The 56,449-nt window shown below is 63.4% G+C and carries 54 protein-coding genes and 1 tRNA gene (1 of these 55 only partly in view); 22 read left to right on the top strand and 33 right to left on the bottom strand.

What is annotated here, in order from left to right; all coding sequences use genetic code 11:
• On the bottom strand, positions 1-269 hold the beginning of the coding sequence (locus C8348_RS05550; RefSeq protein WP_106752277.1) for an LL-diaminopimelate aminotransferase. It extends 949 nt beyond the left edge of the window; 269 of the gene's 1,218 nt are visible here — the first part of the coding sequence; its start codon is at positions 267-269; its stop codon lies off the left edge, out of view.
• Positions 270-423: 154 nt separating this feature from the next.
• Complete coding sequence (locus C8348_RS05545; RefSeq protein WP_157950386.1) at positions 424-837, bottom strand: hypothetical protein; 414 nt, start codon at positions 835-837, stop codon at positions 424-426.
• A gap of 241 nt (positions 838-1,078) precedes the next feature.
• Here C8348_RS05545 and C8348_RS05540 point away from each other — a divergent pair, with 241 nt between their 5' ends.
• On the top strand, positions 1,079-2,884 hold the full coding sequence (locus tag C8348_RS05540) for a PHA/PHB synthase family protein (RefSeq protein ID WP_106752275.1): 1,806 nt from the start codon (positions 1,079-1,081) through the stop codon (positions 2,882-2,884).
• Between the two features lie 211 nt (positions 2,885-3,095).
• Complete coding sequence (locus C8348_RS05535) at positions 3,096-3,749, top strand: DUF6653 family protein (RefSeq protein WP_157950385.1); 654 nt, start codon at positions 3,096-3,098, stop codon at positions 3,747-3,749.
• Positions 3,750-3,865: 116 nt separating this feature from the next.
• Here C8348_RS05535 and speB read toward each other — a convergent pair whose 3' ends face one another.
• Positions 3,866-4,825, bottom strand: coding sequence for an agmatinase (speB, locus tag C8348_RS05530; RefSeq protein ID WP_106752273.1), 960 nt, complete (start codon positions 4,823-4,825; stop codon positions 3,866-3,868).
• A gap of 263 nt (positions 4,826-5,088) precedes the next feature.
• On the opposite strand from speB, the gene guaD reads away from it, so the two are divergent.
• Positions 5,089-6,396 (top strand): guanine deaminase, encoded by a 1,308-nt coding sequence (gene guaD / locus C8348_RS05525; RefSeq protein WP_244293940.1) that lies wholly within the window; start codon positions 5,089-5,091, stop codon positions 6,394-6,396.
• A gap of 64 nt (positions 6,397-6,460) precedes the next feature.
• Here the strand turns inward: guaD and C8348_RS21895 are convergent, their stop codons facing one another.
• On the bottom strand, positions 6,461-7,468 hold the full coding sequence (locus C8348_RS21895) for a hypothetical protein (RefSeq protein WP_157950384.1): 1,008 nt from the start codon (positions 7,466-7,468) through the stop codon (positions 6,461-6,463).
• A 1,197-nt stretch (positions 7,469-8,665) separates the two neighbouring features.
• On the opposite strand from C8348_RS21895, the gene C8348_RS05520 reads away from it, so the two are divergent.
• Positions 8,666-9,319, top strand: coding sequence for a hypothetical protein (locus C8348_RS05520; protein ID WP_106752271.1), 654 nt, complete (start codon positions 8,666-8,668; stop codon positions 9,317-9,319).
• Positions 9,320-9,414: 95 nt separating this feature from the next.
• On the opposite strand, the gene rpsI is transcribed toward C8348_RS05520, so the two are convergent.
• From rpsI to C8348_RS05505, 3 genes are all read right to left on the bottom strand, one after another.
• The gene (gene rpsI, locus C8348_RS05515) at positions 9,415-9,891 is read right to left on the bottom strand and encodes a 30S ribosomal protein S9 (RefSeq protein ID WP_106752270.1); all 477 of its coding nucleotides are present in this window, start codon (positions 9,889-9,891) and stop codon (positions 9,415-9,417) included.
• Positions 9,892-9,893: 2 nt separating this feature from the next.
• Complete coding sequence (gene rplM, locus C8348_RS05510) at positions 9,894-10,358, bottom strand: 50S ribosomal protein L13 (RefSeq protein ID WP_106752269.1); 465 nt, start codon at positions 10,356-10,358, stop codon at positions 9,894-9,896.
• A 198-nt stretch (positions 10,359-10,556) separates the two neighbouring features.
• The gene (locus tag C8348_RS05505) at positions 10,557-10,988 is read right to left on the bottom strand and encodes a PaaI family thioesterase (RefSeq protein WP_106752268.1); all 432 of its coding nucleotides are present in this window, start codon (positions 10,986-10,988) and stop codon (positions 10,557-10,559) included.
• A 254-nt stretch (positions 10,989-11,242) separates the two neighbouring features.
• Between C8348_RS05505 and C8348_RS05500 the strand changes: the two genes are divergently transcribed.
• From C8348_RS05500 to C8348_RS05485, 4 genes are all read left to right on the top strand, one after another.
• A complete protein-coding gene (locus C8348_RS05500; RefSeq protein WP_106752267.1) occupies positions 11,243-12,217 on the top strand; it encodes a hypothetical protein in 975 nt (324 codons plus the stop codon).
• A gap of 81 nt (positions 12,218-12,298) precedes the next feature.
• Positions 12,299-13,123 carry an enoyl-CoA hydratase gene (locus tag C8348_RS05495; RefSeq protein ID WP_106752266.1) on the top strand — a complete coding sequence of 275 codons (825 nt, stop codon included), beginning with the start codon at positions 12,299-12,301 and terminating at the stop codon, positions 13,121-13,123.
• 531 nt (positions 13,124-13,654) lie between these two features.
• Complete coding sequence (locus tag C8348_RS05490) at positions 13,655-14,527, top strand: ankyrin repeat domain-containing protein (RefSeq protein ID WP_157950383.1); 873 nt, start codon at positions 13,655-13,657, stop codon at positions 14,525-14,527.
• A 13-nt stretch (positions 14,528-14,540) separates the two neighbouring features.
• A complete protein-coding gene (locus C8348_RS05485) occupies positions 14,541-15,074 on the top strand; it encodes a CoA-binding protein (protein ID WP_106752264.1) in 534 nt (177 codons plus the stop codon).
• Between the two features lie 19 nt (positions 15,075-15,093).
• Here C8348_RS05485 and C8348_RS05480 read toward each other — a convergent pair whose 3' ends face one another.
• A complete protein-coding gene (locus tag C8348_RS05480) occupies positions 15,094-15,714 on the bottom strand; it encodes a DUF998 domain-containing protein (RefSeq protein WP_106752263.1) in 621 nt (206 codons plus the stop codon).
• Between the two features lie 195 nt (positions 15,715-15,909).
• On the opposite strand from C8348_RS05480, the gene C8348_RS05475 reads away from it, so the two are divergent.
• Positions 15,910-17,199: an O-acetylhomoserine aminocarboxypropyltransferase gene (locus C8348_RS05475; protein WP_106752262.1), complete on the top strand. Its 1,290-nt coding sequence runs from the start codon at positions 15,910-15,912 to the stop codon at positions 17,197-17,199.
• Between the two features lie 371 nt (positions 17,200-17,570).
• Here C8348_RS05475 and C8348_RS05470 read toward each other — a convergent pair whose 3' ends face one another.
• Complete coding sequence (locus tag C8348_RS05470; RefSeq protein ID WP_106752261.1) at positions 17,571-18,653, bottom strand: COX15/CtaA family protein; 1,083 nt, start codon at positions 18,651-18,653, stop codon at positions 17,571-17,573.
• A gap of 224 nt (positions 18,654-18,877) precedes the next feature.
• Between C8348_RS05470 and C8348_RS05465 the strand changes: the two genes are divergently transcribed.
• Positions 18,878-19,063 carry a DUF2842 domain-containing protein gene (locus tag C8348_RS05465; protein WP_106752440.1) on the top strand — a complete coding sequence of 62 codons (186 nt, stop codon included), beginning with the start codon at positions 18,878-18,880 and terminating at the stop codon, positions 19,061-19,063.
• On the opposite strand, the gene C8348_RS05460 is transcribed toward C8348_RS05465, so the two are convergent.
• Positions 19,023-20,111: a polysaccharide deacetylase family protein gene (locus C8348_RS05460; RefSeq protein ID WP_208983569.1), complete on the bottom strand. Its 1,089-nt coding sequence runs from the start codon at positions 20,109-20,111 to the stop codon at positions 19,023-19,025. The genes C8348_RS05465 and C8348_RS05460 overlap by 41 nt on opposite strands.
• Positions 20,112-20,224: 113 nt before the next feature.
• On the opposite strand from C8348_RS05460, the gene C8348_RS05455 reads away from it, so the two are divergent.
• Positions 20,225-21,409 (top strand): GNAT family N-acetyltransferase, encoded by a 1,185-nt coding sequence (locus C8348_RS05455; protein WP_157950382.1) that lies wholly within the window; start codon positions 20,225-20,227, stop codon positions 21,407-21,409.
• Positions 21,410-21,477: 68 nt separating this feature from the next.
• Here the strand turns inward: C8348_RS05455 and C8348_RS05450 are convergent, their stop codons facing one another.
• Entirely contained in the window at positions 21,478-23,898 is a 2,421-nt protein-coding gene (locus C8348_RS05450) for a GumC family protein (protein ID WP_106752259.1), read from the bottom strand.
• A 196-nt stretch (positions 23,899-24,094) separates the two neighbouring features.
• Here C8348_RS05450 and C8348_RS05445 point away from each other — a divergent pair, with 196 nt between their 5' ends.
• The 6 genes from C8348_RS05445 to C8348_RS22235 all read left to right on the top strand — a co-directional run bounded on the left by C8348_RS05445 (position 24,095) and on the right by C8348_RS22235 (position 29,560).
• The gene (locus tag C8348_RS05445) at positions 24,095-24,652 is read left to right on the top strand and encodes a polysaccharide biosynthesis/export family protein (protein ID WP_106752258.1); all 558 of its coding nucleotides are present in this window, start codon (positions 24,095-24,097) and stop codon (positions 24,650-24,652) included.
• Between the two features lie 105 nt (positions 24,653-24,757).
• On the top strand, positions 24,758-25,987 hold the full coding sequence (locus tag C8348_RS05440; protein ID WP_106752257.1) for a glycosyltransferase family 4 protein: 1,230 nt from the start codon (positions 24,758-24,760) through the stop codon (positions 25,985-25,987).
• Positions 25,984-27,594, top strand: a complete 1,611-nt coding sequence (locus C8348_RS05435; protein ID WP_425270808.1) for an undecaprenyl-phosphate glucose phosphotransferase — start codon at positions 25,984-25,986, stop codon at positions 27,592-27,594. Before C8348_RS05440 ends, C8348_RS05435 begins: the two co-directional genes overlap by 4 nt.
• Entirely contained in the window at positions 27,591-28,919 is a 1,329-nt protein-coding gene (locus tag C8348_RS05430) for an O-antigen ligase family protein (protein ID WP_198646937.1), read from the top strand. The genes C8348_RS05435 and C8348_RS05430 overlap by 4 nt, the downstream gene beginning before the upstream one ends.
• Positions 28,910-28,986: transfer RNA gene (locus tag C8348_RS05425), tRNA-Pro, on the top strand. The genes C8348_RS05430 and C8348_RS05425 overlap by 10 nt, the downstream gene beginning before the upstream one ends.
• A gap of 253 nt (positions 28,987-29,239) precedes the next feature.
• Complete coding sequence (locus C8348_RS22235) at positions 29,240-29,560, top strand: hypothetical protein (RefSeq protein ID WP_208983565.1); 321 nt, start codon at positions 29,240-29,242, stop codon at positions 29,558-29,560.
• Between the two features lie 187 nt (positions 29,561-29,747).
• Here C8348_RS22235 and C8348_RS05420 read toward each other — a convergent pair whose 3' ends face one another.
• The 6 genes from C8348_RS05420 to C8348_RS05395 all read right to left on the bottom strand — a co-directional run bounded on the left by C8348_RS05420 (position 29,748) and on the right by C8348_RS05395 (position 34,612).
• Positions 29,748-30,392: a MerR family transcriptional regulator gene (locus C8348_RS05420; RefSeq protein WP_106752256.1), complete on the bottom strand. Its 645-nt coding sequence runs from the start codon at positions 30,390-30,392 to the stop codon at positions 29,748-29,750.
• Positions 30,393-30,761: 369 nt separating this feature from the next.
• The gene (locus C8348_RS05415; protein ID WP_106752255.1) at positions 30,762-31,079 is read right to left on the bottom strand and encodes an integration host factor subunit alpha; all 318 of its coding nucleotides are present in this window, start codon (positions 31,077-31,079) and stop codon (positions 30,762-30,764) included.
• A gap of 132 nt (positions 31,080-31,211) precedes the next feature.
• On the bottom strand, positions 31,212-32,189 hold the full coding sequence (locus tag C8348_RS05410; RefSeq protein ID WP_106752254.1) for a beta-ketoacyl-ACP synthase III: 978 nt from the start codon (positions 32,187-32,189) through the stop codon (positions 31,212-31,214).
• Complete coding sequence (gene plsX, locus C8348_RS05405) at positions 32,186-33,250, bottom strand: phosphate acyltransferase PlsX (RefSeq protein ID WP_106752253.1); 1,065 nt, start codon at positions 33,248-33,250, stop codon at positions 32,186-32,188. The genes C8348_RS05410 and plsX overlap by 4 nt, the downstream gene beginning before the upstream one ends.
• 248 nt (positions 33,251-33,498) lie before the next feature.
• Positions 33,499-34,065, bottom strand: a complete 567-nt coding sequence (locus tag C8348_RS05400; RefSeq protein WP_106752252.1) for a YceD family protein — start codon at positions 34,063-34,065, stop codon at positions 33,499-33,501.
• The gene (locus C8348_RS05395; RefSeq protein WP_106752251.1) at positions 34,058-34,612 is read right to left on the bottom strand and encodes a ubiquinol-cytochrome C chaperone family protein; all 555 of its coding nucleotides are present in this window, start codon (positions 34,610-34,612) and stop codon (positions 34,058-34,060) included. Before C8348_RS05395 ends, C8348_RS05400 begins: the two co-directional genes overlap by 8 nt.
• Before the next feature lie 132 nt (positions 34,613-34,744).
• On the opposite strand from C8348_RS05395, the gene C8348_RS05390 reads away from it, so the two are divergent.
• Positions 34,745-35,182 (top strand): outer membrane protein assembly factor BamE, encoded by a 438-nt coding sequence (locus C8348_RS05390; RefSeq protein ID WP_106752250.1) that lies wholly within the window; start codon positions 34,745-34,747, stop codon positions 35,180-35,182.
• Between the two features lie 372 nt (positions 35,183-35,554).
• On the opposite strand, the gene C8348_RS05385 is transcribed toward C8348_RS05390, so the two are convergent.
• From C8348_RS05385 to C8348_RS05310, 16 genes are all read right to left on the bottom strand, one after another.
• Positions 35,555-37,684 carry a sodium-translocating pyrophosphatase gene (locus C8348_RS05385; protein ID WP_106752249.1) on the bottom strand — a complete coding sequence of 710 codons (2,130 nt, stop codon included), beginning with the start codon at positions 37,682-37,684 and terminating at the stop codon, positions 35,555-35,557.
• 289 nt (positions 37,685-37,973) lie between these two features.
• Positions 37,974-39,203, bottom strand: coding sequence for an MFS transporter (locus C8348_RS05380; protein ID WP_106752248.1), 1,230 nt, complete (start codon positions 39,201-39,203; stop codon positions 37,974-37,976).
• A gap of 92 nt (positions 39,204-39,295) precedes the next feature.
• Entirely contained in the window at positions 39,296-40,303 is a 1,008-nt protein-coding gene (gene thiL / locus C8348_RS05375; RefSeq protein WP_106752247.1) for a thiamine-phosphate kinase, read from the bottom strand.
• A gap of 11 nt (positions 40,304-40,314) precedes the next feature.
• Positions 40,315-40,863, bottom strand: a complete 549-nt coding sequence (gene nusB / locus C8348_RS05370; protein ID WP_106752246.1) for a transcription antitermination factor NusB — start codon at positions 40,861-40,863, stop codon at positions 40,315-40,317.
• Positions 40,864-40,869: 6 nt separating this feature from the next.
• Entirely contained in the window at positions 40,870-41,319 is a 450-nt protein-coding gene (ribH, locus tag C8348_RS05365; RefSeq protein ID WP_106752245.1) for a 6,7-dimethyl-8-ribityllumazine synthase, read from the bottom strand.
• A gap of 84 nt (positions 41,320-41,403) precedes the next feature.
• Positions 41,404-42,009, bottom strand: coding sequence for a riboflavin synthase (locus C8348_RS05360; protein WP_106752244.1), 606 nt, complete (start codon positions 42,007-42,009; stop codon positions 41,404-41,406).
• 1 nt (position 42,010) lies between these two features.
• Entirely contained in the window at positions 42,011-43,102 is a 1,092-nt protein-coding gene (gene ribD, locus C8348_RS05355; protein ID WP_106752243.1) for a bifunctional diaminohydroxyphosphoribosylaminopyrimidine deaminase/5-amino-6-(5-phosphoribosylamino)uracil reductase RibD, read from the bottom strand.
• 53 nt (positions 43,103-43,155) lie between these two features.
• A complete protein-coding gene (gene nrdR, locus C8348_RS05350; RefSeq protein ID WP_106752242.1) occupies positions 43,156-43,632 on the bottom strand; it encodes a transcriptional regulator NrdR in 477 nt (158 codons plus the stop codon).
• 186 nt (positions 43,633-43,818) lie between these two features.
• Complete coding sequence (gene glyA, locus C8348_RS05345) at positions 43,819-45,132, bottom strand: serine hydroxymethyltransferase (RefSeq protein WP_198646936.1); 1,314 nt, start codon at positions 45,130-45,132, stop codon at positions 43,819-43,821.
• A gap of 228 nt (positions 45,133-45,360) precedes the next feature.
• Positions 45,361-45,555: a DUF6898 family protein gene (locus C8348_RS05340; protein WP_106752436.1), complete on the bottom strand. Its 195-nt coding sequence runs from the start codon at positions 45,553-45,555 to the stop codon at positions 45,361-45,363.
• A 410-nt stretch (positions 45,556-45,965) separates the two neighbouring features.
• A complete protein-coding gene (locus tag C8348_RS05335) occupies positions 45,966-47,249 on the bottom strand; it encodes a L,D-transpeptidase family protein (protein WP_106752435.1) in 1,284 nt (427 codons plus the stop codon).
• 390 nt (positions 47,250-47,639) lie between these two features.
• Positions 47,640-48,152, bottom strand: a complete 513-nt coding sequence (gene ldtR, locus C8348_RS05330) for a transcriptional regulator LdtR (protein ID WP_106752241.1) — start codon at positions 48,150-48,152, stop codon at positions 47,640-47,642.
• Between the two features lie 551 nt (positions 48,153-48,703).
• Positions 48,704-49,594: a 3-hydroxyisobutyrate dehydrogenase gene (gene mmsB, locus C8348_RS05325; protein WP_106752240.1), complete on the bottom strand. Its 891-nt coding sequence runs from the start codon at positions 49,592-49,594 to the stop codon at positions 48,704-48,706.
• 36 nt (positions 49,595-49,630) lie between these two features.
• Positions 49,631-50,044: a DUF6163 family protein gene (locus C8348_RS05320; protein WP_106752239.1), complete on the bottom strand. Its 414-nt coding sequence runs from the start codon at positions 50,042-50,044 to the stop codon at positions 49,631-49,633.
• A 56-nt stretch (positions 50,045-50,100) separates the two neighbouring features.
• Positions 50,101-51,147, bottom strand: coding sequence for an enoyl-CoA hydratase/isomerase family protein (locus tag C8348_RS05315; RefSeq protein ID WP_106752238.1), 1,047 nt, complete (start codon positions 51,145-51,147; stop codon positions 50,101-50,103).
• A gap of 13 nt (positions 51,148-51,160) precedes the next feature.
• Positions 51,161-52,300 carry an isobutyryl-CoA dehydrogenase gene (locus C8348_RS05310; RefSeq protein WP_106752237.1) on the bottom strand — a complete coding sequence of 380 codons (1,140 nt, stop codon included), beginning with the start codon at positions 52,298-52,300 and terminating at the stop codon, positions 51,161-51,163.
• Between the two features lie 259 nt (positions 52,301-52,559).
• Here C8348_RS05310 and hemB point away from each other — a divergent pair, with 259 nt between their 5' ends.
• The 4 genes from hemB (at position 52,560) to C8348_RS05290 (ending at position 56,397) form a co-directional block, all read left to right on the top strand.
• Positions 52,560-53,591, top strand: a complete 1,032-nt coding sequence (gene hemB / locus C8348_RS05305) for a porphobilinogen synthase (protein WP_106752236.1) — start codon at positions 52,560-52,562, stop codon at positions 53,589-53,591.
• 56 nt (positions 53,592-53,647) lie between these two features.
• Positions 53,648-54,877 (top strand): threonine ammonia-lyase, encoded by a 1,230-nt coding sequence (locus tag C8348_RS05300; protein WP_106752235.1) that lies wholly within the window; start codon positions 53,648-53,650, stop codon positions 54,875-54,877.
• A 59-nt stretch (positions 54,878-54,936) separates the two neighbouring features.
• The gene (locus C8348_RS05295) at positions 54,937-55,428 is read left to right on the top strand and encodes an RDD family protein (protein WP_106752234.1); all 492 of its coding nucleotides are present in this window, start codon (positions 54,937-54,939) and stop codon (positions 55,426-55,428) included.
• A 207-nt stretch (positions 55,429-55,635) separates the two neighbouring features.
• Positions 55,636-56,397: an arginyltransferase gene (locus C8348_RS05290; RefSeq protein ID WP_106752233.1), complete on the top strand. Its 762-nt coding sequence runs from the start codon at positions 55,636-55,638 to the stop codon at positions 56,395-56,397.
• The last annotated feature ends 52 nt before the right edge of the window (positions 56,398-56,449 follow it).

The raw sequence follows: 56,449 nt of genomic DNA, 5'->3' as shown, positions 1-56,449 counted from the left end.
TTCAGCTTCACGCCGAACCGGCGCTCATAATAGGCAGCCTGGGCCTTGCGCAGGCCGGTGATGCCCTTGGAGGCCGAATAGCGGTGGGTGCGCGGGTCGGTGACGACTTCCGTCAGCTTCTCCACGATGTGTGGCGGTGTCGGCAGATCCGGGTTGCCCATGCCGAGATCGATGATATCCGCGCCCTGCGCCCGCGCCGCTGCCTTCAGCTTGTTCACCTGTTCGAACACGTAAGGGGGCAGTCTGCGGGTCTTGTGAAACTCTTCCATGGCGCGGGCCTCGTGATCCTCTGCGGCGTTGTGCGGCTTTGCTGACGTCTTACAGCCCCGGTCAGCGCACAGGGCCGGGACTGGCGCCCTTGTAGCAGCAAGCCCTTCTTTCCGCACGCGCCTTTGCAAGGGCCGCGCCGGTATTTTTAACCGACTAACGGCCCTCGATATCGGCCAGCGCAGCGGCGCCGTGCCCATTCTGAATGCGGCGTAGATCGGCGGGTGTACTGACTGGCTTGCGCACCTGGCCCCGACCAGCCATGGCGCTCATTTCCGCAATCGTGCGCTCGCGTTCGGCATCATCGAGAACGGCGGATACTGTCGGCTGGACCGGGTCGCCGGGCGCAACAACGGCCGCCCCCACCGATACAGGGGCAGGCTCGACGGTGGCATAGGCCGGCAAGCTCGGCGTGACAGCCATTCGCCTCGGGTTCGAAACGGCCTCGAACAGTGATGTATCGGGTTCCATGGCACAGCCGGCCGCCAGCATGGCGAGGCTCAGGGCAAGGACTGCCGGAGACAATCGTCTCGCGACCGCAGTGCGGACCGGTGCAGAATTGCGTCTCACCACCATTTCTCCCAAAGCCAGCCGCCCCGCCCTTTTGCCTATCTTAGCTGCATGACAGCCCGAACTCAAAGCTGGCAGGCTGGGTGACACGGACGGGACAGATTCGCAAGCTCGACCCTATGCAGGGCTGGTACTCGAGAAATGGGCATTCGACGCGGCGGAAACCTGTGTCATAAATTTGATGAGCAGCCGGGTCACAACGGTGCCAGAAGCAAGAAACGTGCGGGAGGGAACACCGAAGATGGCCGATGATCGCCAGAGTCCTTTGGTCCAGTACATCGTCAACAATCCGGAAGCCTTTGCGCAGAACCTTGCCAAGGTGCTCGAACAAGGCGGCAAGGCACTGGCCGCCTATCTCGAACCGCGCGAAAAGGGCGAGGTGAAGGCCGACGGCGCCGAGGAACTGACCTCGATCATCAAGACGCTGGCGCAGGTTGGCGAGTACTGGACATCGGATCCGACCCGTGCGGTCGAGGCGCAGGGCCGCCTGTGGTCCGGCTATATCAATCTGTGGAATTCGTCCCTCAAGCGGATGATGGGTGAACCGTCCGAACCAGCTGTGGCCGCCCCGCCGCGTGACAAGCGCTTCGAGGATCCGGACTGGCAGGAGAACCAGTTTTTCGATTTCCTGAAGCAGTTCTACCTCATCACCTCGAACTGGGCCAATGACATGGTCGCCGAGGCCAACGGGCTGGACGAGCACACGAGGCACAAGGCCGATTTTTACGTCAAGCAGATCGCCAATGCCCTGTCGCCCTCGAACTTCGTGCTGACCAACCCTGCCCTCTTGCGCGAGACGCTGGAGAATAACGGCGAGAACCTCGTTCGCGGCATGCAGTTCCTGGTCGAGGACATCAAGGCCGGGCACGGCGAGATCAAGATCCGCCAGACAGACGCCAGCAAGTTCGAGGTTGGCAGGAACCTGGCCCTGACGCCGGGCAAGGTGATCGCCGAGAACGATGTCTGCCAGTTGATCCAGTATACACCGACCACCGAAAAGGTGTTGAAGCGGCCACTGCTGATCGTCCCGCCCTGGATCAACAAGTTCTACATTCTCGACCTGACGCCGGAGAAGTCCTACATCAAATGGGCTGTCGACCAGGGCCACACCGTCTTCGTGATTTCCTGGGTCAACCCGGATGAACGCCAGGCGCAGAAGAACTTCGAGCACTACATGCGCGAGGGCATTCTCCACTCGCTCGATGTGATCAAGCGCGCCACCAAGGAAGACAAGGTCAATGCCATCGGCTATTGCGTCGGCGGCACGCTTCTGGCCGTGACCCTCGCCTATATGGCGGCGACCGGCGATGAGCGCATTGGCTCGGCGACCTTCTTCACCACCCAGGTGGATTTCACCCATGCCGGCGACCTCAAGGTGTTCGTCGACGAGGAGCAGATTTCGCTGATCGAGCGCAAGATGGCCGAGCGCGGCTATCTTGATGGCTCGAAAATGGCGTCCGCCTTCAACATGCTGCGATCGAACGACCTGATCTGGCCCTATGTCGTCAACAACTACATTCGCGGCAAGGAACCGTTCCCGTTCGATCTCCTCTACTGGAACTCCGATTCCACCCGCATGCCGGCGGCCAATCATTCCTTCTACTTGCGCAACTGCTACCTGGAAAACCGGCTCGCCAAGGGCGAGATGGTCATTGCCGGCGAAAGGCTGGACCTGAAGAAGGTCACCATCCCGATCTACAACCTGTCGGCCCGCGAGGACCACATCGCGCCACCCCGGTCGGTGTTCCTGGGGTCCTCTGCTTTTGGCGGACCGGTCGACTTCATCCTCTCCGGCTCAGGACATATCGCCGGCGTGGTCAACCCACCGTCACGCGGCAAGTACCAGTACTGGACCGGGGCCAAGCCGGAGGGCAATCTGGAAGACTGGATTTCCGGAGCAACCGAGCATCCCGGCTCCTGGTGGCCGCACTGGGACGCCTGGATCCGCGACAAGGACGGGGCTGAGGTGAAGGCGCGAAAGCCCGGGGCAAACAGGGTAAAGATTCTTGGAGACGCGCCGGGTTCTTACGTTAAGATGCGGGTGTAGCAAGATCCCTGCATCGGCTTGTCTCCCGTCCGCCCGGCCGCATTGGCCAGGTCCCGGGCGAAGGCCCAGTGGAGCCCTCGGACCGGCATAGCACCCGGTCTGCCACCGGACTGGACCTTGCCGACATATCTGACAGCGTATCCGGTCCGGGCGGCCTTGTGGCCGCTCCGCCCCCCCCCAAAAGAGACCGCCGCAAGGCGTGCCGTGACCCATGGCAAGCACAGCAAACACCCCTCCGCCGAAGGCCCAGCCGAGGCCCCCACGCCCGGCCGTGATGCCGGCCAGGCAGATCCGCTGGTATGCGATGGCGGCCCGCATGTGGCGGCGCCCGCCCGGGCGGCTGACGCTGGCGATTCGCCTTGCGGTTCTTCCGCTGGTCCCAGTGGCTCTTTGGCTGCATGGCCTTTATGGCTGGCCAGCTGCCCTTGCCGCTGCGGCTGCACTGGGATTTGCGGCCGCCCGCCTGCCGCGCCTGATGCCCCGTCGCCCGGCTGCCGCAGTGCCGGCGGGTCGCACGCAACCGGACAGTCGGCTGCCGTGGCATGTTCGGGCGTTGCTGGGCGAGCGGATGTTCCTCAACCGGATGATCGTGCCGGTGCCCGGCACCTCGACACGCCGCGCCGCCTTGCTGCTGATGGCAACCTTCGCCGGTGCCGCCCTTGCCCTCATTGCGGCCATATCGGGCAGTCTTGAGATGATGGTCGCAGGCCTTGGCACGGCGCTGGTCGCCCAGGTCGCTTACCTGGTGCTGGCGAGCCGGCTCTATGACCGGATGCAGGATGCCGACGCCCTCTATCGCGCCTGGCGCCGTCCGGCCTTCAACGACAACATCGAGGGCGCCCGCAAGCCCGGTCAGGCTGCCTGACCGGGCGCCGCCCGGTCTTCTGGCCGAACCGGGCCTTGTCGCCCTGATGTCCGGGCAAGACGTCAGGGCCAGGCGCCACAATCTGGCTCCCGGTCCTGTTTCGTCCAGTCATGCCGTCATTCTTGTGCCCGCTTTTCGGCAAGCAACCCAAGATAATGCTGTGCCACGGTGGCGCCGGCGATCGAGGTGATGTCGGCGTGGTCATAGGCCGGGGCCACTTCCACCACATCACCGCCAACGAAGTTGAGATCGCCGAGGCGGCGCAGGATCATCAGTGCCTCGCGCGAGGTCAGCCCACCGGCGACCGGCGTGCCCGTGCCCGGCGCGAAGGCCGGGTCGAGGCAGTCGATGTCGAAGGTCATGTAGGCCTTGGCGTCGCCCACCCGCTCCTTGATCATGTCGACGACCGCATTGACGCCGAGCTGCTCCACGTCCTCGCCATAGAGGATCTCGAGGCCGCAGGTCTCCGGCGCGTGGGTGCGGATGCCGATCTGGATCGAGCGCGACGGATCGATCAGCCCCTCGCGCACGGCGCGGCCGGTGAAGGTGCCGTGGTCGATGCGGCCACCGTCATCGGGCCAGGTGTCTTGATGCGCATCGAACTGCACCAGCGCCAGAGGCCCGTGCTGCGCCACATGGGCGCGCAGGATCGGCAGGGTGACGAAATGGTCACCGCCGATGGAGAACAGATGCACGCCCTGCTCCAGGATCTCGCGCGCCTGCGCCTCGATACAGGCCGGGATCTCGCCGTTGCGACCGTAGTCGAAGGAACAGTCGCCGTAGTCGACCACCGCCAGCGTCTCGAACGGGTCGGCCTGGAAGGGATACTGCGGATCGCCGTCGAAGATGGCCGAGGCGCGGCGCACGCCCTGCGGGCCGAAACGGGCGCCCGGGCGGTTCGACACCGAGGCATCGAACGGCACGCCCCAGACGGCCACATCGACGCCGGCCAGATCGCGGCTGTAGCGCCGGCGCATGAAGGACAGGACGCCGCCATAGGTCGGCTCATGCGCACCGCCGGTCAGGTGCTTGCCGAACACGGCGTTGTCGGTCGGACGGGGACGGATCGTGGACATGGGGGCTCCGCTAGGTCGATCACGGACCTGCCTGGCCCGCGCCGCGACCCTAGCCGAGGCACCACGAAAGGCAAGGGGGAAGGGCAAAGCCCGGCCCAGGCGGTGACCAGGCACCGGGTTCCGATCACAACGCGCAAAACCGGCACCCTTGTGCCGTCCGGCCCTGCCGACTAGAACTTCAAGGTTTGCCTCAACCGCCGGCCGCCGCCTCACGCGCGGCGGCCGGCGCGCGGGGCGTGAGGACAACCATGAGGGTTCCGGTCTTGGCTACTTCCCCTGCCCGGCTGCTGCGCGGCCGCATCGTCTCCTTTCTCCGCCGCCCGCACGGGGCGGATGATGACGGCGCGCTGGTGCATCACGCCGATGGCGGTCTCCTGATCGAGAACGGCCTCATCACCGCCATGGGCCCCTTCGCGGAGGTCGAGGCGGCAGCCCCTGCGGCCACGCCGGTGACCGACCACCGGCCGCATCTCCTGATGGCCGGCTTCATTGATCCGCACCTGCATTTCCCGCAGGCGCAGGTGATTGCCTCCTGGGCCGACCAGCTCCTCGACTGGCTCAACGACCACACCTTCCCGGCCGAGCAGAAATTCGCCGATCTCGCCCACGGCCAGCGCATCGCCACCGCCTTCTATGACGCGCTGATTGCCCATGGCACGACGACGGCGGTGGCCTATTGCTCCAGCCACCCCAATTCCGTGCGCGCCTATTTCGGCGAGGCGGAGGCGCGCGGCATGCGCATGCTGGGCGGCAAGACGATGATGGACCGCAACGCGCCCCCTGCCCTCTGCGACACCGCGCAATCGGCCTATGACGACAGCAAGGCGCTGATGGCCGAGTGGCATGGCCGGGGCCGCGCGCTCTATGTCATCACGCCGCGCTTTGCCATCACCTCGACGCCGGCGCAGCTGGAGGTGGCCGGGGCGCTGCTTGCCGAGCACCCTGACTGCCACCTGCAGACCCACATCAACGAGAACCACAACGAAATCACCTACACGCTGGATCTCTATCCCGGCCATGCCGACTATCTCGCCGTCTACGAGCGCTACGGCCTTCTTGGCCGCAAGACCCTGCTCGGCCACTGCATCCACATGAATGACCGCGAGCTTGGCGTGATGCGCGAGACGGGCTCCGTCGCCGTGTTCTGCCCGACGTCCAACCTCTTCCTCGGCAGCGGGCTGTTCGACAAGGCGCGGCTGGAGGGGCACGGCGTGCGCACGGCCATTGCCACCGACATCGGCGGCGGCACGTCCTATTCGCTGCTGCGCACGCTGGACGAGGGCTACAAGGTGCTGCAGCTGCAACGCCAGCGCCTGCACCCCTTTGAGACCTTCTACTGGGCGACGCGCGGCAACGCCGAGAGCCTGTCGCTGGAAGACAAGATCGGCACGCTCGACGCGGGCACCGAGGCCGACATCATCGTCCTCAACCTCGCCGCCACCCCGGAAATGGCCCTGCGCGTTGAGACCGCCCGCTCCCTGGCGGACGAACTCTTCATCCTGCAGACCCTGGGCGATGACCGGGCGGTGGTGGAGACCTATGTGGCGGGGGTGGGGATGAAGGGAGGGTGAACTCACCTAAGACGAAATGGACAGGCGGGCCGAGTCTTTGCAACACAAAGTGCTGGCCCGGTCACTATCGGACGCGGCGACGTATATTGCGCCCCACACGAATTCTTATGCCACGCGCTTCAAGGTTGGTTTGCATCAACACGGCAAATCGTGTTTCCCAGCCCTGTACGTGCACTAAACGGTCAAACTTGCTAGTTCTAAGTTTCAGTAATTCACTTCTTGGGCGCTTAGACAATTCTTCCCAGTCATCGTACAAGACATACAGCGCATTTCCGTATTTCAAATTTTCAAACACAACGAGATCATCCGAATATTTTGCACCTACATAATAATCATTTCCTCCAAGGCCGCGCAAATACTGCAATGGATTAAATTGTTCAAAAAGATCTAAACGTTCTGATACCGTGTCTTCTGAAATCGGCCGATTGCCGCTGCATAAAGAGGTTTTGACGGCTTCAAGATTTCCCGGAGGAAAGAACTCCCAATTTAATACGCTTGAAAAAACAAAATCTGGATTTTCTGCGGCGACAACTCCCGAAACACCCGTCGTCTCTTGGAGTAGGTTTACTGCGAAAAACAAATCCTCATCAAAACTCGATGAGCCACGAAGAAAAACCTCATCCACGGAGAATACTATGCCATACAAACCATTTTTCAGATGCTCTTTAACAGAAATTTCAACGTGAAAAAGATAAGGTGGATATTCATCTCTCTCGTACACTTCACGCGGAATAGCTACGGTCATCATGCCGTTTCGTGTCGCATCACCGTAGATCGCAATATCATGATAAAAATACTTCGTAAATTTTGGCAGATCCCGTCGAACGTTCACCCATCCGTCCAAATTTCGCTTGGAGCGCATTCCGCAATCCGACGCCGGTACAATTTCCCAAGATTTTCCGACCTCTAGTGTATCAATGTTCAATCCAAGATGAGAGTACACACCGTTTTCAACCTCCTGCTGAGAGACTTCTTTTCCAGCGAGCACTTTTAAATTTGGAGAACTGATTTTCTCCATTTCTGCACTGATCCTTGGGGGCAGACTTCTGAAGCTCTTTTTCCACTTTCCCATTGTGTCCCCTGAAGTTTTCTCACCCACACGAGGGCTCGGTTAAATACTAAACTTATAAGTTGCATAATTCTGGCCGCTTGTGCCCTTCGTCAATAAAAAAATCGTCACGTCCAATGCACTTTACCGGCGAGCGCGGGTGTGGATTGATCTGGCCCTTTTTTTCTAGTTCTGGTTCCGTTTCTGGCGTTTATTCTGCCTTTTGGGCCCCTTGGTGTTGTAAATAGCGAGACCGTCACCGAGCATGGGCGGCATCTAGATTATGGTCTCAAGCCAGACCTAGCGTCCCCCCGTATGTCATTCCGGACAAGGTGAGCGCACGCGAACCGCAGATCCGGAAAATGTCCCGGACCTGATCCAGAATCCAGCGCGTCTGGGTGAGCGTCAGCGAACGCATCATCGATACGGCCTTGCCGAGCCCCGTGAACCGGTCTTGTCGCGCTGTGCGCGGCTGTCATCTGGCTCCCGGGTCAAGCCCGGGACAGGCCCCGGCTCGGCGCTTCGCTAACGCTCAGCTGCTCCAGGATGACAGTGGCGGGTGGGTCGTCGTCCGCCCGCAACCTGGCTTCCTCTCGTCTCGCCATCACGGTGTTGTTGCCAAGACCGTGGCGTCGGGGCGGTGCGTGCCTGACAGGTCCCGGCACAGGGCCGGGACGGCGCGGTAAGGGGGGCTCCAGCAGGACGGTGGACAGGGCGGTAGACAGGGCGCTATCCGGGCGGGCAGCGTTCAGGTGGCGGTTCCCAGCGGGGGAAGATCGGCACACTGCGGTGTACGGTGATCCGGTGGTCCGGTGATCCGCGGGTTCGCAGGTACGAGGAAAGGCGGGACAGGTTGTAGCTTTGGCAGGCCCCCTGTGCTCTGCCAAACCTGTGCTCTGCCAAACCTGCGCTCTGCCAAACCTCTGCTCTGCGAAGCCCCCCGCGCCGCGCCGGCCCTGTGCCGGGGCCTGGTCTGTTTCCAGTGCCTTTCGGCCCGGAGCGTTTCGCAGCTCCAGCAGCACAGGTGGAAAGAGGCGTCTCTCGCCTGCCCCATCCCCAAAAACAAAAAACCCGCCGGTTGGCACCAGCGGGCTTTTCACATCATCGTCTGACGGAGAGGGTGACCTTACGATCCGCGACCTCACGCGCCTTTCATCTTGATTTAAACACTGACAAATGAAACTGTCAAGAAATACGAATACATAGCCGAAGAGCCGAAGGATGCATTTCACGCATGATGAGATCCAGAAGCTTCCTCGCGTTCTTTCCGCTCCACGCTTTGCTACATACCTTTCAGCCAGAAATGGCAACAAGGAACAGGCGCTTCAACTCTACCAATGGAATCTTGAAGTCTCTGCGGCTTTTTTTGTGCCACTTCAAATCTGTGAAATTAGTCTGCGAAACTCGGTCGTCCAGGCGATAGAATTCGCCTATGGACTGAACTGGCCGTGGGAAAAGAGCTTTGAAATCAGTCTTCGAAGTCCTTCCACGGGATACAATCCACGCAGCAATCTCATCAGCCTGCGACACCTTCCGACCTCCGGCAAGATCATCGCCGAACTAAAATTCGTTTTCTGGGAAAAGATGCTCACGAGCGGCCATGATGGCGTGCTCTGGAATCCCTATTTCCGGCAGATCTTCCCAAACACTGATCAAGGCAAGACCGTGCAGGCATTACGCGGTCACGCCAACCAAACAGTCTTGAAAATCAGGGAGCTTCGCAATCGCATTGCTCATCATGAGCCGATCTTCAACAGACCTCTCCAACAAGACTATCTACGGATCCATGAGGTGATTTCGTGGGCGGATCTGACAGCTGCGGCGTGGACGGACAAGATCCAGACAGTAACAGACCTCATCCGAGCAAAGCCGTAGCCACAGGAACACCGCCACCCCCTCCCCCCAAAAACCAAAAAACCCGCCGGCTTGCACCGGCGGGTTTTTCGGTTGTCTGACAAGCAGCTGAGGGATCAGCGCTTGGAGAACTGGAACGAGCGACGTGCCTTGGCACGGCCGTACTTCTTGCGCTCGACCACGCGGCTGTCGCGGGTGAGGAAGCCTTCCTTCTTCAGGATGGCGCGCAGTTCCGGCTCGTAGTGGGTCAGGGCCTTGGAGATGCCGTGACGCAGCGCGCCGGCCTGACCGGACAGGCCACCACCGGTGACGGTGGCAACGATGTCGTACTGGCCATCGCGGTTGGTCAGCATGACCGGCTGACGCAGGATCATCTGCAGCACCGGACGGGCGAAATACGCCTGGTATTCGGTGCCGTTGATGGTGATCTTGCCGGTGCCCGGCTTGACCCAGACGCGGGCAATCGCGTTCTTGCGCTTGCCGGTGGCATAGGCGCGACCGTGGGCGTCCAGCTTCTGGACGTGAACCGGGGCTTCAACGGCGGCCGTTGCAACGGCGCCCTTCAGCTGGTCCAGGGAGTTCAGCTCGACCATGCTCAAGCCCTCTTCGCGTTCTTGTCGTTGAGGCTCTTGACGTCGACGGTGGCCGGCGTCTGGGCTTCATGCGGATGGGTCGGGCCAGCGTAAACCTTGAGGTTCTTCAGCTGGCGGCGGGACAGCGGGCCGCCCGGCATCATGCGCTCGACGGCCTTCTCGAGAACGCGCTCCGGGAAGCGGCCTTCGAGAATGGTGCGCGCGGTGCGCTCCTTGATGCCGCCCGGGTGGCCGGTGTGCCAGTAGTACTTCTTGTTTTCGTACTTGCGGCCGGTCAGCACCACCTTGTCAGCGTTGACAACGATGATGTTGTCGCCGCAATCGACGTGGGGCGTGAAGGTCGGCAGATGCTTGCCGCGCAGATGGCTGGCGATGTAGGCAGCCAGACGGCCCACAACCATGCCTTCCGCGTCGATCAAGATCCACTTCTTTTCGACCTCAGCCGGCTTGGCAGAGAAGGTCTTCATTTGTGATGATCCATGATTGATCGGTGAAACCAGACCGGTGACAACGCGCCGGGGAATCCCCCGATCTCGCACCACCGTGTGTTCGAGCGGGGTGATACGCGCTCACCGGCAAAACGTCAAGATCAAACATTTGCAACGCCAGTTTAAAACGCGTTATATTTCAATGACTTGCAAAAACGGTAACAGAATACCGTATTTTCAGCCCCGTTCCGGCGGTACGGAATAGGTCGCGGTTGCGTGGGCGGCCAGCTCCGCCTCGCCCTCTCCGGCAATGGCGCAGTCGATGACGGCGAGCCGCTTGCCGAGTTTCATGAGGCGGCAGGTGGCGATGAGATCGCCCGGCGCGGGCTTTCTGAGGAAGTTGATATTGAGGTTTGTCGTCACCGCCAGCGCCACCGGGCCGATGTGGCCAAGGATCACCACATAGGCGGCAAGATCGGCCAGCGCCATCATCGCGGGGCCGGACACCGTGCCGCCGGGCCGCAGGTGGCGCTCGCTGGCGGTAAAGCGCATCACGGCGACGCCGGGCTCAAGGCTCTCCACCCGGTAGACCGGGCCATCCAGATGGATCTGCGGAAACTCGCGGGCAAGAAAGGCCTCCACCTCCGCGACGCTCATGACTGGCTGCATTGCTGTCTCCCCCCCGGCCGGCCCATCCGCGGCGCTTTACTCCAGACAAGCCGAGCTGCCGCCGGCAATCAAGGCACAAGAGTGGCGGCGCGGCTTGGAAGATGGGTCATGTTCCCATTTTAATCTATTGATTTGGCTGAAACATCGCCCTTTGCCGGACTGCCTCACTGTCATCCCATTTGCCGATCATACCGGCCAGGCTGGAGCGGGAGGCTTTCACGCCTCCAGCCTCATTTGACAGGAAGACCTTGCCGATGCTTTCCCTTGCCCGTTGCCTCACCCTTGCCCTTGCCAGTCTCACGGCTGCGACCTCGACCGCAGGCGCCGCGCCGCTGACGCATTATCTCTATACGTCTGCTGGTGAACTTGAGGCCCAGACCGCCCTGCTCGCCCGGCCCGAGATCTCCGGCGTGCAGGTGATCTACAACTGGCGGCGCCTCGAACCACAGAAGGGCCAATACGACTTCAGCGCCATCGAAGCTGATCTGGCGCTGGCCCGGGCCGCCGGCAAGCAGTTGTTCATCCAGATCCAGGACCGGTTCTTCTCGACCGAGGCCCGCAACCTGCCGGACTATATCCTGACCGATCCGGTCTATGAGGGCGGGCTGGTGCCGCAGTATCAGGATCTCGAGGCGAAGAAGCTGGTGCAGGAAGGCTGGGCCGCGCGGCAATGGAACCCGGCGCTGAGAAGCCGCTTCCAGGCGCTGCTGGCCGCCCTTGGGCAGCGGTTCGACGGCCAGATCGCCGGGCTCAACCTGCCGGAGACGGCTGTGGAGGTGAACGCCAAGGACCCGGCGACGGGCTTTTCCTGCGATGCCTATTTCAGCGCCACACTCGACACGATGGGTGCGGCGCGCAAGGCCTTCGCCACATCGGCGGTGGTGCAATACGTCAACTTCTGGCCTTGCGAATGGAACAACGACCGCAAGTACATGGAACGGGTGTTCGCCTTTGCGGCGGAGAACCGCATCGGCCTCGGCGGGCCGGACATCGTGCCCTGGCGCAAGGGGCAGATGAAGAATGCCTATCCGTTCTTCCATTCCTTCCGGGGCAAGCTCCCGCTGGTGGCCATGGCGATCCAGGAGCCGACGCTCGCCTACATCAACCCGGAGACGAAGAAGCGCTTCACCCGGGCCGAGTTCGAGAGCTTCGCCAGCGACTATCTCGGCGTGAACATCATCTTCTGGAGCGCCGAAACGCCCTGGCTGGCGGCAAAGCCGGCGCAATGAAGCCATCGCCGAACGCCTGATTTGCGAGACGGCCGGTCTGGGGTACAACCGTCGCCATGACAGTCCAGACCGGAGCCCCGCATGTCCGCCTCAAGCCCTGAGATCGCAGCCGAAACCCGCCCGCTCATCGGCAAGCTGCTGCACAATGGCGTGCTGCGCCTGGTGCTGCAGCGGCCGGAGAAGATGAACGCGCTGTCGCGGGAGATGATGAGCGCGCTGGCTGCCGAGCTGACCCTGGCCGAACTGGACCCGGCGGTGCGGGTGATCCTGCTTGGTGCCGAGGGCAAGGTGTTCTGCGCCGGGCATGACCTCAAGGAACTGACGGCCGCGCGCGCCGAAGCCGACCGGGGCCGCGCGACCTATGAGGCGATCATGCGCCAGTGCTCGGATCTGATGCAGCAGATCGTCCGCCTGCCGAAGCCGGTGATTGCCGTGGTCACGGGTGTCGCCACCGCCGCCGGTTGCCAGCTGGTTGCCTCCTGCGACCTGGCGCTGGCCACCGACACGGCCACCTTCTGCACGCCGGGGGTCAATATCGGCCTGTTCTGCTCCACGCCCATGGTGGCCGTCAGCCTCAACGCGTCTCCGAAGCAGGCCATGGAAATGCTGCTGACGGGCGAATCCATCGACGCCTCGACCGCAAAGTCCTTCGGCCTGATCAACCGCATCATTCCGGCCGACTATCTCGAACAGGTGGTCCAGAAATATGCCGAGGTGATCGCGTCGAAGTCACCGCTGACGCTGAAGATCGGCAAGGAGGCCTTCTACCGCCAGATCGAGATGCCGCTGGATGAGGCCTATGACTATGCCGCCTCGGTGATGGTGGAGAACATGCTCGCCCGAGATGCAGAGGAAGGCATCAACGCCTTCCTGCAGAAGCGCGCGCCCAAGTGGCGCGGGGAGTGAGGCGGCATCCATGATGGCCGCGCTGGCGGGACATTTCCCCCTCCCGCCAGATCCGGCTCAAAGCCGGGCACGGACATCTCCTTTCATGCCACCCCGCCCCACCTCTTGCGGTAGAGCGCGTTGCAGCCGGCCGCCACTGTCATTCGCGACGAGGCTACACTCGCCGTTGAGGCGACGCCTGTCTTCGCAACCTGGAACGAGGCGCTCCCGTCCTTGCAGCGGTATCGGCCAGCCCGGCTCAAGGAGCCGAAAAGCCTGTGACGATGGTCAATGAAAACAGCAATCCTGCGGGGCCAGATATCCGAGGCTGTGATCCGTTCGCTCACCGGCAGCAACCTTGTAACCTGCAAGCATTTACAGAGCATTGGATCAGGTCACGGACCCGCATCTGAGCGGGCGAATTCTGCACACGCCGTTCTTCGCAATATGCTCCCTAGCTCACCCAGAGGCATTTAGCCTTGTATTGAGCTCCCCAGTCGCTAAAGTTGCAGGAACTATTGCGGCTTTTCGAAGAAAATATTGGGGGATACCATGAAAAGATCAATTCTCTTGCTCGCAATCTGTCTCGGCATCGGGGTCGGATCTGCACGAGCGGATGCCCCGCCAAGTAGGGCAGAGTTCTCAAAGGACCCTGTCATTAAGCTCGGCGTCTTTGCAACGGCATGCTCCGCTCCGCAGGTCAAGGCCCTTCTGACCAATGACCGTAGTTTTGACATCAACGCCTACCCTGCGACGCTGACACCTGTTCAACTCGCCATGGCGCGATTGCTCAAGGCCATTGTCGCGTTTGATCTGAGCTACCAAAATGCGTGTCTTGCGACAATTTCCACAATCATGCAGGACGAGCGGTACCGCTGGCGCGAAACCGGCCCAAGACAAAACACGGACCTGACCTATTTCCTGCGCAACACAGCCGGTGTTGCAGGCAACACCGATGCCTACCAAGGTTACCGAACAGCTACATTCGTCATCCTCGACATTTTGAAACGCAAGCCGGATTTCGATATCAACTACCGCCTTCAGACGGGGCACGGCCCAAACTATCCGGCAACGGCCGCCGGCGCGGCAGCTGCTGGCGGACTGGGCGAGATCTGGTGTGATACGCTGGCGCGAATGCCGGAAGTCAATCTTGAGGAACGCAGGGCCGCCTCCGGTTACACCCCACTGCTCATTGCCATCGCCAACCGCAAGACGGACATGGTAAAACGACTAATCGGAGCCGGTGCCGACTATCTTGTCCAAGTGGATGGCATCAAGGATTTTGCTGCGGAGGAGATTGCCCGCAGTGTAGGTGCAAATGACATTCTCACTTTCCTGATCGCGCACCGGCAAGGCCTCGAACTTGGCACATCCTGCCTTTTGCAGCCCAGCGCCAGCAGCAACATCAAACCTGGCTCCAATTGACTAGAATGCTCACATGACCCACGATAGTTTCTCCGATGTGGATATGCGCGGCATCCTCAACAGTGTGAGGACCGTCGCGATGCTAGGCGCCAGTGCCAATACTGTCCGGCCATCCTACTTCGTCCTCAAGTACCTGCTGTCGAAAGGGTATGAGGTCTGGCCGGTCAATCCGGGCCTTGCCGGCAAGGAACTGCTCGGCCGGCCGGTGCACGGACGCCTGTCTGATATCCCCGCCGCCATCGACATGGTCGACATCTTCCGCGCGTCGGATGCGGTACCGGGCATCGTCGAGGAGGCTCTTGGCCTGCCCTCGCTTCCCAAGGTCATCTGGATGCAGCTCGGCGTCGAGCATGCGGACGCTGCAGCCAAGGCCGAGGCCGCCGGCCTCACCGTGATCATGAACCGCTGCCCGAAGATCGAATATGGCCGGCTCTCCGGCGAGATCGGCTGGATGGGCGTCAACTCGCGCAGCCTCTCCTCCAAGCGCCCGGTGCTGACCGACGGGTTCCAGCATCGCGGACTGTCCGGATCCGGCAAGTCCGATTGACAGGCCGAACCAAACCCCGTCAAGGAAGTGACGGGGTTGTCAGCCGCTCGATCCGGACAGCTACTGCAATCATCCAGGCATAGATCAGGCCTTCGTTCAGCCGCTGGCCCAACCCGGCATAGTCCGGCATGGTTCCACTGACGCCTAACAACAGCACACTGGCGACAGGCAGGACAAAAGCGAGGCGCGGAATGCGTTGCTCCATCCGGCCAAGCCCGAGAGACACGGCAAGCAACCCGGCAAGACCAGCTAGATAGGCTGAAACCCCGGTCAGCATATGGATCTGATGCGAAGTGGTCGGATCATCCGCCCTGCATCCGAAATCACAGGGAAAGACCGCCGCCGCCATCAGGAGGAGGGCATAAAGGGCGAGCAAGACCAAGCCTGCCACAAGCAATCCACTATGCGGCAACCTGCGGAGAGCCTGCCATACGAAGACCAGAACCGGCACTTCGCAGGCAAAGAAGACCCACCAGTTGACCCAGGATCCAACGGGCGAGCCGGTTGCGCCAAGTTCGCTGATGAACTGGGTCAGGTGGTTGTATCCTGGATACATTGCACCCGCCACCCCAACGCCCACAGCAAGCCAGGCGCAACTGAGAACCGGCAGTGCAACAACTCCACCGAACATCCGTGTCATCCATCCGCTCCTGATCCGAGGCACAAGACATGGGCCTGACGCGGCCCGCCGAGTTGGCGAGAAAACAACCGTTCAAGAACTGCCACCTGCGGACCATTGGCATCTCCAGAAGGGCCCTCTTTTGGAACTTCAATCCTTTGACCTTGCCTACACCTTAGGCCACACTGCGCACAAATTACACTGGAGGAACAGGGAATGACTGATGCAACCCCGGGCTTTTCGACGCTGGCGATTCATGCAGGCGCCCAGCCGGATCCGTCCACCGGCGCGCGCGTGACGCCGATCTACCAGACCGCGTCCTTCGTGTTCGATGACGTCGACCACGCGGCCTCGCTGTTCGGGCTGCAGGCCTTCGGCAACATCTACACTCGCATCACCAACCCGACGACCGCCGTTCTGGAAGAGCGTGTGGCGGCGCTGGAAGGTGGCACCGCCGCGCTGGCCGTCGCCTCCGGCCACTCTGCGCAGCTCCTGACCTTCCACACGCTGATGACACCGGGCGACAGCATCGTTGCCTCGACCAAACTCTATGGCGGTTCCATCAACCAGCTCAATCACTCGTTCAAGAGCTTCGGCTGGAACGTCATCTGGGCCGATCCGTCGGACCTTGCCGCCTTTGAGGCCGCCGTTGACGAGACCACCAAGGCGATCTTCATCGAGAGCCTTGCCAACCCGGGCGGCATCGTCACCGACATCGCCGGCATCTCGGCCATCGCCAAGAAGAAGGGCGTGCCGCTCGTCGTCGACAACACGCTGGCAACGCCGTATCTGATCCGCCCGATCGAGCATGGCGCGGACATCGTGCTGCATTCGCTGACCAAGTTCATGGGCGGCCACGGCAACTCCATGGGCGGCGTCATCGTCGATGCCGGCACGTTCAACTGGTCGGCCAGCGGCCGCTATCCGCTGCTGTCCTCGCCGCGCCCGGAATACCAGGGCATGGTGCTGCACGAGACCTTCGGCAACTTCTCCTTCGCCATCGCCTGCCGCGTGCTTGGCCTGCGTGACCTTGGCCCCGCCATCTCGCCGTTCAACGCCTTCATGATCCTGACCGGCATCGAGACCCTGCCGCTGCGCATGCAGCGCCACTGCGACAACGCCTTCGCGGTGGCCCAGCATCTGGCCAAGCACCCGAAGGTCTCCTGGGTCTCCTACGCCGCCCTGCCGGGCGACAAGGGCCATGACCTGTTCAAGAAGTACTGCCCGAAGGGAGCCGGCGCGGTGTTCACCTTTGGCGTCAAGGGCGGCTATGACGCGGGCGTTGCCCTCGTCTCCGGTGTCAGCCTGTTCTCGCATCTGGCCAACATCGGCGACACCCGCTCGCTGATCATCCATCCGGCTTCGACCACGCATCGCCAGCTCTCTGACGAGCAGAAGACGCGCGCCGGCGCCGGTCCGGACGTGGTGCGCCTGTCGATCGGTCTCGAGGATGTCGCCGACATCATCGCCGACCTCGACCAGGCGCTCGCCAAGCTGCCGGGCTGATCGTCGCCAGGCTCATCTGAAACATGAAAGCCCCGCCGGAGCGATCCGGCGGGGTTTTTCTTTGTTTGCGCCCTGATCGATCCGATCCACACCCCGCGCCGTCCCGGCCTTGCGCCGGGACCTGTTCCTGTCGCACCGAACACAAGGAGAGGTCCTGTCTTCATGGCGGGTCCCGGCACAGGGCCAGGACGGCGTAGTGGTTTATGGCAGGAGCGAGGGGCTGCGACAGTGCGGCGGAGGGGGAAATCTGCGCCGGGAGGCGTTTTCGCGGGTGCGACTGGTGTCCGCTTTCCCGTTTGTTCAGAATCACTTCGCCGTCAAAGCGAAGAAACCGAGTCAGTTGCTTCACATCCTGATTCTAAGAAACTGATTCAGGCCGGAGCCGATGCCTCGCCCATCAGCCGGACGAGATATTCCACTGTCATGCCGAGCACGATGACAGCCATTGCCTGATGGGCAAGGGCAACGTCGAGCTGGACGTGCAGCAGCAAGGTGGTGATGCCGAGGGCCGCCTGGGCGAAGATCACCGCAGTCAGCAGCATCACGGTCGCCCGCAGGCCCTGATGAACCGCGCGCTTCAACGTCAGGACGAGCAGCGCCACGGCAGCGATCGTCAGCACATAGGCGCCAAGCCGGTGCTGGAACTGCACGGTCATGACATTCTCGAAGAAATTCTTCCACGCCGGCTCCATGACCAGAAGCCCCTTCGGCACCCACTGCCCGTCCATCAGCGGCCAGGTGTTGAAGGTAAGGCCAGCGTTCAGCCCGGCGACCAGGCCGCCCAGGAAAATCTGCAAGAAGACGAGCCCGAGCACGAGCCAACCGGCCCGGCGCAGCAGATCCGCGTCGCGTGGGGTTGCCTCCGTATGGGGAGCGAGCCGGCGCGCGATCCAGAAGACGTAAGCGAAGATGATGCAGGCGAGCGTCAGATGCGTCGCCAGCCGGTACTGGCTGACATCCGTGCGCTCGACCAGGCCGGAGGCGACCATCCACCAGCCTACAGCGCCTTGCAGCCCGCCGAGGAACAGGCCGAACAGCAGCGGCAGCTTCAGCCCGCGCTCGATCCTCCCCGTCGCCCAGAAGAAGACCAGCGGCAGGGCGTAGGCGATGCCGATGAAGCGTCCCAGCTGCCGGTGGGCCCATTCCCACCAGAAGATGAACTTGAACTCATCAAGGCTCATGCCCTTGTTGATGAGCTGGTACTGCGGGATCTGGCGGTACTTGTCGAACTCCTCCAGCCATTCCGCCTCGCTGAGCGGCGGGATGGTGCCGTGGATCGGCTTCCATTCGGTGATGGAGAGACCCGACTCGGTCAACCGTGTCGCACCGCCCACCACCACCATCGCCAGGATCAGCAGGCAGATGCCGTAGAGCCAGAGGCGGATCTGGGTGCGGTTGCGGGCAGCCTGCGGCGAAAGGGCGGAAACTGGGGCGGCAGCGGTCAGCAGCGTCATTTTCTTGGCGTCCGGGATTTGACGTATGGCTGCTTGGGATATAGGTCCCCAGTCAGCGGGGCAAGTGGCGCGGCCACAGCCAGGCTGTCTCAATCGGCCTTCAGGATTGCGACATTGCGCCGCCCCGCCGCCTTGCGGCTGGTCAGACCGCTGACATTGCCGCCCTAGGAGGCATGTCACAGACAGGGAGTTCACGGGTGCCTTCGCTGCGCAAATTCATCGGCATGGTCGTTCTGGTCGTTTTCGTCGTCGTCTATGCGCTCACCGCCATGGTGATCGGCGACATGACGCTGCAGCAGTCGTCCAACCTCACCCGCTTTGTCTATTTCGCCATTGCCGGCCTGGCCTGGGTCATTCCGGCGGGAGCGATCATCTGGTGGATGGAACGCGGCGGGAAGCCGCGCGGCTGACACTGGCGGCCGCCCGGAACAGGGCGAAGGGCGCGCCGGTCAGATATTCCTCCACATAGGCCGGGCTCTGGAAATGGCCGTTGAGCGACACGCGCGGCAGATGCATCAGGTCGCGGGCGTGGGCCGAGGACAGCACGCCCGGCTGGGTGGTGACAGCTGCCTGGAAGCCGAGATCGGCGATCATGCGCCCTTCCCGTGCGCCGGCCGAGGCGAGGTCCCCATAGGGATAGGCAAAGACCCGCGGCCGCTGGCCCAGTTCCGCCTCGATCCGCTCCAGACCCAAGAGGACATCGCGCCGCGCCTCAGCCTCACTAAGGCGCGCCAGGGCAAAATGATCATGGGTGTGGGCGCCGATGGACACCAGCGGGTCGGCTGCCAGCCGGCGAAGGTCGGCCCAGGACAGCATCATCTCGTCGGCGATGGCACGAAGATCCAGGTCATTGCCAAGCGCCAGCTGGCGGATCAGCTTGCGCTGCGCCCGCTCGTCCGTCTCGCGGATCAGAACCTCACGCAAGGTGGCAAAACAGGCGGCCTTCTCCTCCGCCGTGCCGCAGGGCAGTTCGGTTTGCCCGCCCGCCACCGAGGCCGTCAGCCGGTCGCGGTCGCGGATCAGATGCTCCAGCGCCACCCACCACAGTTCCGACGTGCGGTCGATCAGCCCCGAGGTGACAAACACCGTTAAGGGCGCATCCAGTGCTTTCAGCACCGGGTAGGCATGCTCGAGATTGTCGCGGTAGCCGTCATCGAATGTCAGGACAGCGAAGCGTTCACTGCCATAGCCCAGCGACAGGCGATCCACCGCCTCGGTCAGCGAGACGATCCGGTAGCCGCGCTGACGCAGGAGATCCACAACCTGCCCAAGAAACTCCGGCGTGATGGCAAGATGTCCATTGGGTTGGAAGGGGGTCGATGGCTGCGGACAGACGTTGTGCAGCGTAAAGATGACGCCGCAACCCTGGGTCAATGGAGCGAGCGCGCGGCTGAGCCAGGTATGCCGAAGCACCCAGAACCCTGCCGAAAAGAACCGCCGCTTCCAACCCATGGACATTCATCAAAGATCCTGAAACCCGGCATAGGTACGCTTTTTTTAGAGATTGTTGCAATGCTTCATTGCAACAATCGCGGGATCGAGAGGCAGGGCCAAGGATGGGACAGGGAGTGATGACTGGTCCCCTGACCGGCCCCGGCAGAGCGCCTGCCGGATCAGACAGTCCCCTGACGCTCCGCGTCCTTGAAACTCTCGCCGAGGCAACACCGCTCTGGACTGCGTTCGAGCGACAAGCGACGCCCGCCTTGTCGCAGGCGCATGACTGGCTCATTCCCTGGTATGCACATGTCGGCAACCGGCTCGGACACCGGCCGTTGATCGTGATCGGAATGCGGGATACGACCCCTGTCTTCCTGTGGCCGCTGGCGCGGGTCGACGGCCCGCTTGGCGTGACGCTGGAATGGCTTGGGGCGGCAAATGGCAACCAGATGCCAGGCTTGTGGTGCCCTGATTCCCTAAATGCCTTGCCCGCGCAAGCCGTGACGGGCGCACTGAACGAGGTGGCAAGAACCGCCGGGGCCGATCAGGTGCGGCTGGTGAATGTGCCAGCGATGCTGGACGGCGTGCCGCATCCGCTTGCCGGACTCCCACATCGCCCAAGTGTCAGTGCCGTGCATGTCGGGCCGCTGGATCAGCCCTACGAGGCATTGCTGCGCAGCCGCCATGACCGCGATGCCCGGCGCAAGCTGGACAAGAAGGCCAAGGGCCTCGCGCGCCTCGGCCCCGTGTCGCTGGTGGAGCCAGTTTCGCCAGACGAAATCCGGGCGCTTCTGGATGTCTTCACCGCGCAGCGCGACGCGCGCGCCAGAACGAGCGGCATTCCGAATGTCTTTGCCGATGCGGGACTGAATGCCGCCCTCATTGCCGCACTCTGTGGGACCGGAGCGCGTCCCCCGGTTCTGCAGATCGTGGGTCTGGAGGTCGCGGGCGTGATCCGGGCGACCTACATCACCGGCCGGTCTGGTAACCGGCTCTGCTGCTATGCCAACAGCATTGCGCAGGATGACAGCCTCCCCTTCAGCCCCGGCGTCCAGCTGCTGACCCTGCTGATCCGCCGGGCCGCCGAGGATCCGAACCTGACGCTGCTTGATCTTGGCCTCGGCGACGAGCGCTACAAGCACGCCTGGACCGACCCGGAGCCGCTCATTGATATCGGCTTTGCCAGATCAGCCCGCGGACATCTTGCGCTGCAGTCGGCAACGTTTCTGTCAGCGCTCAAGCGCCGCGTTCGGGCATCGCGGCACCTCTGGCCGCTGTATCGGCGCCTGCGCAAATGGGCTGCCCGCAGCGAAGGCTGAGGAATGCAAAAGGCCCCGCAGGGAACCGGCGAGGCCTTTGGCATTCCAGAAATCATCTTCAGATGCCGTCAGGCCGCCTTCGAGGTTCCACCCACGCGGCGGACGATGACATCGGCCTCCGTCAGTTCCGAGATCAGGTCCAGCACTTCGGCAAGACGCACCGCTGCCACGCCGCTGCGGCTGGCAACGATCACCTCATCCGCATAGGCCAGCACCTCGGCTGCGGCTGCAGAAGCGCGGTAACGGCCGAGGTCAATGACGATCCGGTCATAGGTCGCGTCGATTGCATCCAGCACCAACGCAAAGCGGCGCGGATCGACATCGGCATTGGCCAGCGGCAGACGACCGGCCTCGATGATGTGCGCCCGCGAGCCGGCATCGCGGTAGATGACTGACGAGAACGACGCATCCGCCGCGACAAGATCCGAGAAGCCGGCGGCAGCTGCCGGATCATCGCTGTCCGGGAACACTTCCATCAACAGGGACATCTCGCCGTCGTCCGCCGACTGGCGTGCCATGTCGAAGGCGAGCTGATGCGACAGATCCGGCTCGGCCGCGCTGACAATCACCGTGCGGCGCGGAGCTGTCGCCGGGCGCGCGGGCTCGCGGACGGACGTCCTGGCACCGCGCGTGTCTTCAGCTGCAGCGGCCTTGGCGGGCGCTGACTTGGCGGCAGGCTCAGGCTTCGGCTCGGTTGCAGCGCGCAGCAGATCGGGCATGGCCACGCTTTCGCTAAGCCGCTCAATCCGGCGGGCTGCCTGATCCAGCGCACGGCGGATGCTGCGTTCCTCGCGCAGGGATGGAGCCGGAGCCGGCTCGATGTCCTCGATGTCCGGCGCCGAATGGCGTGTCTCGCGGACAGCGTCGCGGCTTGCGGGCTGAGATGGGCGGGCGGGCGCGTCGAAACCTGCGGCAGATTTTCGCGGTGCCTCGTCATATGCTTCGTCAACCTCGTCCTCATCCTCGCCATCGCCCGCAAGTGGGGCCTCCTCCGGCGCAAGCCGCGCCGCCACATCACGGTCCTCGTCGAGAACCAATGGGCGGGCAACCTCAACCGGGGCGGCATAGCTTTCGGCGGGCTGCATCGGGCTTAGCGCATCACCGCTCAAGAACTCACGCATGACAACAAAGGTGCAACCAAGCACGAAGGTCGCGAGTGTGGCCGCTATGGTGAACACCAGCACCTTGGGGGATGAAGGCTCGATCGGCACGCCCGCGCGTGAAATCACGCGGGCGTCTGCGGGAAGAGTGTCTGCGTTGAGGCTCGTGTCGGTATTGCGATAGCTGGCAATCAGACCATCCAGCTGCGCCGCCTTGGCATCCGCCTCCCGCTCAAGCTCGCGCAGGCGCACCTGATCGGAGTTGGACCGCGCAGCTGCTTCCTTCAGCTCATCGACGCGCAAGGCCAACGCTGCTGCCTGCTGTTTGGCGACAAGTGCATCGTTTTCAAGTCCACCCAGGATCTTGCGGGCTTCGCTGCGCAACTGCTGATCATAGTCGGCCAGTTGCGATGACAACGCCTTCAGCTGCGGGTGGCCCGGCAACAACGTGGTGGACAGCTCTGCGATGCGCGACTGCAATTCCACCTGCCGCTCGCGAAGGCGCTGGATCAGCGAGGAGTTGAGCACTTCGCTGGCGCTTTCCAGCGATCCGCCGGAGGACAGCAACTGGCGCAGCTGTCGCGCCTTGGCGTCGGCCTCTGCCGCGGCCGCCTGCGCCGAAGACTGCTCGGAGCTGATTTCCGACAGCTGCATCTGGTTCAAGGTGCGATTGTCGGTACCGGTCAAAAGGTCAGCCCTGGCGCGAAAATCCTCGACGGCCTTACGGGCGACCTGAACTTCCCGGCTGAGCCGTGCAATCTGGGGCTCCAGCGCGCTGGCTGCAGCCTCCTGGCCCTTGCGCTTGGCAAGCGACTGCATCTGGATATATTCGTCGACAACGGTGTTTGCGACCTGGGCCGCCAGTTCCGGGCTCCCAGATTTGTATTCGACGGCTATGACACGGGAGCCTTCGAGGCGGTAGACATCCAGATTGCGGAAATAGTGTTTCAGCACACGTTCTTCCGGCGACACCCGCGAGGGGTCGGACGACAGGCCAAGCAGGGCCAACGCCTGTTGCAAAATCCCGACCGAGCCTGATGCCTTGAATTCCGGAACGGAGACGAGATCAAGTCGCTGGGCCACGCGGCGCGCGAGATCGACAGAGTTGAGCAGCTGGACCTGGCTGGTAATCCCCTCCCCGTCCAGCAGCGCGCGGATGTTTTCCGGGCCGCGCGAAACGCCAGGATCAAGAGCATCACTGCTTTCGATCAGCACCTTGGCTTCGCCGGTATATTTCTCCGGCACGAACTGCAGGCCGACAAAAACGCTGACCGCCACCGCAACAACGAGCGGCAACAGCCAGCGTTGCGCCCGCGCAAGCGCACGCATAAGGGCGGCAAGGTCCAGGGCCATATCCTGCGGCTCATAGATGTCGTGCCTAGAACTCATCACACCAACTCCGAGAGGCTTCCGCCAAACTATGCGCAAACATGGTAAGGGAAACATTAAGCTCGGTAGCGATGCAGGATTTCGAAAATTAATCTTTATTAATATGAAATTAACCGCACAAAATACCCTGAAACAACATTCACCCCGTATTAACCATGATTTGCGAGCTTAGGGCCAGCCAGTTCAGGAGTAGATGATGCTTGCCCGCCCGCTTGTCTTTCTTGCCATCGCGCTCGCGCTTGCCGGATGCAGCGGATACAAGCGTCCGCCTACGGCCTTCCATGAGGTCCTGACCCAGCCGTACCGGCTTGACTCCAGCGACCGGCTTCGGGTGATCGTGTTTGGCCAGCCGGATCTCAGCAACAGCTATGTGGTTGATCAGGCGGGTTATATTTCGATGCCTCTGGTCGGCAACGTGGCCGCGCGCGGCCGCACCCAGCAAGAACTGGCCGGGGCCATCGCCGTCGCCCTGCGCAAGGGCTACCTGCGCGATCCTGATGTGTCGGTCGAGGTGGACCAATACCGCCCGATCTTCGTCATGGGCGAAGTCCAGGCCGCGGGCCAGTACCCCTATGTCGCCGGCATGACCGTCCAGAACGCCATTGCCACCGCCGGCGGCTTCTCGCCGCGCGCTGAACAGGCAGGCGCGGACATCACCCGCCAGATCAACGGTGAAATTCTGAACGGGCGTGTCCCCATTACGGACCCTGTCCGCCCGGGCGATACCATCTACATCCGCGAGCGGTTGTTCTGATCCCCGTCCGGATTAACCGGGGACTCATCCTCCCCTGCTAGGGTTTTCCCTGTTGGCGCCACAGGCTCGAAAAAGAAGCCCGGGCGACTGACAGGGAGTTTTGTCATGAGTCCGCACCCTTTGCGGATCATCCACTGCGTGCGCTCGCCCGTGGGAGGAACGATCCGTCATATCCACGATCTGGCGATTGCCCAGGCGAAAGCCGGCCACTCCGTTGGCGTCGTCTGTGATTCCACGACCGGCTCCGATTTCGACGTGGCGATCCTTGAACGGATGCGCCCGCATCTGGCGCTCGGCATCACCCGCTTTGCCATCCAGCGCCACCTGACAATCCAGGACCTCACCGGCGGGCTGACCCTTTATCGCAACGTCAAGGCGCTTCGGCCGGACGTCCTGCACGGCCACGGCGCCAAGGGCGGCGCTTACGTGCGCGTAATCGGCACCCTGCTGCGCTTGCAGGGCCAGGATGTCGCTCGCGTCTATTGCCCGCATGGCGGCAGCCTGCATTATGATCCGAACCGCTTCGAGGGGCGTGTCTATCATCTGCTGGAACGGGTGCAGGCGCGGCTGACCGACGGGCTGGTGTTCGTATCCGACTACGAGCGTGCGGCCTACGAAACCAAGGTTATGCCGCCGCAGGGGCCCGTCCGGGTGATCTACAATGGCCTGAACGATGCCGAGTACGATCCCGTTCGGCCCGGCCCGGACGCCCGCGATTTCATCTATGTCGGCATGCTGCGGGACCTGAAGGGACCCGATCTCTTCATCGAGGCAATCTACAATCTCGGCCTGCGCCGTGCCGCGCCCGTGTCGGCCTATATCATTGGCGAAGGTCCGGATCGCCCGCGCTACGAGCGGATGATCGCAGAGCTTGGTCTTGAGCAGCAGATCACCTTCCTCGGCGCCTTGCCGGCACGCAAGGCCTTCGAGATGGGCCGGGCGCTGGTGGTTCCCTCCCGGGCCGAGGCAATGCCCTACATCGTCCTGGAGGCCATGGCAGCGGATGTGCCGCTCTTAGCCACACGGGTGGGCGGCATTCCGGAAGTCTTCGGCCGGCATGCCGGGCGTCTCGTCGAGCCGGGCGACAGCCATCGTCTGGCCAGCGCCATGGCTGAGATGCTGGATGCGCCGGAACTGGCCCGTGCGCTGGCCCGGGACCTGCGCAACGCCATGGCGGACCGCTTTTCGGCAACGGTCATGTCAAGCCGCATCACCGATCTCTATCATCACCTGCGCGGGCAGGAGCCGCATCCTTTCGAAGGTGCTGCCACCGCCCCGGTCCTTTCCAAGCATTCCGAGCCCAAGTCCATTTTAGCCAGACCGAGCAAACCATGATCGCCATGCCAGCCGACCAGCCCCTCCCCGCTCAGCCAGAGACGACAGCCCCCGATGCGTCCGTCGAGGACGCAGAGGCGCTGCGCAGACGGCTGGCCGATGAACTGCGCCGCAGCACTTCGGGCGACGCAGGGCATCGCCCCGAGATCACCCAGCCGATGATGTCGGCCGATGCCTTGCGCATCGCCGACAGCCTGCGTTCCGACGGCATCTCGCAACCGGTGCTGGAGGGTGTTGTCCGTCTGGTCGACGCCGCCCTTGTGCTTTTCTCCGGCCTTGCGGTTCTCGCGCTCACCGGGGCCGGCTTTGCCGCTCCGGGACTGATGCTCCTGCTGCTTGGCGCGGCCCTCGTCTCTGCGCTCGCCTTCTTCCATGCCTTTGACTGCTATCAGGTGCCGGTGATGCGCGCCGGGCTGGCCCAGGCCGGGCGAATTGGCGGCGGCTGGACGCTGGTGTTTGCGATGTTCGCCATCGCCATCGCCACCACGCCCCTGACCGTCCATGTGCCGGCGACTGCCATCGGCACCTGGTATGCCGCCGGTCTTGCGGCACTTCTGACCGAACGGTTCCTGCTGTCGCGCCTGGTGCGGCGTTGGATGGCCAATGGCCGGCTGGAACGCCGCGCCGTCATCGTTGGCGGCGGGACGGCGGCGGCCGATCTCATTCACGAACTGGAATCGCAGAAAGACAACGACATCCGAATCTGCGGCATCTTCGACGACCGCGCCAATGACCGCTCGCCGGCCGTTGTCGCCGGCTACCCGAAACTCGGCAACATCGATGCGCTGGTGGAATTCGCTCGCCGCGCCCGCATCGACATGCTGATCGTCTGCATCCCGCTGAGAGCGGAGCAGCGCGTCCTCGAGTTGCTGCGCAAGCTCTGGGTCCTGCCGATCGACATCCGCCTGTCCGCCCACACCGACAAGATGCGCTTCCGCACCCGTGGCTCATCCTTCATCGGCACGGTTCCCTTCGTCGACGTGGTCGAAAAGCCGATCACCGACTGGGACATGGTCGCCAAGCGCGTGTTCGACGTGGTGGTGGCAAGTCTTGCCATCGTTGCGCTTGCGCCGGTGATGCTGGCCACGGCCATTGCCATCAAGCTCGACAGCAAGGGGCCGGTGCTGTTCCGTCAGAAGCGCTACGGCTTCAACAACGAGATCATCGACGTGCTGAAGTTCCGCTCGATGTTCGCTGACATGGCGGATCCGGCGGCGAAAAAGGTCGTCACCAAGGGCGACCCGCGCGTGACCAAGGTCGGCCGTTTCATCCGCCGCACCTCCATCGATGAACTGCCGCAGCTCTTCAACGTGCTTGCCGGCACCTTGTCGCTCGTCGGCCCGCGCCCCCATGCCGTCAACGCCCACACCAATGACCAGACCTGGGATGAGGTCGTCTACGGCTATTTCGCCCGGCACAAGGTGAAGCCGGGTGTCACGGGCTGGGCCCAGATCAACGGCTGGCGCGGCGAAGTCGACACGCAGGAAAAGATCCAGAAGCGCGTCGAGTTCGACCTCTACTACATCGAGAACTGGTCGATCCTGTTCGACATCAAGATCCTTGCCCTGACGCCGGCGCGGCTACTCAACACGGAGAACGCGTATTGAGCGACGCTCTCACAGCGGCTGCGCCAAGCGGGTTTCTGCGCGGACGGGGCCTGCCCCTCCGCCGGCTCGGCGATGCGGCCCTGTGGCTGGCGGTGTTCCTTGGCGGCTTTGTCATCGCCGAACCTGCGCCCTATGAGCTGCTGGTGGCGCTGCTGATGGTCATCTGGCTGCTGGCCGGACTGAAATTCCGGCGCGAGATCGGGCCGATGATCGTACTGCTGCTGCTGTTCATGGCTGGCGGCATCATGGCGGTGCCCTTCGCCCGCGACCTGCCGGCGGGTACCATGCATATGGCGGTTGCAGCCTTTCTCGGCGCCACGGCCATGTTCTACGCCGCCCTGATTACAGAGCGGCCAGACCGGGTTGTCATCGTCGAGCGTGCCTATATTGCCAGCGCGTTCTTCTGCGCCCTACTGGGCATTCTTGGCTTCTTTGATCTCATCCCGGGCGGCGAGGCCTTTGTCCGGAACCTGCGCGCAAAGGGCACGTTCGAGGATCCGAACGTCTTCGGCCCGTTTCTTCTCCTGCCGACACTGCTGCTGCTGCGCCGAGTGATGACGGGTGCCCCATCGACCTGGGGCCTCGCCCTGATCGCCCTGCCGGTCCTGGTACTCGGGATCTTCCTGTCGTTTTCGCGCGGTGCCTGGGGCATGATGGCGGTCGCGGGCGTCGTCCTGTATCTGTTGCTCCTCGTCAATGAACAGCGGCCAGCCCGCCGGTTTCGACTGCTCCTGCTGGCAGGTGCCGGCGTGCTGGGGATTGCGCTTCTGCTTCTTGTCGCGCTGTCGATCGATCAGGTCTCCGACCTGTTCGCTGAACGTGCCAAGCTGGTGCAGCCCTATGACGGATCACGTCTCGGCCGCTTTGCCCGCTACAGCCTGGGCTTCGAAATGGCGATGGAACGCCCGCTGGGCCTTGGGCCGCTTGAGTTCAACAAATACTTCCCCGAAGACGAGCACAACGTCTACATGAAGGCCTTCACCGCCTATGGCTGGCTCGGCGGTATCGTCTGGCCGATGCTGATGCTGTGGACGCTTGTGGCGCTGGGACGTCAGCTGTTCCGGCACCGCCCCTGGACGCCCTTCGCCCAGTGCCTCTTCGCCGTGCTCCTGGTGCATGTCTTCGTCGGCGTCGTCATCGACATCGACCGCTGGCGCCACCTCTTCCTGCTGATCGGCCTCGCCTGGGGCCTGATCGCCGCCGACAAGCTGTATGACCGGCGTCATGCGTTCCGCCACCGAAGCCAGCCATCTGTGGACAGCCCAACCACGCAAGCCTTGCGTCGGCGAAGCGAAGCGGTTAGAGAGGGCGCAGTCGGGCAGTAGCGCAGCCTGGTAGCGCACTTGACTGGGGGTCAAGGGGTCGTCGGTTCAAATCCGGCCTGCCCGACCAAATCACGATGTTGTCTCGCACTTCCCCCAGAAGTGCCGCCCAGGACAACACAGAAGACAGTCAGCCCGTCCCTGGTTGAAGCCTTCCCTTCAGCACCTCAGGGTGCACTCAAGAAATCGACAACCTTTCCGTGCCATGCCAATATGCCTTGATTGACGGGGCATGGCAGTTGACACGAGACAATCGTCCACCGCGATTTCGGCCGCTTGTACTTGCTGCCCTCCCGGTCCATCATTTCAGCCGATTTGGCTTGATGCTGCCCGAGGGCCAAGTCTCATTCACAATTCCGGCCCAGAAACACGCTTGGAAATCTCATCCAGATACGTTCCTGTCATGCCTTCCTTACCTGTCGCAGACAGTCGTCGACCCAACGCATGTCGGTCAATCGCCCAAGCACCTGCACCAGGGATTTGAACTTGTCAGAGAGGTAAATGCAGTCGGCCTGATTGTTCTGGTGGCAGTCTTGGCCAAACCTGTTGCGGGCGAGTTCTATCTCGTGAAGTCCACATATCCGATTGACCGGGACAAACTGGAACGGCGTCTGCGCAAGGGGCATCTGATCGCGACCAAATAAAAAACCCCGCTGAAGCGGGGCTTTCTATTTTCGCCAGGGTGCCAAGTCCTGGATCTCTTCACCTTGCGGCTACTAACCCTTGCGGGTGCGTGGGGAGGCCGTTCCCACCTCGAAATCTTCAATTAGAAGATGTGCGCTCTGCTGCCTTTTGTCAAGGACACCGCCCAGATCAACAAACGAGCTTCGATCAGCGCGCCTGATCGAGAAGTCTCTTGCACTCCAGCAGTTCAAACAGGGTCGCCTGAAGGCGCCTGACGTCGTCCTTCGAAAGGGCTGCGTTGCCTCCAGCATGCACCTCCCCCTTTTCGGCGCGAAACCGCTCCATGAACCGGAAGCTGCTGCTCTTGGCCTGAGCGGCGTGCACGCGCGGATCATCATCGGACAGGAGGCCTTTTGGCAGGACTTCGCTCGGCAGACCGTGACCGGGCTCAGCACGCGCCGGGGCCGGCGCTTGCTCGACCACGGCTGGCCGGCGAACCGGCGTTTCCAGGCGAGGTGTCTCGTCTTCGTCGTCTTCAAGATCGACGCGCGCTGCAACGGACAAGGGAATGGCGTCCTCGCGCCAGATCTGCATTACGAAGCGCGGACCCTGTTCCTTCAGGATGCGCTGAACGCCCTTGATCGTATAGCCTTCGCCGTAAAGGAGATGCCGGATGCCGCGCAGCAGTTCGACGTCATCGGGGCGATAATAGCGGCGGCCACCGCCGCGCTTCAGCGGCTTGATCTGGGTAAAACGGGTCTCCCAGAAGCGCAGCACGTGTTGTGGCAGGTCGAGATCCTCGGCCACCTCGCTGATGGTGCGAAACGCATCCGGGCTTTTCTCAAGCGACATGGTGATCGTTTCTCCCCGGCATCTGCCGGTCTCGCTTCGCGCAGGCATGGCCAGCCTGCCTTCAGTCAAACAGGTTCACTGCCGCGAATCCCGCCGTCCCCAGTCTAAACGAGTTGCAAGGGCACGCGGCAAAAACAAGAAAGTCTGACGGCAATCCGCACAAGTCAGGCAAATCCCGGCGATCAGTCCCTCGACGAACGCCGATCACCGGGCGAACTGGAAAAGCAATGGCCCCAAAGCTATGGCAATACCAGCCCTCAGCCGAGGCGCCAGCTCCCCTTGTGCAGCGATACAGGTCGAGGCGCGGCACCACATCTGACATCGGCCGGCAACCATCGCCAGAGCGGCAGTCCGGAACCGCGGGCAGAATCAGGCGTCGTGCCCCTCACCGGCCAGCGTCTCGTTGATCTTCTGCTTGAGGATGTTGCTCGGCTTGAACACCATCACCCGCCGCGGCGAGATTGGCACCTCTTCACCGGTCTTCGGGTTGCGCCCGATCCGCTCACCCTTGGAACGGACAACGAAGGACCCGAATGACGAGAGTTTGACGGATTCGCCAGTCACAAGGCAGTCGGATATCTCCGCCAAGACACGCTCGACCAGTTCGGCGGACTCCGTTCGCGAGAGACCCACCTTCTGATAGACGGCTTCACATAGGTCTGCGCGCGTCACGGTCTTGCTGCCCATGGCCCCTCCTTGCCTCAAATCATCGATCCGGCTGATTTTGCTGCAAAAGTTACGTTCGCCAATACGGTATTGTGTCCGCCGCGACCGGTCAACCCGCTCTTGCGCCCGCAGGCGGGCGCAAGGCGAGTTTCCTCACCAGCGCAGCAGCGCGGAGCCCCAGGTGAAGCCGCCACCCATGGCTTCCAGCATGACGAGATCGCCGCGCTTGATTCGGCCATCGCGCACCGCCGCATCCAGCGCCAGCGGGATAGAGGCCGCCGAGGTGTTGCCGTGCTGGTCGACCGTGGTCACCACCTTCTCCGGAGCGATGCCGAGCTTCTTGGCGCTGGCATCGATGATGCGCTTGTTGGCCTGATGCGGCACGAACCAGTCGAGATCGTCCGAACCGAGACCGGTGGCCTTGTAGGCATCTTCGATCACGTCGGTGATCATGCCGACCGCATGCTTGAAGACTTCCTTGCCTTCCATGCGCAGGTGGCCGACCGTCTGTGTCGAGGACGGCCCGCCATCGACATAGAGCTTGGACTTGTGGCTGCCGTCCGAGCGCAGATGTGTCGTCAGGATGCCGCGGTCGGCGATAGACCCTTCAGCCTGGCGTGCTTCCAGCACCACGGCCCCGGCGCCATCGCCGAAGAGGACGCAGGTGGTGCGGTCCTGCCAATCAAGGATGCGTGAGAAGGTCTCGGCCCCGATCACAAGGGTGCGGCGCGCCTGGCCGGAGCGCAGGAAATTGTCGGCCGTCGCCAAGGCAAACACGAATCCCGAACAGACAGCCTGAATGTCAAAGGCAAAGCCGTGATGCATGCCCAGTTCATGCTGGACGGTCACCGCCGTCGCCGGAAACGTGTTGTCCGGCGTTGCCGTCGCCAGGATGATGACGTCGATGTCCTTCGCCTCAAAGCCGGCATTGTCCAGCGCGCGGCGGGCTGCCTTGACCGCCAGATGCGAGGTGAACTCGCCTTCCGAGGCGATGTGGCGCTTGCGGATGCCCGTGCGCTGGACGATCCAGTCGTCGCTGGTGTCGACCATGGACGCCAGTTCTTCATTGGTGAGAAACTTCTCGGGCAGATAGCTGCCGCAACCGAGAACGGTCGAACGGATCACGCTCACACTTCACCTTCAGAGTTGTCAGAGGGCACTGCAAACCGGCCACGATGATAGTGGACCAGGTCCTGTGCGATCTTGTGAATGAGTTCGTTGCGCACCATGCCATGGGCAAGGGCGATTGCGGCGGCAAAGCCTTCGGCGTCGGTGCCGCCGTGGCTCTTGATGACGACGCCATTGAGACCGAGGAACACCCCGCCGTTGACCTTGCGCGGATCCATCTTCTCGCGCAGCCGGTCAAAGGCACCCTTGGCCAGCAGATAGCCAAGCTTGGCGAGCAACGTCCGCTGCATCGCCGCCTTCAGGTAGCCGCCAATCTGCTTGGCCGTGCCTTCCGCCGTCTTCAGCGCGATGTTGCCGGCAAACCCTTCGGTCACCACGACATCGACCGTGCCCTTGCCGAGATCATCGCCCTCGACAAAGCCGGCATAGGAGAAGGACCGGAACGGCACTTCCTTGAGGATCCGGCCCGCTGTGCGGACTTCCTCCAGCCCCTTGACCTCCTCGACGCCAATGTTCAGGAGGCCAACGGTCGGCTTTTGCACGCCGAACAGCGCGCGCGCCATGGCACCGCCGAGGATGGCGAAATCGATGAGCTGCTGGGCATCCGCGCCGATGGACGCGCCCACATCAAGCACGACGGACTCGCCGCGCGCGGTCGGCCAGATCGCGGCGATGGCGGGGCGTTCGATATTCGCCATAGTGCGCAGGCAGAACTTGGACATGGCCATCAGCGCGCCGGTGTTGCCGGCCGAGACGGCGACATCGGCATCGCCCGTCTTCACCGCCTCGATGGCCCGCCACATGGACGAGCGCCAGCGGCCCTGGCGCAGCGCCTGGCTCGGCTTGGCGTCCATTGCCACAGCGACATCGCAATGAAAGAAGGTCGAGGCATCGCGCAGGCGCGGGTACTTCTCCAGCAAGGGCAGCACGACGCGCTCATTGCCATAGAGAAGGAAGCGGATGTCGGGATGACGCAGAAGCGCAAGCTCGGCGCCCGGAAGCACCATTTCCGCGCCAGCATCACCGCCCATGACATCGAGAGCAATATGAATGGGTTTCGCCATTGGCAGGTTCTTGTTGTCCTTCAGAGCGGCGGACGACGCGCCACGAACGGGTCAGTCTCCGCGCCGGACTAGACTGCCCCACGCTCAGCCGGTCGCGTCCCCGGCCCGTGAGGGGCCGCAGCGCAGCGAACATAGCGGTTTCGAGGCGCGAGACAACCGTTTTCAGGATCGGGACCGGGCTTATACTGACCCCGAACGCGCCATTTCCAACCGAATTCGTTGCGATACTCCGACGCGGGATGGCCGGGTTACTGCGGATCCTGATCTTTCAGCTTTTGCAAGACGGCAAAAGGATTGGGCCGTTCGTCTTCTGCTTCATCGGCTTCCACCGGCGCCTTGAAGGCCAGTTCCGCGCCAGGGGCCCTCGGGAACGGATCCAGCGCCAGCACGAACTGCTCACACACCAGCGCCCCCAGATCGATAATGCCATCGACGATTTCATCCGGCGGCTCGGGAGCCTCCAGATCGATCTCGATCTCGCCGTCTTCGGCCAGGTCCGGAGCGCGGCGGCCGACCGCCGGAGCCGGCTCATAGGCGCGCTCGAAACTGTCGCTCACCTGCATCGGCACCGGCTCCAGCGTCACCACGCAGCGCTGCGCGCCTTTGGCCGTCACAGTGCCGATGACAAAGGCGCCGGCCTTGTGCCAGGGACGAACTTCGAGGTCAGCCGTTAGGGACGTGAGTTCGACGAGACCGTAGGCCTCCGCCATGCGGGCAAGCTCTGCGGTGTCGGGAACAATCTTGACCATCTGCGACTTGTTGCCGAGGCGGGCAACATCGAAACGGTGGCTGAGGGGAAAGGCAACATCAGACATGAGCAGATCCTTCCGCCATGGACTGCGGATCAGGCCAGGACAGCTTGGCGGCGAGGACATCGCCCACCGGAACTGCCGCCAGCGCCGGGCCGGCGGCCATGGCATAGCGGGCCAGCGCCAGTGCGGCGGCCGGACTGGAGCTTTCGGGGAAAAAATTTCGGTCGATGGCAGCAGCCAGCGCATTGAGATCACCGGCATCGATGGCTGCGCCATAGGCAGCGGCGCGGCCGAAGAAGGCCTCGGCCATGCGCTTGACCTTTTTAGGCACGGCATTGTCGGAGATGCCCATCTCGCGCAGAGAGCCGTCCATATCGGCAAAGAAGATGTCAAAGACCGATTGCGACACGGCGACGGCTTCCTTGCCTTCTCCTTGCAGCCGTCGGAACAGCAACATGGCATGCAGGATGATCATGTCGAAACGCCCGTCGACTGTATCGGGAGCGCCGAGGTCAGCATAAAACACAGGCTGCCGGGCCTGAGCCACGATGGCGCCATAAAGGACGTATTCGGATGGTTGTGTCCGGCGGCGAAACAGGCCAAAAACCATATCAAGCCTCTCGCAATGCGGTGACTGTGGGTGTTGCCTTGTGCCCTAACGCAGGTTACTCGCTTTGCCAAGGAACGAATTCAGATACGCACCGGGCTCCGGCTCCGGTTCAATGGGAACGGGAACGCAGGAATGAAGATCAAGTCGCATGTGGTGATGCTTCCGATTCTCCTCGGCCTGACCGTTGGAGGCTGCTTCACCCAGACCTTCAATCACGGCCATTCCATTTCCCCGGACATGCTGCAGCAGGTTCAGGTCGGCTCGAGCAAGGAAAACGTCGAGCTGGTGCTCGGCTCGCCGTCCACCACCTCCGACATCAGCGGCCTGACCTATTATTACATCTCGCAGGTGTCCGAGACCACCGCCTTCATGGGCAACAAGATCGTCGAACAGCGCGTCGTTGCCGTCTATTTCGACGAGGACGGCTTCGTCAAGGACATCGCCAACTACGGCATGCAGGATGGCAAGGTGTTCGACTTCATCACCCGCACCACGCGCACGGGCGGTGCCGACTACGGCTTCATCACCCAGATCCTGCGCGGCGCCACCACCCCGTCGCTCGGCCTGTAAGGCAGTTGCGACTGTACGTCATCAAAGCCAAAGGCCCCGGATCACTCCGGGGCTTTTTTGCGTTCCGGCGCTTGCGCTGATTTCTGTCCGCCAGCCCGCACCCGTCCTCCTGCTTGCCACGCCGCGTCGCCGCTGCCTCCTCGCCCGTCGCCCCTGCCCCTCTCCCTCTCTCCGGCGTCATCCCCGCCCCGTTGTTCAGACTTGTGCGGGGATCCACACGGACTGACCACTCGAACGGACGCATCAAGCTTCGACGCAGCTGGATCCCCGCACGGGGCACTGCTGTCCGGACGCCGCAGGCTCCCCAAAGAACAAAAGGCCCCGGATCACTCCGGGGCCTTTTCTCTTTCAAGGGCCGCGATGCCCCTGTCCTCAATGCGCCAGCACGGCGAGGAGCAGCAGGGCGACGATGTTGGCGATCTTGATCATCGGGTTGACGGCCGGACCGGCGGTGTCCTTGTAGGGGTCACCGACCGTGTCGCCGGTCACCGCGGCCTTGTGGGCGTCAGAGCCCTTGCCGCCGTGATGGCCATCCTCGATGTACTTCTTCGCATTGTCCCAGGCACCGCCGCCGGCGGTCATCGACAGGGCCACGAACAGGCCCGTGATGATGATGCCGAGCAGCATGGCGCCGAGCGCGGCAAAGGCGTTGGCCTTGCCGGCGATCATGTTGATGATAAAAAAGCCGGCAATCGGCGACAGCACCGGCAGCATCGACGGCACGATCATCTCGCGGATCGCCGCCTTGGTCAGCATGTCGACCGCCCGGCCATAGTCCGGCCGCTCGGTGCCCGCCATGATGCCCGGCTTTTCGCGGAACTGCCGCCGCACTTCCTCCACCACAGCCGCCGCCGCACGGCCGACAGCCGTCATGGCGATGCCGCCGAACAGATACGGCAGCAGGCCGCCGAAGAAGAGCCCCACGACCACGTAAGGGTTGGACAGCGAGAAATCGAGTGTCTCGTTGGTCAGGCCCTGGAAGTAGGGGTACTTGTCCGAGTTGGCGATGAAGAAGCGCAGATCCTCGGTGTAGGCGGCAAACAGCACCAGGGCGCCGAGACCGGCCGAGCCGATGGCGTAGCCCTTGGTCACGGCCTTTGTCGTGTTGCCGACCGCATCGAGCGCATCGGTTGTGACACGGACCGACGCCGGCAGATCCGCCATTTCGGCAATGCCGCCGGCGTTGTCGGTGACCGGACCGAAGGCGTCGAGCGCCACCACCATGCCAGCCAGCGCCAGCATGGTCGTCACCGCGATGGCAATCCCGAACAGGCCAGCCAGCGAATAGGTGACGATGATACCGGCGATGATGATGATCGCCGGCAGGGCGGTTGCTTCCATCGAGATGGCAAGGCCCTGGATGACGTTGGTGCCATGGCCGGTGACCGAGGCCTGGGCGATGGAGCGCACGGGGCGGAAGCCGGTGCCGGTGTAGTACTCCGTCACCCAGATGATCAGGCCGGTGACGGCCAGACCCGCGATGCCGCACAGATAAAGGTCCATCGGCGTGAAGCTGAGGCCACGCGATGTGGTGAGCACCCCGTCCATGCCGCCGAACACCCAGGAGGTGACCGGATAGAGGATGATCAGCGACAGCACTGACGTGGCGATGAAGCCCTTGTAGAGCGCGCCCATGATGGAGTTGTTGGCACCGAGCTTCACGAAGAAGGTGCCGATGATCGAGGTGATGATGCAGGCCCCGCCGATGGTCAGCGGATAAAGCATAGCCGCGGAGGTCGAAGGCGTTCCGGCGAAATAGATCGCCGCCAGCACCATGGTGGCCACCAGCGTCACCGCGTAGGTCTCGAACAGGTCCGCCGCCATGCCGGCGCAGTCACCGACGTTGTCGCCCACGTTGTCGGCGATGGTTGCCGGATTGCGCGGATCATCTTCCGGAATGCCGGCCTCGACCTTGCCGACCAGGTCGCCGCCGACATCCGCACCCTTGGTGAAGATGCCACCGCCCAGACGGGCAAAGATCGAGATCAGCGACGCGCCGAAGCCGAGAGCCACAAGGGCATCGATGACGACGCGGTCGGTGGCGGCATAGCCGAGGCCACCGGTCAGCACCGCGTAGTAGACGGCAACGCCGAGAAGCGCGAGACCAGCCACCAGCATGCCGGTGACGGCACCGGACTTGAAGGCGATCTCGAGACCGGCGGCAAGGCTCTTGGCCGAGGCCTGCGCGGTACGCACATTGGCCCGCACGGACACATGCATGCCGATGAAGCCGGCCAGCGCCGACAGGATCGCGCCTGCGGCAAAGCCGATGGCGACCAGCATGCCCAGGAGCAAGGCCCCGAGAATGAAGATCACGACACCGGCAACGGCGATGGTCGAATACTGGCGGGTCAGATAAGCCTGTGCGCCTTCCTGGATCGCCCCCGCGATCTCCCGCATCCGTGCATTTCCGGCATCGGCTGCCATGACGGACTGAATGGCCCAGATCCCGTAGCCAATCGCCAGGAATCCGCATGCTATGACAACGACAAGCTCGGTCATGAGTCCTCCCCAAGTGACGCGCAGCCCTCGCCATGCTGTTTCGGATTTCTGTTATGCGGCAAGGAGCTGCAGACCGGCCCCGTGCGTGTGCCTTCTGGTTTTGGCAAGTACCCGATCAATTCCCCGGCACGGGACAACGGGGCCACGGTAACAGGTAACAAGTGGGGTTGGTCAAGCTCTACCTGCAGAAACTGACGAGAACATCAGCACTTCCGTCCTTGCACTGCGGCAGCCGCAGTGCATCATTTTTCGCAGCGCGATAATCCCTTATGTACAACCGGCTTTTTACTTAAGCCAGCGCATCGTCGGTTGAACTGCGGCGCAGCACCAGCATCATAACGACGCAGATTGCGGTGACCGGGAACACCAGCATGTTCACCGTGCCCCAGCCGAAATTGTACAGCAGCGATCCGGACGAGAACGAGGCGAAGGCGACAAAGCCGAACACCAGAAAGTCATTGGCGGACTGGACCATGTTGCGTTCCGACGGGCGGTAGCAGGCGGTCAGCATGGTCGTCGCACCGATGAAGCCGAAGTTCCAGCCAACACCCAGCAGGATCAGCGCCACCCAGAAATGGCCGACCTCCTCACCGCTCAAGGCAATCACCGCGCAGCCACACAGCAGCGCCAGGCCGACCAGCACGATGGTGCGCACGCCAAAGCGGGCAATCAGCGAACCGGTGAAGAAGCTCGGGCCGAACATCGCCAGCACGTGCCACTGGATCGCCAGCGCCGCGTCGGTCGTTGTCAGGCCGCAGCCGATCATCGCCAGCGGGGTCGCGGTCATGACCAGGCTCATCAGGGCATAGGAGACGATGCCGCAGGTGACGGCGACGATGAAGCCGGACTGGCGCATGATCTCGCTGAGCGGGCGGGCATCACCGGCCTGTGCTTTGGCCATCGGCGGCGGCGACTTCAGGAACCAAAGCACCAGAAAGGCAAGGAACGACAGTCCGGCCAGCGCCACGTAGGTGCCGGCAAACAGGATCGGCGCGAACAGGTCACGGGTCAGGATCACGGTCTGCGGACCGATCACGCCCGCCAGAATACCGCCTGCCATCACCCAGGAAATCGCTCGCGGCCGGAACGCCGGGCTCGCCGTGTCCGCGGCAGCAAACCGGAACTGCTGCACGAAGGCCGTCACGAAGCCCATGGCGGCGCAGGCCAGCGTGAACAGCCAGAAGTCAGCGACAATTACTGCCCATGCCGCGAGCAGCGACGTAAAGGTGCCGCCGATGGAGGATCCGAGAAAACTGTGCCGGCGGCCGAAGCGGCGCATGATCATGCCGGCCGGCAACATGCCAAGCGCGGTGCCCAGCACCATGAAGGACACAGGCAGCGTCGCGAGTGACTTGTCGGACCCGAGCAGGGCCGAGCCGATCAGCGGCCCGGTGGCAATCACGATGGAGGCCGATGCGCCGCCCAGGGCCTGGGCAAAGGCGAGCAAGGCAACATTGCGACGGGCAATACGGTCGTCGACACCGGCAGCGGCGTCAACTGCGGAAGACGGATGGCTCATGATGAAAACTCCGCCTCGGCCAGAAGCAGGCATGTCCTGCGGGCGAGGGAGACAGTAAGGGCGGGGCACCGGAGCTTTCACCCGGCTCACCATCAAAAGTGTCGGAAGCCGCCGTCGCCTGCAAGCGGAAAACTTGCGCCCTTGCGAAAATACCGAAGCACCCCGGTGCTTGCCTCAGCACTCACCGCCTTGCCGATACAGGCAAGTGCAACGCCGGCCGCGCGCGCGTCCGCCTCCAGCAGGCCGGCACGATCCGCGGGGACAGCGACAAGCAGTTCATAGTCATCACCGCCGCCGAGACACGTTGCCAGCCGGGCCGGATCGCGGGCAAGCACAGCCTGTGCTGCGGGCGAGAGGGGAATGGCGTCGATGTCGATGTGAAGGTCAACGCCGGAGGCTGCCGCCATATGTCCGCCATCGCCGGTCAGACCATCGGAGATGTCCATGGCCGCGCTGGCATGGGCCAGCACCGCGTCCGCCAGTCCGCAGCGCGGCTGTGGCAGCAGATAGCGATCCAGTAGGTAATCGGTGCAGGCCGCATCCAGCCCCAGGCGGGCCGCCAGATCCGGCTCATAGCGCAGCCGGACACCCAGGGCGGAATCGCCCAGCGTGCCGGTGACATAGATGAGATCCCCAGCCCTTGCGCCATTGCGCCGAACCGCAAGGCCCACCGGCACTTCGCCAATGGCGGTCACAGACAGCAGCAGCTTGCCACCGGAGGCAATGGTATCGCCGCCAAGCAGCGTGATGCCAAAGCTGGCCTGATCGCGCGCAAGGCCGGCGCAGAACGCTTCCAGCCACTCCGCCGTCCAGTCCTGCGGCAGGGCAAGCCCGAGCAGATAGCCGCGCGGCCGCGCGCCCTTGGCGGCAAGATCCGACAGGTTCACCCGCAGCGCCTTGGCGGCAATGGCCTCCGCCGGATCGTGGGAAAAGAAATGCACATCGGCCGCAAGGAGGTCCTTGGTCAGGACCAGCTCGCAGCCCGGCGATGGCGTCAGGGTTGCTGCGTCATCGGTCAGGCCGAGGGCACCGGGATCGCTGGCAAGAGGAGCGAAGTAGCGCCTGATCAGCGCGAACTCGTGCGGCCTGTCGCCAGCCATCAATGTTGCCTTCAGTCCGTCTTGTCTGCCGGTCCGCCGGCATCCTCATCGTCATCGGCCTGCACGCGCGGCGGCAGTTCCGCACTGCGCAGCTCATGCGCCAGACGGTCGAGCACGCCGTTGACGAGCGGCGGCTCGTCGTCGGAATAGAACGCCTTGGCGATGTCGATGTACTCGGAAATGATCACCTTGGGCGGCACGTCCCGGCGGCGCAGCAGCTCGAAGCTGCCAGCGCGCAGGATGGCGCGCAGCAGGCTGTCGATCCGCTTCAGCGGCCAGTCTTCGGCCAGCGCGGTGTGGATGAACGGGTCGATCACCCGCTGGTCTTCCACAACGCCCTTCACCACCGACTTGAAGTAGTGTTCGTCGGCGTCCAGGTACTGGGCGCCGTCGACTTCCTTGCCAAGACGGAATGCGGTGAACTCATTGATGACATCGGTCAGCGACGAGCCGCCGATATCCATCTGGTAGAGTGCCTGCACCGCGCCGAGGCGGGCGGTGCCGCGCTTGTTGGCCGGTTTGACACCCCGGCTGGCTGCGTTGTCTGCCCCGTCAGTCATCGTGTCTCAGACCCCGAGCTTCTCACGCAGGGCGATCATGTCGAGCGCCGCGCGGGAGGCTGCACCACCCTTGTCCTTGTCGGTCATGCGGGCACGAGCCCAGGCCTGATCGTCGTTTTCGACGGTCAGGATGCCATTGCCGACAGCCAGGTCCGCGTCGACGATGAGGTCCATGATGACGCGGGCCGATTCATTGGCAACGATATCATAATGCGTGGTCTCGCCGCGAATGACACAGCCGAGCAGCACGAAGCCGTCGTAGAACGTGCCCTCGTTTTCCATCGAGGTCAGCACCATCGACAGGGCAGCGGGGATCTCGAGCACACCGGGCACCTGGATGCGGTCATGAGTCGCCCCGGCCGTCTCGAGCGCCTTGGCCGCGCCTTCATACAGGGCGTCAGCGATATCTTCGTAGAATCGGGCTTCGATAATCAGGACGTGCGGGGCGGAGCTCATCGGTCGGTCGCTTTCACTTGAGATTGTAAGGGGTCAGGAACCATGCCTGACCCCGTTTGTCCAGCCCTCGGCTTGAAGGGCTGCCTATCGGTCGAATTCGGCAAGGCGCGCGGCATAGCGCGCCATCATGTCCACTTCAAGATTAACGTGGTCACCTTCCTGCCGTTCCCCCCATGTGGTGGCGCTGAGGGTATGGGGAATGAGGAACACGGAAAACTCGGTTCCCTCGACCTCGTTGACCGTCAGGGACGTGCCATCGAGGGCAACCGACCCCTTGCGGGCGATGAAGCGGGCAAAGTCGGGCGTCGTGTCAAAGCGGTAGTAGACGCTGTCCGGGTGATCCCGGCGCGTGACGATGCGCGCCAGCCCGTCAACATGGCCGAGCACCAGATGGCCGCCCAGTTCCGTGCCCAGCGACAGCGAGCGCTCGAGGTTGAGGCGCATGCCCGCGCGCCAGTCCTTCGCGGTCGTCAGGCGCAAGGTCTCCGCGCCACTTTCCACCTCGAACCAGTTGCCCTCGCCGTCGCGCCCCTTGGCGGTCACCGTGTGGCACGGCCCGCCGCAGGCGATGGAGGCGCCGAGGTCAATGCCGTCCGGGTCATAGACGGTGGAAATGCGCGTGCGCTTGCCGGCGGGGATGTCGATGACCGAGCGGATCACGCCGACGTCGGTGACGATACCAGTGAACATGTCAGATCTCCTTGCGCGCCAGGCGCGTCAGCCGGTCCGGGCCATGCACGGCGGTTCCGGCCAGCCGGTAAGTGGGGCATTCGGTCAGTGCCGCCAAGGGGCGTCCGGCGAAGGGCAGGATTGCGCCGGGCCCAAGGCTTGGCCGTCCGGTGAAGATGAAGGCCTCGTCGATCAGTCCGGCGTCGAGGAAACTGGCAGCCACCTGCGCCCCGCCCTCCACCATCAGCCGGGTGATGCCGCGATTGGCCAGCGCCGTCACGGCGACAAGCGGGTCGATGCCCGCGTCACTGGGCGGAACGCGGATCACCAGCACGCCGGCTGCTGTCAGCGCCTCGACCCTTTCCGGATCCGCGTCATTGCCGGCGATCACCCACACCGGTACATCGGCAGCACCGCGCACCATCCGGCTCGTCAGCGGCAGGCGCGCCTGCCGGTCCAGCACCACGCGCACCGGTGAGCGGTTGCCCATGCCGGGCAGACGGCAGGTCAGCTCCGGATCATCAGCAAGCACGGTGCCGATGCCGACCAGAATGGCGTCATATCTGGCCCGGAGACCATGCACCATCGCCCGCGCCTCGGGCCCGGTGATCGCCACCTGCCCCTCCCCGTGCCGGCCGATGCCGCCATCGGCAGAGACAGCGAGCTTCAGCATCACCAGCGGTCGCATGGCGGTCACGCGCAGATTGTGTCCCGCATGCAGCCAGCGCGCGGCCTCTTCCTCAACGCCCGCCACCACATCCACACCGGCCTCGCGCAGGATCGCGATGCCACGGCCGGAGACGCGCGGGTTGGGATCAAGACAGCCAACGACCACCCGGCGCACGCCCGCCTCGACCAGCGCCAGCGAACAGGGCGGCGTGCGGCCGTAGTGCGAACAGGGCTCCAGCGTGACATAGGCGGTGGCCCCGCGTGCGGCTTCGCCAGCGCTGCGCAAGGCGCTGACTTCGGCATGCGGTCCACCTGGGCGCGCGGTGACGCCGCGCCCAACAATCCGCCGCTCAGCCCCCTCGCCCGCGACAATCAGCGCGCCGACCGAGGGGTTGGGCCAGACACGCCCCAGTCCGCGCGCGGCCAGCGCGATCGCGGCCCGCATCGCCCTGGCGTCGAAGGCCGAGACCTGCCCCGCCCCTCCTGACACCACGCTGCTCACTCGTCCTCCAGCGGACCTGCGGCCGGGTTGTTCAGCTCGCCGATCAGGGCCTCGAAGTCCTTGGCCTCGCGGAAATTCTTGTAAACCGAGGCAAAGCGCACATAGGCGACGCTGTCGATGTTCTTCAGCCCCTCCATGACATGGGTGCCGATGACCTCGCTGGTCACCTCGCCCTCGCCCGTGCTTTCCAGCTGGCGCACGATGCCGCTGACCATGCGCTCGATCCGCTCCGGATCGACGGGACGCTTGCGCACGGCCGTCTCGACGGAGCGCATCAGCTTCTCCCGGTCGAAGGGCACCCGGCGGCCGGAGCGTTTGACCACCATCAGCTCGCGCAGCTGCACCCGCTCGAAGGTGGTGAATCGGCCACCGCAGGTCGAACACACGCGTCGCCGGCGGATGGCGGTGTTGTCCTCGGTCGGACGCGAGTCCTTGACCTGTGTCTCGTCTCCGCCACAGAAGGGGCAGCGCATGGGGAAACTCCCGTTTGTCGTGTCCACGAAAGCCGAGGCCCGCCTCGGGGCTCGGCCCTTGATAGGACAGGTCAGCCGCGTTTCAAACGCAAAAAGCCCGCGCCCTGCGGCGCGGACCTTTGATGAGGCCGATAGGACCAGATTCGAAGCGGCGAGGCCAGAGCTGGCCTCGCGCGATCAGAACCCTCAGGCCGGGTAGATCGGGAAGCGTTCGGTCAGGGCGATGACCTTCTGCTTCACGGCAGCTTCCACGGCGGCGTTGCCCTCTTCGCTGTTGGCCGCCTTCAGGCCGTCGAGCACTTCGGTGATCAGGAGGCCGATCTCGCGGAACTCGGCCAGGCCGAAGCCGCGCGTCGTGCCGGCCGGGGTGCCGAGACGGATACCGGAGGTGACGAAGGGCTTCTCCGGGTCAAACGGAATGCCGTTCTTGTTGCAGGTGATGTTGGCCCGGCCAAGCGCGCCTTCGGCCTTCTTGCCGGTGGCGTTCTTCGGGCGCAGGTCAACCAGCATCAGGTGGTTGTCGGTGCCGCCGGAGACGATGTCGAGGCCCTGCTCCTGCAGGGTCTGGGCCAGCATCTTGGCGTTGGCAACCACGGCTGCGGCGTAGGACTTGAAGTCCGGATTGAGCGCTTCACCGAAGGCAACGGCCTTGGCAGCGATGACATGCATCAGCGGGCCGCCCTGCAGACCCGGGAACACGGCCGAGTTCACCTTCTTGGCGATGTCCTCGTCGTTGGTCAGGATCAGGCCGCCGCGCGGGCCACGCAGCGACTTGTGCGTGGTCGAGGTGCAGACATGGGCATGGGGCACCGGCGAGGGATGCACGCCACCGGCGACGAGACCGGCGATATGCGCCATGTCGACCATCAGGTAGGCGCCAACCGCATCAGCGATCTCGCGGAACTTCTTCCAGTCCCAGGTGCGCGAATAGGCGGTGCCACCGGCGACGATCAGTTTCGGCTTGTGTTCATGGGCGAGGCGCTCGACCTCGGCCATGTCCAGGAGGTGATCGTCCTTGCGCACGCCATAGGAGACGACGTTGAACCACTTGCCGGACATGTTGACCGGCGAGCCGTGGGTCAGGTGACCGCCCGAATTCAGGTCAAGACCCATGAAGGTGTCACCCGGCTGCAGCAGGGCCAGGAACACGGCCTGGTTCATCTGGCTGCCCGAGTTCGGCTGCACGTTGGCGAACTTGGCACCGAACAGCTGCTTGGCGCGCTCGATGGCCAGGTTCTCGACGATGTCGACATACTGGCAACCGCCATAGTAGCGCTTGCCCGGATAGCCTTCGGCATATTTGTTGGTCAGGACCGAGCCTTGGGCTTCCAGCACGGCCTTGGAGACGATGTTCTCCGAGGCGATCAGTTCGATCTCGTGCTGCTGACGACCGGCTTCCTTCTGGATCGCGGCGAACACATCTGCGTCCGCGTCAGCAAGGTTGCGGGTGAAGAACCCGGAATAGATCGGCTGGCTTGCCGAGGTATCCGTCATCGACATGGCGTGGTCCTTTTCAGCGAGCACAGGGCATCGGGATCCGGGGGCCGGCAGGCTTGACTGGCCTTGCATCTGCGCGGCGGCTCGCTCACCGGTCGCACAGCCCGTTTGGGAGCCAAGCAATTAGCATAGCCCTCCCCGTGAACCAAGTGGCCAACCGTCACAGCTCTGCCATGATCCGACATGGCCGGGAAAAGGCCGCACGCATGGCGGCATTTGCCGCGTTAGCGCTCAGCCCTCGCCGGCGAGATCCGCCATGCGCTTCTGCAGTTTGCGCAAGGCAACGCTTTCGAGGTCACGCTGCGTAGCCGCACTCGGACCGATGATGCTGACCTCAACCCCGGAGGCCGCGTCGATTGCCACCACCTTCACCTGCCGCCCGATGGGCACGAACTCGAAATAGACTTCCCCGTTTTGCCCTGGCATGGCGCCGCGCTCCTGATTCCGGACGTGCTCCATCCTAGCAAAGGGCAACTCCAGCCGCGAGGGGATGAACCGGTGACCAGACCCGGCAGCGGGGACCGGAAACTCACATTGACTGGCCTTCCCTTTCCGCAACGTAAGACCGTGCGCATGGGACAGCCACACTCACCTTCAGCCCCACCCCGCGCTGTCCCGGCCTTGAGCCGGGACCTGTGCCCCTGGCGCTCCGGCTGACCACTTGGCTGGGTGGATCGCCTTCCTTACAGGTCCCGGCTCAAGGCCGGGACAGCGCGGTTGGGACGGCTCTGAAAGCGGACAGGCCCCGGCTCGCGCTGCGCTTGGCCGGGGTGACATGGGAGCGGGCTCCCAAAAGCAAAGGGCCGGAAAACCCGGCCCTCTTTCGTTCATCCCGCTTACTGCAACCCGGCGACGTCGCCACCGTAGAGGCCGTCGCGGTTGTAGATGTCCTCGCGGAAGTGGACGATGCCGTCCTCGTTCGTCCAGGCCGTGATGTAGGTGAGATAAAGCGGCACCTGGGTCTTCAGCTTCACATCCTCACGCAGGCCGCTGCGGATGGTTTCGTCGACGCGGCCACGGCTCCAGTCCGGCGTGGTCGATTCCAGCATCCAGCTAACCAGATCGCGCACGTTCTGGACGCGCACGCAGCCGGAGGAATGGAAGCGGTTGTCTGTGCCGAACAGCGACTTGGACGGGGTGTCGTGCAGATAGACCTGATGCGTGTTGTGGAAGTTCAGCTTCATGGAGCCCATGGAGTTGATCTCGCCCGGTTCCTGACGGAACTGGTACCGGGTCGCCTCTTCGGTGTTCCAGTCGATCTGCTGCCATGCCAGCTCGTTGTTCTTCCAGTCGAAGATGCGGATCTTGTTCTTGGCCAGGTACTGGGGATCCTGCTTCATTTTCGGGATCAGGTCCTTGCGGATGATCGACACCGGCACGGTCCAGTACGGGTTGAAGTTGATCTCGTAGATCTTGGAATTGAGGATCGGCGTCTGCCGGTCGATCTTGCCGACCACTGCCGTATGGCGCGAGCGGACGCGGCCATTCTCGACCGCCTCGATCTCTGCGGCGGGGATGTTGACCATCACGTAGCGGTCGCCGAGGAAGCCGGACATGGAGCGCAGGCGCACCAGATTGGTCTCGAGCTGGCGCAGGCGCACTTCCGCCGGCACATTCAATGCAACGAGCGTCGTCTGACCAACGGACCCATCCGGGATCAGACCATGACGGACCTGGAACCGGCGCACAGCTGCATCGACATAGGAATCAAATGTGTCAGAGAGGCCTGCGGTCTGCTCAAGGTCGCCGGAGGCCATCAGGCGGCGGCGCAGGTCGGTCACGGCGCTATCCTGTGCCCCGATGCGCAGCGGGCGATTGCTCGACGGCACCTGCCCCCAGCCACCGCGCTGGACAATCATCGCGTACTGGTTGATGGCGCCGGTGATATATTCGGCGGTGCCGGCGGACAGGATCGGCGTCGACGTCTTGATCGCGTCGAGGCTTTCCAGCGTCGCGTCAAACTTGTCTTCCCATTCGGCGCGCTGGTTGTACTGCTGCAACGCTTCCAGCGGCGTCTGCGCCTGAACGGTGCTGATGCCGGCGCCGAGCCCGAGCCCTGCAAGGGCGGCAAACGCAATCGCCTTCACCGAACGACCCGACTGCTTCTTTTCCTGACGCAAAAACACCCGCACCGCTCCTTATGCCCCAAGCATCGCCCGCCGGGCGATCTCACCGCGTTCTGACGACAACACGCCCCGGTTCTGGTGGCAGACGGTGTCCCGCCGTGCTGCGCCCAACCGGCAATCAGGTCCTGCTTTCAGGCCCCGGCTTGTTGCCCGGATGTCCGACCCTACAACGCAAGTGCTGACGAGCCGCTTAACAACAGCAACATCAAAAGGCCGGAGTTGCGCTTGCAAGGTGACGGACACCCGCATGTCGTCAGCATCAGATAGTCAGGGTTTTGTGGCTGAAACATGTCATGCCGCAGCGCAAAGGCGAACGCCGCCCTTTGGAGGGCGGCGTTGCGGCAGACGCATGGCTCGCGGGGGGAACGGACGTCAGCCTTCGGCTCAGAGCCGATAGAGGATCTGGTCGGTCCAGAAGCGCTCCAGGCGACGCAGCGCCTTGTTGAGCATCGTGAAGTCGTCCGCGCCGATTTCGCCGACCTGCTCGACCGACAGGATGTGCCGCTCGTAGAGGTCATTGACGATCCGGGCCACTTCCGCGCCCTTCGGCGTCAGGCTAACGCGGACCGAACGGCGGTCCATGCGCGAGCGCTGATGATGGATGTAGCCGGTCTCGACCAGTTTCTTCAGATTGTAGGAAACGTTCGAACCGAGGTAGTAGCCACGGGTGCGGAGTTCGCCAGCCGTCAGTTCGCTGTCGCCGATGTTGAACAGCAGCAACGCCTGCACGCTGTTGACATCCGAACGGCCCATGCGGTCGAACTCATCCTTGATAACGTCAAGCAGACGCCGGTGAAGTCTTTCGACGAGTGTCAGTGCTTCGAGGTACAGCGGCTTGATGTCCGCGTCCTTTTCAGCCTGCACAGCGGCGTCCACAGCTCTGGTTGCTGAGATCATTTGTTTGCGCCTCTATTTCTACCTGTCTTCCGATGGATATTTTTCCCACCTTGAGGTCAACATACAGGCGCGCTTCTAAAATCCGCTTAAAAGACACACTGAATCGTCAGTTAAGAAGTTTCCGAGACTTTTAGCAGCGATTTCGCTGGGTTTTGCGATAAGCCGCAGGAATGCTTGCACTTTGCTGGCTGCCGCGCGAACCCGTCCACATCTCGCCCACAGCGCGGGTTTGGAGCGCTCGCATTTTTTCCGAAATGTTTCTGCAAAAGGGAGTTCACCGGTAAAGCTTCGCCGGACCCTGATCGCCCTCCCCTCTCCCTCCGTCGTCATGCCATGGCTCGACCATGGCATCCATGCCGTGACGTCTCGGCCAGCGCCGTGCGTCCACGACAATCCTCGTCGATAAGCCTCCCGCGCTGCGAGGGAACGGCGTGGATGCCATGGTCAAGCCATGGCATGACGAAAGTTGTTGGTCTGGACAAAGCAAAACGGGCCGTTTCGCAACAGCAGCGAAACGGCCCGTTCCAGAGATCAAAGCGCGTTGCAGAGCGTCAGGCGTCGCCGCGCAGGTACTTGACGATGCCGGAGAAGTCCACGTCGGCGTGGCCGGAGTTGCAGAACATGGCGTAGAGCGCGGCAGCCTGGGCGCCAAGCGGCGTGGCAGCGCCCGACGACTGCGCCGCTTCCTGGGCGAGCTTCAGATCCTTCAGCATCATCTGCGCGGCAAAGCCCGGCTGGTAGTCACGGTTGGCCGGCGAGGTCGCCACCGGCCCCGGCACCGGGCAATAGCTGGTCAGCGACCAGCACTGGCCGGACGACGTGGAGGAGATGTCAAACAGCTTCTGCGCATCGAGGCCGAGCCGCTCGGCGAGGACAAAGGCCTCGCTGACGGCGACCATCGAGATACCGAGGATCATGTTGTTGCAGATCTTGGCCGCCTGGCCCGTGCCCGCGCCACCGGCGTGGATGATGTTCTTGCCCATGGCGGATAGGATCGGCTTGGCCCGCTCGAACGCCTCGGCTTCACCGCCGACCATGAAGGTCAGGGTTCCGGCCGCCGCGCCACCAACGCCGCCGGACACCGGCGCATCGACCATCAGCATGCCGGCTGCCTTGGCAGCCTCTGCGACGGCACGGGCGCTGTCGACGTCAATGGTCGAGCTGTCGATCAGCAGCGCCCCCTTCGGCGCATTGGCGATGACACCGTCAGGGCCGGTGTAGACCGAGCGGACATGCTTGCCGGCGGGCAACATGGAGACGACAACATCGGCGCCCGTGACGGCTTCGGCGACCGTCGCCACGGCGTGGCCACCGGCGGCCACCAGACGCGCCTTGGCGTCTTCGCTGAGATCGAAGCCCGTGACCTGATGGCCTGCCTTGGCCAGGTTCGCGGCCATCGGTCCGCCCATGTTGCCAAGGCCGATGAATGCAATCGTCGTCATGTTCAGTCCCCCCGGAAGGTGTCGTGGATGGGCTGCCTATCGCTTCTTCTGTTCCTGCTCCATCAGGTAGAGCAGCAGCAGGTAAATCGCGATGGTCAGCATGTAGAAAGAGATTTCATACGGCCGACGGCCGAAGATGTCGGAGAAGGCCGTGTGCATGACGATCTGGCTGAGCGCCCGGAACAGCCACATCACCGTGCCCCAGGACACGGTCAGCCAAAGGCCGATGGCGGCGACGAGATCCAGGACGGCGAAGAACACCGTCGCCGTCTGCCATTCCACCGGCATGTCCCAGAACCACACGCCGCGCCAGGGGGTGAAGCCGATGATGCGGGCCCAATGGATGATGCCGCCAGCGATCAGCAGCAGCGCCATGGCCCTGAGGTACCACATCAGCACAATCGCCCAGGCCGGACGGTTCTTCATGAGATCCTGGAACGCGACGATCATGGCGGTGCCCCGGTTGGCCGGCCTTGCTCAGACCCTGGCGGTACTTCGGAAGGGGTTCAGGCCAGCGGCAGGTCACCGCCGGCCGGCTCCTCGAAATACGCGCCAAGCGCGGCACTGTCCACCAGCTCCAGCCGGTCCGGCGTCCAGCGCGGCGCGTTATCCTTGTCGATCAGCACCGCGCGGACGCCTTCATAGAAGTCATGGTGCTTCAGGATCTCGCTGACGATCCGGTACTCCATGCGCATGCAGGCATTGAACGCCAGGCTCGCCCCGCGCTTCAGCTGCTCGAAGGACAGGGCGACGCTGGTCGGTGACTTCGTCGCAATGGCCTTGCGCGCGCCTTCGGCAAAGTCTCCGGTCGCCGCCTCAAGCGCCGCCATCACTGCGGCGAGCGTCGGCTGCGTGAAGATGTGCTCGACCTCGCTCTTATGGGCGGCCAGCGGTGCCGGGCCGGGATCCACCGCATGGGCTGCCAGCACGGCCTCGACATCCTCCGCAGCCGCAAGCGCGTCGGTCAGGACTGCAATCGCCGCTGAGGGCACCGTGTGGGTCAGCACCCCGGCATAAAGCGCATCGGCCTGTTTCAGCCGTGCAGCCGACAACGCGCAGTAAAGCCCGATGCCGGACTTGAGGCGGGGCAGGAAATAGGAGCCGCCGACATCGGGGAAGAAGCCGATGCCGGTTTCCGGCATGGCGAACAGGGTCTTTTCCGTGCCCACCCGGTGACTGCCATGCACCGACAGGCCAACGCCACCGCCCATGACGATGCCGTCGATCAGCGAGATCCACGGCTTGGCGAAAGCATGGATGCGGGCGTTGAGGATGTACTCATCGCCAAAGAACCGGGTCTGCTCCGGGTTGCCGGTGCGGCCCAGCGCTTCGCCGCTCTCATAGACCTGGCGGATGTCGCCACCGGCGCAGAAGGCCTTCTCGCCCGCCCCGCGCAACAGGATGCGCTCAACAGAGGGATTGTGCTCCCAGTCGTCCAGCTGCACAGAGATCGCCCGCACCATCTCATGCGTCAGGGCGTTCAGTGCCTGCGGCCGGTTCAGCGTGATGATCCCGGCCTTGCCCCTTGTCTCGAACAGCACGTCATCGGTCATGGCCAGCGCTCCCTCAGCGACCCAGCAGGTCGCGGGCGATGATCACCCGCATGATTTCGTTGGTGCCTTCCAGGATCTGGTGCACCCGCACGTCGCGCAGGTAGCGCTCGATCGGATAGTCGCGCAAGTAGCCATAGCCGCCGTGCAGCTGCAGCGCCTCGTTGACGACGGCAAAGCCCGTGTCGGTGGCGAGCCGCTTGGCCATCGCCGCCAGCCGCGTCGCACCCGGTGCCTTGTCGTTGACCGCAATCGCCGCCTTGTGCAGCAAGAGCCGCGCGGCCTCCAGCTCCGTTGCCATGTCGGCCAGTCGGAACTGCAGGGCCTGGAACTCGGTCAGCGCCTTGCCGAACTGGCGGCGCTCCTTCATGTAGGCGATCGCCCGGTCGAGACAGGTCTGCGCCGCTCCCAGCGAACAGGCACCGATGTTGAGGCGGCCGCCGTCGAGGCCGGCCATGGCGAACTTGAAGCCCTCGCCCTCCTCGCCGATGCGATTGCCAGCCGGAATGCGGCAGTCGGAGAAGTTCACCTGCGCCGTCGGCTGGCTCTTCCAGCCAAGCTTGATCTCCTGCGCGCCGAAGCTGAGGCCGGGCGTGCCCTTCTCGACGACGAAGCAGGAGACGCCCACAGCCCCTTCGCCGCCCGTCCGCGCCATGACGATATAGACGTCCGCCGCGCCGCCCCCGGAGATGAAGGCCTTGGAGCCATTGAGGACATAGTGATCGCCCTCGCGCACCGCCCGCGTCCTGAGGCTGGCCGCATCCGACCCCGAGCCCGGCTCGGTGAGGCAGTAGCTGCCAAAGCGCGCCATGGTGCAAAGATCGGGCACATAGCGCTGGCGCAGCTCGTCCGAGCCGAAACGGTCGATCATCCAGCCGACCATGTTGTGGATCGAGATATAGGCCGCCGTCGAGGTGCAGCCCTTGGCCAGTTCCTCGAAGATCAGCGCCGCATCCAGCCGCGTCAGGCCGGAACCGCCGACCTCCTCGCGCACATAGATGCCGGCAAAGCCGAGCTCGGCCGCCTTGCGCAAGGTCTCGACCGGAAAGATGGACTTTTCATCCCACTCCCGGGCATGCGGCTCCATCTCGTCGCGGGCAAAGCCTGCGGCCAGATCCTGAAACGCCAGCTGGTCCTCAGTCAGGCTAAAATCCATGGCCACCTCCCAATGGTCCGCCCGTGGCTGTCTGCGAGCGCCGCCGCAGCGTCGGCCTTGGTTTTTCGTAGCTATTTTTGACGTTAACGTCAATTTGCGCGCCGATCGGCTATTCGGCTGAGTGTGTTGTGGACAGTCGCCCTCATCCGCCAAACCGCCGCAGGCCCCTCGCCCATGGATGACTGGCGAAGCACTCCCCCTGTTGCTAAAGTCCGGCCATCAAAAAGCTGGCCCTCAGGGCCAAGGTCAGGAAACGTCCATGTCTTCCCATTTGCCCCGCATCACGTCCGAGCATATCGACGACATTCTCGGCGGACGCCGCATGCGGCGCAATCGCCGCGCCGACTGGGCCCGGCGGCTGGTGCAGGAAACGACGCTTTCCATCAATGACCTGATCTGGCCGATCTTCCTGGTCGACGGCCACGGCGTGCGCCAGCCGATCGCCTCCATGCCCGGTGTCGAGCGCCTGTCGGTGGATGAGGCCGTGCGCGAGGCGGAATATGCTGCAAGCCTCGGCATCCCGGCGCTGGCGCTGTTCCCCTACACCGACCCGGCCCTGCGCGATGAGGCCGGCACGGAAGCGCTGAATTCGGAGAACCTCATCTGCCGCGCCTGCCGGGCCATCAAGCAGGCCGGGCTCGACATCGGCCTCATCACCGACGTTGCGCTCGATCCCTACACCAGCCACGGCCATGACGGCCTGCTGCTGGGCGAGCGCATTCTCAACGACGAGACCGTCGACCAGCTCTGCCGTCAGGCCCTCGTCCAGGTGGAAGCCGGCGCTGACGTCATTGCTCCGTCCGACATGATGGACGGCCGCATCGGCGCGATCCGCCGCGCGCTGGATGAAGCCGGTCACCGCGACACCCAGATCATGGCCTATTCGGCCAAATACGCCTCCGCCTTCTATGGCCCGTTCCGGGATGCAGTCGGCACCTCCAAGACGCTTGTCGGCGACAAGCGCACCTACCAGATGGATCCGGCCAACACCGACGAAGCCCTGCGCGAGGTCGAGATGGACCTGGCGGAAGGGGCGGACATGGTGATGGTCAAGCCGGGCATGCCCTATCTCGACATCATCCAGCGGGTGAAGGAGAGCTTCCGCGTGCCGACCTACGCCTATCAGGTGTCCGGCGAATACGCGATGATCGTCGCCGCCTCCCACAACGGCTGGATCGACGGCGAGCGCGCCATGATGGAAAGCCTGATGGCGTTCCGCCGCGCCGGTGCCGACGGCATCCTCACCTATTTCGCCCCGAAGGTCGCCGAGATCCTCAAGCGCGCCCGCTGAGCTGCGCCAACTGGCCAGGTCCGGCCAGATCCGTCCAGTCTGACCCCGAGGTCTTGATGCCCCTGCCGATCACGCTTGCCGATGTTCAGGATGCGGCCCGTCTCATTGACGGGTCGGTGCTGCGCACCCCCTTCCTGCCGGCGCCGAAACTGTCGGCGCTGACCGGCGCCATTGTCAGCATCAAGTATGACAACCTCCAGGTCACCGGCGCCTTCAAGGAGCGCGGCGCGCTGGTGAAGCTGCTGTCGCTGACGGCGGAGGAACGGGCCCGCGGCGTCATTGCCATGTCGGCCGGCAACCATGCCCAGGCCGTCGCCTATCATGCCGGGCGTCTCGGCATCCCGGCGACCATCGTCATGCCGGAGCCGACGCCTTTCGTGAAGATCACAGCGACGCGCGGCTATGGCGCCACCGTGGTCCTGTCCGGTGACACGCTGGTCGAGGCCAAGGCCGAGGCGCAACGCCTGTCGGAAGAGCATGGCTTCGTCTGGGTGCACCCGTTTGACGATCCGCATGTGATGCGCGGCCAGGGCACCATCGCGCTGGAAATGCTGGCCGAGGATCCGGATCTTGACTGCCTTGTCGTGCCGGTGGGCGGTGGCGGGCTGATCTCCGGCATGGCGGTGGCGGCCAAGGGGCTGAAGCCGTCAATCTCCGTCATCGGTGTCGAGACCCGGCTTTATCCGGCCATGTGGGGCGCGCTGAACAACGAGCCGGTCACCTGCGGCGGGCCGACCATCGCCGAAGGCATCGCCGTGCGCGATGTCGGTGATCTCACCCGGGCTGTCGTGGCCGAGCTTGTCGATGACATCATCCTTGCCGAGGAAAGCGCCATCGAGCGGGCGATCAACCTTTTCCTGACACAGCAAAAGACGCTGGCCGAAGGCGCCGGGGCCGCAGGCCTTGCCGCCCTTCTCACCGACCCCGCCCGTTTTGCTGGCCGGAAGGTCGGGCTTGTCCTGTGCGGCGGCAACATCGACCCGCGCCTCGTCTCCTCCATCGTGGTGCGCGAGCTCGCCCGCGACGGCAAGCTTCTCGCCATCCGCATCGACACGCCCGACCGGCCGGGGGTGCTTGGCGAAATCACCACCCTGATCGGCAAGATGCAGGGCAATGTGGTGGACGTGTCGCACCACCGGTTGTTCCTCAACGTGCCGGCCAAGGGCGCAACGCTGGACGTCACCTTCGAAACCTTCGATGCAGCCCATGGCCAGAAGATCATCTCGGCCCTGGAAGCGCGCGGTTTTCCGGTACGACCCATGAATGTGGCGGAAGTGATGGCGTGAGGTTTCGCCATTGCACAGTGCACGACCGGTTCCCACATCAGTCTCGCAAGGAGACGCCGATGACCTACGATGCCAGTTATGACCAGCCAAAGCGCGATCTGTTCGATCCGATGGCCAATCCCGCCCTGTTTGACGGCATTCGCAGCAAGCGGGTGTTTGCGTTTCTGATCGACGTGCTGCTGGTCGCGTTCTTCACGTTCGTGGCCGGGATTCTGGTGTTCTTTCTCGGCATCTTCACGTTGGGTCTGGCGTGGTTCTTCTACGCCTTCCTGTGGCAGGCGGTGGCGCTCATCTACACAGCCGTAACCCTTGGCGGTCCCAATGCGGCAACGCCCGGCATGCGCGCCATGGGGATCGAGATGCGGCTGTGGTACGGCGCCAAGCCCTATGCGCTGCTCGCAGCCATGCACGTTCTCCTGTTTTGGCTGTCCTTCACCCTGCTGACGCCCCTGGTGGTGCTGATCAGCCTGTTCAGTGACCGCAAGCGTCTGTTGCACGACATTGTTCTCGGCACGGTCGTCATGAACAGCTCGGCCCTCAACCGCGTGTGACGTGCACGCGCAGCCCGACACTTGACGACACCACCTCCGATCCTTGACCCGGCGCGCCGCGCCGGGCATCTGACGCCACTCGGTTACAATTGCTCCCCAGCTTTGCCAGCTTACTGGCATGGATGCCGCATTCTTTTGTTGACGTCCTAGCTGCGACGGCCTCGTATTAGAGAGACGAAAGGACGCAGCAGGAGCTGAATAGCGGTCGTGACCCGTCACCCGATTGACCATCCGCAGTTCTATCTGACCGCCCCCGCGCCTTGCCCATATCTGCCCGGGCGCCAGGAGAGGAAGGTATTCACCCACCTCGTCGGTCATCAGGCGTCCTCGCTCAACGATGTCCTTACCCAGGGCGGTTTCCGCCGCAGCCAGAACATCGCCTACCGGCCAGCCTGCGAAATGTGCCGCGCCTGCGTATCCGTTCGCGTGCGTGTTGCCGATTTTACCTGGACCCGCTCGTTCCGGCGCACCTGGAAGACCGGCAGCGACCTGATCGGCGCCGAGATGCCGCCCTCCCCGTCCTCCGAACAATACGATCTGTTCCGAACCTATCTTCAGGCCCGGCACGAGAATGGCGGCATGTCCGAGATGACCGTGCTCGACTATGCCATGATGATCGAGGACACCCACGTCGACACGATGGTGGTGGAATACCGCCGCCGGGGGCCGGACAGTTTCCTGACCCGCCGCGGCACGGGCCCGCTCGTCGCGGTCGCCCTCAGTGACCGCCTCGCTGACGGACTGTCGATGGTCTATTCGTTCTACGATCCGGACCGGCAGGACCTCAGCATCGGCACCTTCATGATCCTCGACCACATCGAACGCGCCCGCAAGCTGGGCTTGCCCTATGTCTATCTCGGTTACTGGGTCGATGGCTCCGACAAGATGGCCTACAAGGCCCGCTTCCAGCCGCAGGAGCATCTGGGCCCGGAAGGCTGGTCACTGGTGGAATCCGGCGCCACGCCTTGAACGTTCACGGTCTTCGTCATGCCATGACTTGATCATGGCATCCATGCCGTGA

Source organism: Pannonibacter carbonis (genome assembly GCF_003012935.1).
GTDB lineage: Bacteria > Pseudomonadota > Alphaproteobacteria > Rhizobiales > Stappiaceae > Pannonibacter > Pannonibacter carbonis.
This window is presented reverse-complemented; position numbering and strand designations above follow the sequence as displayed.

Excerpts from the sequence above, each read along its gene's own strand:
- C8348_RS05400 (WP_106752252.1), bottom strand. The coding sequence starts at position 34,065 with ATGTCTGATGTTGCCTTTCCCCTCAGCCACCGTTTCGATGTTGCCCGC.
- C8348_RS05415 (WP_106752255.1), bottom strand. The coding sequence starts at position 31,079 with ATGGGCAGCAAGACCGTGACGCGCGCAGACCTATGTGAAGCCGTCTAT.
- C8348_RS05470 (WP_106752261.1), bottom strand. The coding sequence starts at position 18,653 with ATGACGCTGCTGACCGCTGCCGCCCCAGTTTCCGCCCTTTCGCCGCAG.
- plsX (WP_106752253.1), bottom strand. The coding sequence starts at position 33,250 with ATGGCGAAACCCATTCATATTGCTCTCGATGTCATGGGCGGTGATGCT.
- C8348_RS05490 (WP_157950383.1), top strand. The coding sequence starts at position 13,655 with ATGAAAAGATCAATTCTCTTGCTCGCAATCTGTCTCGGCATCGGGGTC.
- hemB (WP_106752236.1), top strand. The coding sequence starts at position 52,560 with ATGTCTTCCCATTTGCCCCGCATCACGTCCGAGCATATCGACGACATT.
- rpsI (WP_106752270.1), bottom strand. The coding sequence starts at position 9,891 with ATGGTCGAGCTGAACTCCCTGGACCAGCTGAAGGGCGCCGTTGCAACG.
- C8348_RS05385 (WP_106752249.1), bottom strand. The coding sequence starts at position 37,684 with ATGACCGAGCTTGTCGTTGTCATAGCATGCGGATTCCTGGCGATTGGC.
- C8348_RS05455 (WP_157950382.1), top strand. The coding sequence starts at position 20,225 with ATGACTGGTCCCCTGACCGGCCCCGGCAGAGCGCCTGCCGGATCAGAC.
- mmsB (WP_106752240.1), bottom strand. The coding sequence starts at position 49,594 with ATGACGACGATTGCATTCATCGGCCTTGGCAACATGGGCGGACCGATG.
- C8348_RS05500 (WP_106752267.1), top strand. The coding sequence starts at position 11,243 with ATGCTTTCCCTTGCCCGTTGCCTCACCCTTGCCCTTGCCAGTCTCACG.
- C8348_RS05390 (WP_106752250.1), top strand. The coding sequence starts at position 34,745 with ATGAAGATCAAGTCGCATGTGGTGATGCTTCCGATTCTCCTCGGCCTG.
- thiL (WP_106752247.1), bottom strand. The coding sequence starts at position 40,303 with ATGGCTGGCGACAGGCCGCACGAGTTCGCGCTGATCAGGCGCTACTTC.
- C8348_RS05450 (WP_106752259.1), bottom strand. The coding sequence starts at position 23,898 with ATGAGTTCTAGGCACGACATCTATGAGCCGCAGGATATGGCCCTGGAC.
- C8348_RS05310 (WP_106752237.1), bottom strand. The coding sequence starts at position 52,300 with ATGGATTTTAGCCTGACTGAGGACCAGCTGGCGTTTCAGGATCTGGCC.
- C8348_RS05520 (WP_106752271.1), top strand. The coding sequence starts at position 8,666 with ATGCATTTCACGCATGATGAGATCCAGAAGCTTCCTCGCGTTCTTTCC.
- nusB (WP_106752246.1), bottom strand. The coding sequence starts at position 40,863 with ATGACTGACGGGGCAGACAACGCAGCCAGCCGGGGTGTCAAACCGGCC.
- ribD (WP_106752243.1), bottom strand. The coding sequence starts at position 43,102 with ATGCGGGCCGCGATCGCGCTGGCCGCGCGCGGACTGGGGCGTGTCTGG.
- C8348_RS05300 (WP_106752235.1), top strand. The coding sequence starts at position 53,648 with ATGCCCCTGCCGATCACGCTTGCCGATGTTCAGGATGCGGCCCGTCTC.
- C8348_RS05395 (WP_106752251.1), bottom strand. The coding sequence starts at position 34,612 with ATGGTTTTTGGCCTGTTTCGCCGCCGGACACAACCATCCGAATACGTC.
- ldtR (WP_106752241.1), bottom strand. The coding sequence starts at position 48,152 with ATGATCTCAGCAACCAGAGCTGTGGACGCCGCTGTGCAGGCTGAAAAG.
- nrdR (WP_106752242.1), bottom strand. The coding sequence starts at position 43,632 with ATGCGCTGCCCCTTCTGTGGCGGAGACGAGACACAGGTCAAGGACTCG.
- C8348_RS05435 (WP_425270808.1), top strand. The coding sequence starts at position 25,984 with ATGATCGCCATGCCAGCCGACCAGCCCCTCCCCGCTCAGCCAGAGACG.
- C8348_RS05440 (WP_106752257.1), top strand. The coding sequence starts at position 24,758 with ATGAGTCCGCACCCTTTGCGGATCATCCACTGCGTGCGCTCGCCCGTG.
- C8348_RS05505 (WP_106752268.1), bottom strand. The coding sequence starts at position 10,988 with ATGCAGCCAGTCATGAGCGTCGCGGAGGTGGAGGCCTTTCTTGCCCGC.
- rplM (WP_106752269.1), bottom strand. The coding sequence starts at position 10,358 with ATGAAGACCTTCTCTGCCAAGCCGGCTGAGGTCGAAAAGAAGTGGATC.
- speB (WP_106752273.1), bottom strand. The coding sequence starts at position 4,825 with ATGTCCACGATCCGTCCCCGTCCGACCGACAACGCCGTGTTCGGCAAG.
- C8348_RS05540 (WP_106752275.1), top strand. The coding sequence starts at position 1,079 with ATGGCCGATGATCGCCAGAGTCCTTTGGTCCAGTACATCGTCAACAAT.
- C8348_RS05315 (WP_106752238.1), bottom strand. The coding sequence starts at position 51,147 with ATGACCGATGACGTGCTGTTCGAGACAAGGGGCAAGGCCGGGATCATC.
- C8348_RS05535 (WP_157950385.1), top strand. The coding sequence starts at position 3,096 with ATGGCAAGCACAGCAAACACCCCTCCGCCGAAGGCCCAGCCGAGGCCC.
- C8348_RS05295 (WP_106752234.1), top strand. The coding sequence starts at position 54,937 with ATGACCTACGATGCCAGTTATGACCAGCCAAAGCGCGATCTGTTCGAT.
- glyA (WP_198646936.1), bottom strand. The coding sequence starts at position 45,132 with ATGTCGATGACGGATACCTCGGCAAGCCAGCCGATCTATTCCGGGTTC.
- C8348_RS22235 (WP_208983565.1), top strand. The coding sequence starts at position 29,240 with ATGCTGCCCGAGGGCCAAGTCTCATTCACAATTCCGGCCCAGAAACAC.
- C8348_RS21895 (WP_157950384.1), bottom strand. The coding sequence starts at position 7,468 with ATGGGAAAGTGGAAAAAGAGCTTCAGAAGTCTGCCCCCAAGGATCAGT.
- C8348_RS05495 (WP_106752266.1), top strand. The coding sequence starts at position 12,299 with ATGTCCGCCTCAAGCCCTGAGATCGCAGCCGAAACCCGCCCGCTCATC.
- C8348_RS05360 (WP_106752244.1), bottom strand. The coding sequence starts at position 42,009 with ATGTTCACTGGTATCGTCACCGACGTCGGCGTGATCCGCTCGGTCATC.
- C8348_RS05485 (WP_106752264.1), top strand. The coding sequence starts at position 14,541 with ATGACCCACGATAGTTTCTCCGATGTGGATATGCGCGGCATCCTCAAC.
- ribH (WP_106752245.1), bottom strand. The coding sequence starts at position 41,319 with ATGAGCTCCGCCCCGCACGTCCTGATTATCGAAGCCCGATTCTACGAA.
- C8348_RS05340 (WP_106752436.1), bottom strand. The coding sequence starts at position 45,555 with ATGCCAGGGCAAAACGGGGAAGTCTATTTCGAGTTCGTGCCCATCGGG.
- C8348_RS05465 (WP_106752440.1), top strand. The coding sequence starts at position 18,878 with ATGGTCGTTCTGGTCGTTTTCGTCGTCGTCTATGCGCTCACCGCCATG.
- C8348_RS05480 (WP_106752263.1), bottom strand. The coding sequence starts at position 15,714 with ATGACACGGATGTTCGGTGGAGTTGTTGCACTGCCGGTTCTCAGTTGC.
- C8348_RS05475 (WP_106752262.1), top strand. The coding sequence starts at position 15,910 with ATGACTGATGCAACCCCGGGCTTTTCGACGCTGGCGATTCATGCAGGC.
- C8348_RS05380 (WP_106752248.1), bottom strand. The coding sequence starts at position 39,203 with ATGAGCCATCCGTCTTCCGCAGTTGACGCCGCTGCCGGTGTCGACGAC.
- C8348_RS05460 (WP_208983569.1), bottom strand. The coding sequence starts at position 20,111 with ATGTCCATGGGTTGGAAGCGGCGGTTCTTTTCGGCAGGGTTCTGGGTG.
- C8348_RS05445 (WP_106752258.1), top strand. The coding sequence starts at position 24,095 with ATGCTTGCCCGCCCGCTTGTCTTTCTTGCCATCGCGCTCGCGCTTGCC.
- C8348_RS05420 (WP_106752256.1), bottom strand. The coding sequence starts at position 30,392 with ATGTCGCTTGAGAAAAGCCCGGATGCGTTTCGCACCATCAGCGAGGTG.
- C8348_RS05320 (WP_106752239.1), bottom strand. The coding sequence starts at position 50,044 with ATGATCGTCGCGTTCCAGGATCTCATGAAGAACCGTCCGGCCTGGGCG.